Source organism: Embleya sp. NPDC020630 (assembly GCF_044334985.1).
In the GTDB taxonomy this organism is placed as follows: Bacteria; Actinomycetota; Actinomycetes; order Streptomycetales; family Streptomycetaceae; genus Embleya.
This window is the reverse complement of the sequence record NZ_JBIRUB010000018.1, coordinates 1-56,548: the sequence shown is the minus strand read 5'-3', so window position 1 is coordinate 56,548 and position 56,548 is coordinate 1. Positions and strand designations below refer to the sequence as shown.

Annotated in this window: 51 protein-coding genes and 1 pseudogene (1 of these 52 cut by a window edge); 19 read left to right on the top strand and 33 right to left on the bottom strand. The window is 71.9% G+C overall.

Features of this window, described 5'->3' with window-relative positions:
• The 17 genes from ACH4XV_RS38090 to ACH4XV_RS38010 form a co-directional block, all read right to left on the bottom strand.
• Positions 1-1,019, bottom strand: partial view of an MFS transporter gene (locus ACH4XV_RS38090; protein WP_395797396.1) — the 5' portion only. It extends 313 nt beyond the left edge of the window; only the first 1,019 of its 1,332 coding nucleotides appear in the window; it begins with the start codon at positions 1,017-1,019; the stop codon falls past the left edge of the window.
• A 5-nt stretch (positions 1,020-1,024) separates the two neighbouring features.
• A complete protein-coding gene (locus ACH4XV_RS38085; protein ID WP_395797395.1) occupies positions 1,025-2,359 on the bottom strand; it encodes an acetyl-CoA carboxylase biotin carboxylase subunit family protein in 1,335 nt (444 codons plus the stop codon).
• Between the two features lie 114 nt (positions 2,360-2,473).
• The gene (locus tag ACH4XV_RS38080) at positions 2,474-3,634 is read right to left on the bottom strand and encodes a saccharopine dehydrogenase family protein (RefSeq protein WP_395797393.1); all 1,161 of its coding nucleotides are present in this window, start codon (positions 3,632-3,634) and stop codon (positions 2,474-2,476) included.
• The gene (locus ACH4XV_RS38075) at positions 3,627-4,712 is read right to left on the bottom strand and encodes a saccharopine dehydrogenase (RefSeq protein WP_395797392.1); all 1,086 of its coding nucleotides are present in this window, start codon (positions 4,710-4,712) and stop codon (positions 3,627-3,629) included. The genes ACH4XV_RS38080 and ACH4XV_RS38075 overlap by 8 nt, the downstream gene beginning before the upstream one ends.
• A 64-nt stretch (positions 4,713-4,776) precedes the next feature.
• Entirely contained in the window at positions 4,777-7,101 is a 2,325-nt protein-coding gene (locus ACH4XV_RS38070) for an iron-containing redox enzyme family protein (protein ID WP_395797390.1), read from the bottom strand.
• A 43-nt stretch (positions 7,102-7,144) separates the two neighbouring features.
• Positions 7,145-8,062: a 3-oxoacyl-ACP synthase gene (locus tag ACH4XV_RS38065; RefSeq protein WP_395797388.1), complete on the bottom strand. Its 918-nt coding sequence runs from the start codon at positions 8,060-8,062 to the stop codon at positions 7,145-7,147.
• Positions 8,059-8,922 (bottom strand): isocitrate lyase/phosphoenolpyruvate mutase family protein, encoded by an 864-nt coding sequence (locus tag ACH4XV_RS38060; RefSeq protein WP_395797386.1) that lies wholly within the window; start codon positions 8,920-8,922, stop codon positions 8,059-8,061. The genes ACH4XV_RS38065 and ACH4XV_RS38060 overlap by 4 nt, the downstream gene beginning before the upstream one ends.
• Positions 8,923-9,007: 85 nt before the next feature.
• A complete protein-coding gene (locus tag ACH4XV_RS38055; RefSeq protein ID WP_395797384.1) occupies positions 9,008-9,802 on the bottom strand; it encodes a thioesterase II family protein in 795 nt (264 codons plus the stop codon).
• Positions 9,799-10,896, bottom strand: a complete 1,098-nt coding sequence (locus tag ACH4XV_RS38050; protein WP_395797382.1) for a C45 family autoproteolytic acyltransferase/hydolase — start codon at positions 10,894-10,896, stop codon at positions 9,799-9,801. The genes ACH4XV_RS38055 and ACH4XV_RS38050 overlap by 4 nt, the downstream gene beginning before the upstream one ends.
• Entirely contained in the window at positions 10,893-11,507 is a 615-nt protein-coding gene (locus ACH4XV_RS38045) for a GNAT family N-acetyltransferase (protein WP_395797380.1), read from the bottom strand. The genes ACH4XV_RS38050 and ACH4XV_RS38045 overlap by 4 nt, the downstream gene beginning before the upstream one ends.
• A gap of 1 nt (position 11,508) precedes the next feature.
• The gene (locus ACH4XV_RS38040) at positions 11,509-11,772 is read right to left on the bottom strand and encodes an acyl carrier protein (RefSeq protein ID WP_380009729.1); all 264 of its coding nucleotides are present in this window, start codon (positions 11,770-11,772) and stop codon (positions 11,509-11,511) included.
• Positions 11,756-13,306: an AMP-binding protein gene (locus ACH4XV_RS38035; RefSeq protein WP_395797378.1), complete on the bottom strand. Its 1,551-nt coding sequence runs from the start codon at positions 13,304-13,306 to the stop codon at positions 11,756-11,758. The genes ACH4XV_RS38040 and ACH4XV_RS38035 overlap by 17 nt, the downstream gene beginning before the upstream one ends.
• Positions 13,303-16,644 (bottom strand): amino acid adenylation domain-containing protein, encoded by a 3,342-nt coding sequence (locus ACH4XV_RS38030; protein ID WP_395797376.1) that lies wholly within the window; start codon positions 16,642-16,644, stop codon positions 13,303-13,305. Before ACH4XV_RS38030 ends, ACH4XV_RS38035 begins: the two co-directional genes overlap by 4 nt.
• On the bottom strand, positions 16,641-18,944 hold the full coding sequence (locus ACH4XV_RS38025; RefSeq protein WP_395797375.1) for a class I tRNA ligase family protein: 2,304 nt from the start codon (positions 18,942-18,944) through the stop codon (positions 16,641-16,643). Before ACH4XV_RS38025 ends, ACH4XV_RS38030 begins: the two co-directional genes overlap by 4 nt.
• 19 nt (positions 18,945-18,963) lie before the next feature.
• Positions 18,964-20,058: an NAD(P)/FAD-dependent oxidoreductase gene (locus tag ACH4XV_RS38020; protein ID WP_395797373.1), complete on the bottom strand. Its 1,095-nt coding sequence runs from the start codon at positions 20,056-20,058 to the stop codon at positions 18,964-18,966.
• Positions 20,055-21,407, bottom strand: coding sequence for a lysine N(6)-hydroxylase/L-ornithine N(5)-oxygenase family protein (locus tag ACH4XV_RS38015; protein WP_395797371.1), 1,353 nt, complete (start codon positions 21,405-21,407; stop codon positions 20,055-20,057). The genes ACH4XV_RS38020 and ACH4XV_RS38015 overlap by 4 nt, the downstream gene beginning before the upstream one ends.
• A gap of 857 nt (positions 21,408-22,264) precedes the next feature.
• Positions 22,265-22,426 (bottom strand): hypothetical protein, encoded by a 162-nt coding sequence (locus ACH4XV_RS38010; protein ID WP_395797369.1) that lies wholly within the window; start codon positions 22,424-22,426, stop codon positions 22,265-22,267.
• Between the two features lie 334 nt (positions 22,427-22,760).
• On the opposite strand from ACH4XV_RS38010, the gene ACH4XV_RS38005 reads away from it, so the two are divergent.
• The 4 genes from ACH4XV_RS38005 (at position 22,761) to ACH4XV_RS37990 (ending at position 27,617) form a co-directional block, all read left to right on the top strand.
• A complete protein-coding gene (locus tag ACH4XV_RS38005; RefSeq protein WP_395797367.1) occupies positions 22,761-22,913 on the top strand; it encodes a hypothetical protein in 153 nt (50 codons plus the stop codon).
• Positions 22,914-23,080: 167 nt separating this feature from the next.
• Positions 23,081-25,021, top strand: coding sequence for a DUF4135 domain-containing protein (locus tag ACH4XV_RS38000; RefSeq protein WP_395797365.1), 1,941 nt, complete (start codon positions 23,081-23,083; stop codon positions 25,019-25,021).
• On the top strand, positions 25,018-26,316 hold the full coding sequence (locus ACH4XV_RS37995; protein ID WP_395797363.1) for a hypothetical protein: 1,299 nt from the start codon (positions 25,018-25,020) through the stop codon (positions 26,314-26,316). Before ACH4XV_RS38000 ends, ACH4XV_RS37995 begins: the two co-directional genes overlap by 4 nt.
• The gene (locus ACH4XV_RS37990) at positions 26,313-27,617 is read left to right on the top strand and encodes a cupin (protein WP_395797361.1); all 1,305 of its coding nucleotides are present in this window, start codon (positions 26,313-26,315) and stop codon (positions 27,615-27,617) included. Before ACH4XV_RS37995 ends, ACH4XV_RS37990 begins: the two co-directional genes overlap by 4 nt.
• On the opposite strand, the gene ACH4XV_RS37985 is transcribed toward ACH4XV_RS37990, so the two are convergent.
• Both ACH4XV_RS37985 and ACH4XV_RS37980 read right to left on the bottom strand, forming a co-directional pair.
• Positions 27,604-29,064, bottom strand: coding sequence for a sensor histidine kinase (locus ACH4XV_RS37985; RefSeq protein WP_395797360.1), 1,461 nt, complete (start codon positions 29,062-29,064; stop codon positions 27,604-27,606). The genes ACH4XV_RS37990 and ACH4XV_RS37985 overlap by 14 nt on opposite strands.
• Positions 29,058-29,792 carry a response regulator transcription factor gene (locus ACH4XV_RS37980; protein WP_395797358.1) on the bottom strand — a complete coding sequence of 245 codons (735 nt, stop codon included), beginning with the start codon at positions 29,790-29,792 and terminating at the stop codon, positions 29,058-29,060. The genes ACH4XV_RS37985 and ACH4XV_RS37980 overlap by 7 nt, the downstream gene beginning before the upstream one ends.
• A 610-nt stretch (positions 29,793-30,402) precedes the next feature.
• Here ACH4XV_RS37980 and ACH4XV_RS37975 point away from each other — a divergent pair.
• Positions 30,403-30,795, top strand: coding sequence for a hypothetical protein (locus ACH4XV_RS37975; protein ID WP_395797356.1), 393 nt, complete (start codon positions 30,403-30,405; stop codon positions 30,793-30,795).
• A gap of 90 nt (positions 30,796-30,885) precedes the next feature.
• Here the strand turns inward: ACH4XV_RS37975 and ACH4XV_RS37970 are convergent, their stop codons facing one another.
• Positions 30,886-31,782, bottom strand: a complete 897-nt coding sequence (locus ACH4XV_RS37970) for a sigma-70 family RNA polymerase sigma factor (RefSeq protein WP_395797354.1) — start codon at positions 31,780-31,782, stop codon at positions 30,886-30,888.
• 102 nt (positions 31,783-31,884) lie between these two features.
• Between ACH4XV_RS37970 and ACH4XV_RS37965 the strand changes: the two genes are divergently transcribed.
• Complete coding sequence (locus ACH4XV_RS37965) at positions 31,885-32,346, top strand: carboxymuconolactone decarboxylase family protein (protein ID WP_395797352.1); 462 nt, start codon at positions 31,885-31,887, stop codon at positions 32,344-32,346.
• Between the two features lie 153 nt (positions 32,347-32,499).
• On the opposite strand, the gene ACH4XV_RS37960 is transcribed toward ACH4XV_RS37965, so the two are convergent.
• Positions 32,500-33,279 carry an alpha/beta fold hydrolase gene (locus tag ACH4XV_RS37960; RefSeq protein ID WP_395797350.1) on the bottom strand — a complete coding sequence of 260 codons (780 nt, stop codon included), beginning with the start codon at positions 33,277-33,279 and terminating at the stop codon, positions 32,500-32,502.
• Positions 33,280-33,822: 543 nt separating this feature from the next.
• Here ACH4XV_RS37960 and ACH4XV_RS37955 point away from each other — a divergent pair.
• Both ACH4XV_RS37955 and ACH4XV_RS37950 read left to right on the top strand, forming a co-directional pair.
• Positions 33,823-34,464 (top strand): hypothetical protein, encoded by a 642-nt coding sequence (locus ACH4XV_RS37955; protein WP_395797348.1) that lies wholly within the window; start codon positions 33,823-33,825, stop codon positions 34,462-34,464.
• Positions 34,465-34,739: 275 nt separating this feature from the next.
• Entirely contained in the window at positions 34,740-34,967 is a 228-nt protein-coding gene (locus ACH4XV_RS37950) for a hypothetical protein (protein ID WP_395797346.1), read from the top strand.
• 119 nt (positions 34,968-35,086) lie between these two features.
• Here ACH4XV_RS37950 and ACH4XV_RS37945 read toward each other — a convergent pair whose 3' ends face one another.
• Entirely contained in the window at positions 35,087-36,010 is a 924-nt protein-coding gene (locus tag ACH4XV_RS37945; protein WP_395797344.1) for an anti-sigma factor RsbA family regulatory protein, read from the bottom strand.
• A gap of 199 nt (positions 36,011-36,209) precedes the next feature.
• Between ACH4XV_RS37945 and ACH4XV_RS37940 the strand changes: the two genes are divergently transcribed.
• Complete coding sequence (locus tag ACH4XV_RS37940) at positions 36,210-36,785, top strand: DsbA family protein (protein WP_395797342.1); 576 nt, start codon at positions 36,210-36,212, stop codon at positions 36,783-36,785.
• 85 nt (positions 36,786-36,870) lie between these two features.
• Here the strand turns inward: ACH4XV_RS37940 and ACH4XV_RS37935 are convergent, their stop codons facing one another.
• The 6 genes from ACH4XV_RS37935 to ACH4XV_RS37910 form a co-directional block, all read right to left on the bottom strand.
• On the bottom strand, positions 36,871-38,307 hold the full coding sequence (locus ACH4XV_RS37935; RefSeq protein WP_395797340.1) for an MFS transporter: 1,437 nt from the start codon (positions 38,305-38,307) through the stop codon (positions 36,871-36,873).
• A gap of 164 nt (positions 38,308-38,471) precedes the next feature.
• The gene (locus ACH4XV_RS37930) at positions 38,472-39,092 is read right to left on the bottom strand and encodes a TetR/AcrR family transcriptional regulator (protein ID WP_395797338.1); all 621 of its coding nucleotides are present in this window, start codon (positions 39,090-39,092) and stop codon (positions 38,472-38,474) included.
• Positions 39,093-39,163: 71 nt separating this feature from the next.
• Positions 39,164-39,658, bottom strand: coding sequence for a hypothetical protein (locus tag ACH4XV_RS37925; protein WP_395797336.1), 495 nt, complete (start codon positions 39,656-39,658; stop codon positions 39,164-39,166).
• Entirely contained in the window at positions 39,655-40,170 is a 516-nt protein-coding gene (locus ACH4XV_RS37920) for a hypothetical protein (RefSeq protein ID WP_395797334.1), read from the bottom strand. The genes ACH4XV_RS37925 and ACH4XV_RS37920 overlap by 4 nt, the downstream gene beginning before the upstream one ends.
• Positions 40,160-40,771, bottom strand: coding sequence for an ATP-binding protein (locus tag ACH4XV_RS37915; protein WP_395797332.1), 612 nt, complete (start codon positions 40,769-40,771; stop codon positions 40,160-40,162). Before ACH4XV_RS37915 ends, ACH4XV_RS37920 begins: the two co-directional genes overlap by 11 nt.
• The gene (locus ACH4XV_RS37910) at positions 40,768-40,968 is read right to left on the bottom strand and encodes a hypothetical protein (protein WP_395797330.1); all 201 of its coding nucleotides are present in this window, start codon (positions 40,966-40,968) and stop codon (positions 40,768-40,770) included. The genes ACH4XV_RS37915 and ACH4XV_RS37910 overlap by 4 nt, the downstream gene beginning before the upstream one ends.
• Positions 40,969-41,189: 221 nt before the next feature.
• Between ACH4XV_RS37910 and ACH4XV_RS37905 the strand changes: the two genes are divergently transcribed.
• Both ACH4XV_RS37905 and ACH4XV_RS37900 read left to right on the top strand, forming a co-directional pair.
• Positions 41,190-42,494 carry a hypothetical protein gene (locus ACH4XV_RS37905; protein ID WP_395797328.1) on the top strand — a complete coding sequence of 435 codons (1,305 nt, stop codon included), beginning with the start codon at positions 41,190-41,192 and terminating at the stop codon, positions 42,492-42,494.
• Positions 42,494-43,054, top strand: coding sequence for a GNAT family N-acetyltransferase (locus tag ACH4XV_RS37900; protein ID WP_395797326.1), 561 nt, complete (start codon positions 42,494-42,496; stop codon positions 43,052-43,054). Before ACH4XV_RS37905 ends, ACH4XV_RS37900 begins: the two co-directional genes overlap by 1 nt.
• Positions 43,055-43,126: 72 nt before the next feature.
• Here ACH4XV_RS37900 and ACH4XV_RS37895 read toward each other — a convergent pair whose 3' ends face one another.
• Complete coding sequence (locus tag ACH4XV_RS37895) at positions 43,127-44,683, bottom strand: class I adenylate-forming enzyme family protein (RefSeq protein ID WP_395797324.1); 1,557 nt, start codon at positions 44,681-44,683, stop codon at positions 43,127-43,129.
• Between the two features lie 422 nt (positions 44,684-45,105).
• Here ACH4XV_RS37895 and ACH4XV_RS37890 point away from each other — a divergent pair, with 422 nt between their 5' ends.
• From ACH4XV_RS37890 to ACH4XV_RS37880, 3 genes are all read left to right on the top strand, one after another.
• Positions 45,106-46,815: a WD40 repeat domain-containing protein gene (locus tag ACH4XV_RS37890; protein WP_395797322.1), complete on the top strand. Its 1,710-nt coding sequence runs from the start codon at positions 45,106-45,108 to the stop codon at positions 46,813-46,815.
• 237 nt (positions 46,816-47,052) lie between these two features.
• A complete protein-coding gene (locus ACH4XV_RS37885; RefSeq protein ID WP_380026928.1) occupies positions 47,053-47,463 on the top strand; it encodes a BlaI/MecI/CopY family transcriptional regulator in 411 nt (136 codons plus the stop codon).
• 2 nt (positions 47,464-47,465) lie between these two features.
• Positions 47,466-48,395: a M56 family metallopeptidase gene (locus ACH4XV_RS37880; protein WP_395797563.1), complete on the top strand. Its 930-nt coding sequence runs from the start codon at positions 47,466-47,468 to the stop codon at positions 48,393-48,395.
• 56 nt (positions 48,396-48,451) lie between these two features.
• Here ACH4XV_RS37880 and ACH4XV_RS37875 read toward each other — a convergent pair whose 3' ends face one another.
• Positions 48,452-48,682, bottom strand: a complete 231-nt coding sequence (locus ACH4XV_RS37875; RefSeq protein ID WP_395797320.1) for a helix-turn-helix transcriptional regulator — start codon at positions 48,680-48,682, stop codon at positions 48,452-48,454.
• A 210-nt stretch (positions 48,683-48,892) separates the two neighbouring features.
• Here ACH4XV_RS37875 and ACH4XV_RS37870 point away from each other — a divergent pair, with 210 nt between their 5' ends.
• Positions 48,893-49,333 (top strand): hypothetical protein, encoded by a 441-nt coding sequence (locus tag ACH4XV_RS37870; protein ID WP_395797318.1) that lies wholly within the window; start codon positions 48,893-48,895, stop codon positions 49,331-49,333.
• Positions 49,334-49,959: 626 nt separating this feature from the next.
• Positions 49,960-50,826: a hypothetical protein gene (locus ACH4XV_RS37865; protein WP_395797316.1), complete on the top strand. Its 867-nt coding sequence runs from the start codon at positions 49,960-49,962 to the stop codon at positions 50,824-50,826.
• A 93-nt stretch (positions 50,827-50,919) separates the two neighbouring features.
• Here ACH4XV_RS37865 and wecB read toward each other — a convergent pair whose 3' ends face one another.
• Positions 50,920-52,053 (bottom strand): non-hydrolyzing UDP-N-acetylglucosamine 2-epimerase, encoded by a 1,134-nt coding sequence (gene wecB / locus ACH4XV_RS37860; protein ID WP_395797314.1) that lies wholly within the window; start codon positions 52,051-52,053, stop codon positions 50,920-50,922.
• Between the two features lie 45 nt (positions 52,054-52,098).
• On the bottom strand, positions 52,099-53,511 hold the full coding sequence (locus ACH4XV_RS37855) for a glycosyltransferase (protein ID WP_395797312.1): 1,413 nt from the start codon (positions 53,509-53,511) through the stop codon (positions 52,099-52,101).
• Positions 53,512-53,723: 212 nt separating this feature from the next.
• Here ACH4XV_RS37855 and ACH4XV_RS37850 point away from each other — a divergent pair.
• A pseudogene (locus tag ACH4XV_RS37850) lies at positions 53,724-54,701 on the top strand (glycosyltransferase 87 family protein); the annotation flags it as partial.
• Positions 54,702-54,982: 281 nt separating this feature from the next.
• Here ACH4XV_RS37850 and ACH4XV_RS37845 read toward each other — a convergent pair.
• On the bottom strand, positions 54,983-55,570 hold the full coding sequence (locus tag ACH4XV_RS37845; RefSeq protein ID WP_395797310.1) for a DUF3995 domain-containing protein: 588 nt from the start codon (positions 55,568-55,570) through the stop codon (positions 54,983-54,985).
• A 13-nt stretch (positions 55,571-55,583) separates the two neighbouring features.
• Between ACH4XV_RS37845 and ACH4XV_RS37840 the strand changes: the two genes are divergently transcribed.
• Both ACH4XV_RS37840 and ACH4XV_RS37835 read left to right on the top strand, forming a co-directional pair.
• Entirely contained in the window at positions 55,584-55,811 is a 228-nt protein-coding gene (locus tag ACH4XV_RS37840; protein ID WP_395797308.1) for a hypothetical protein, read from the top strand.
• Positions 55,812-55,879: 68 nt separating this feature from the next.
• Complete coding sequence (locus ACH4XV_RS37835) at positions 55,880-56,458, top strand: TetR/AcrR family transcriptional regulator (protein ID WP_395797306.1); 579 nt, start codon at positions 55,880-55,882, stop codon at positions 56,456-56,458.
• Positions 56,459-56,548 lie beyond the last annotated feature (90 nt).

The following is a 56,548-nucleotide window of genomic DNA, read 5'->3' as shown; positions in this document are numbered from 1 at the left end:
CAGACCAGCGTGCCGAGCAGGATCACCGCCGGCCCCAGCGGCAGGCCGTACATGCCGACGCCGACGCCCACCAGGACCAACGCCCAGGCCATGGTGAGCCGTTGCGACCACGCCTGCGCGTACTTGGTCATCAACAATTCGAACGCGATGACGATGAAGCCGTTCAGCGACACGGCCAGCGTGTACCAGAAGATCGCCACGCCGCTGTCCTTCACGTCGAGCGGCAGTGTGGACAGATACTGCACGTAGACGACCCCGAAGAAGAAGATCGCGGTCAGGTACATCATGTAGCGGCGATCGCGGATCATCGCCCGATACCCGCCGCGCCCGACCCGCTCTCCCTCCCCGCCCTCCTCGCCGGCCTCGGGGTTCGCGTCGCGGCCCGCCGCGCCCGGTTCGGCGGAGCGCGGCGGCAGCGTCACCCATGCCAGGGTCGCGTAGCACAGCGCGACCGCCGCCTCCACCCAGAAAACCAGGGCATAGCTGTGGCCGGCCAGGTTGTACAACGCGAACCCGAACAGCGGCGCGACGGTGACGCCGAGGTTCAGCCCGAACCGGTACATCGCGAAGATCATCACCTGGCGGTTCGCCGGGGTGAGGTCGGAGAGCAGGGTGGCCGACGCCGGGCGGTACAGCTGCCCGGCCATGCTGACCAGCGCCACCGCGACCAGGATCAGCCCGAACGAGGGCAGGTACAGGATGGCCGCCAGCGGCACGCTCGCGCCGACCATGCTCACCACGCTCGCGTTGCGCGCGCCGAGCCGGATCGACAGCGCCCCGCCGAGCAGTACGCCCACGATCGCGCCGCCGCCGTACACGCCCAGCGCGAACGCCGCCTGGCCGTCCGAGTAGTCCCGCGAGGTCAGGAACAACACCAGGAAGATGTTCAGGAAGGCCCCGAGGCGGTTGATGAACGCCCCGGTGAGCAGGGTTTTCGCCGGGAGCGACGCCTGCCGGAAGGTGGCCACCACGGTCACCTCGTCGTTGTCGTGGCCCTCCTCGCGGGCGACGTGGACCATGCCGGTCAGCCGACGACGACGCGGATGGCGGCGCGCACGCGCTGCTCCAGGGCGTCGAGCCCGTCGGGAGTCGGGGCGTCGATGAAGAACGTGACGGACCGGTCGTCGGAGTCGGCGAGCGGGGTCAGCGACGCGCCGCGCTCGCGCAGCACCAGTAGGGCGCGCAACGTCGGTTCCTCGCCCGGACCGCCGGGTTTGATGTCGGGCCACACACCGCTGGCGCCGATCCACTCCGGTCGTACGTCCGGCCAGTCGAGCACCACGTCCTCCAGCGTGCCGGGCCGGTGCTCCAGGTAGACCTGCCGGGTGTAGCGGTGCGGCTGGGGGTAGTTCGCCGGTTCGCCGAGCGCGACGCGCAGGATCTCCGGCTCCAGCGGTCGCCCGGTGGCCAGTTGATACAGCGTCAGCAGCCCGTCGCCGGGGGTGCGCGCCGCCACCTCCATCAGGCGCGGGCGACCGTCTTCGCCGACCCGCCACTCGGAGTGGGCGATGCCGTGCTCGAACGCGAGCGCGGCCACCAGTTCCCGATTGGCCGTCAGAAGCGCCTCGCGCAGGTCCTCGCGCACGCTCGGCACGCTGTGCGCCATCTCCACGAAGGTGTGCGCGTGGCTGTCGGTGGTGACCTTGTCGGTCACCGACGCGAAGACCACCTCGCCGTCCTGGATCAGGCTCTCCACGGAGAACTCCGGGCCCGACACCTTCTCCTCGACCAGGACCACCTCGTGGTCGGGGTACGTCGCCAGTTTCGCCCGCAACCCGGCCGGGTCCGCCACCGTCTCGACGCCCGAACTGGACGCGCGGGAGGCGGGTTTGACCACGGCGGGGAAGCGCACCGCTTCGAGGTCGACCCGCTCACGCTCGCCGGCGGGAATGGTCGACGACGCCGGGCCCAGGTCGGGGGCGTACCAGCGCTGGAGGTACTTGCTGCGGCAGGCGCGGCTGGCCCGCAGACCGGGCGAGCGCACGCCGAGCCCGTCGGCGAGCAGGCCGGTGGGTTCGGCGAGGTAGTCGCCCACCGCGTAGGCGCCGACGATCGTGTACGCCTCGCGCCACGCCGAGGTGCGCGCGATCGCGCCCGCGACGAATGCGCCCTGCACGGTGAAGTCGCCCGTCACATAGGCGATTTCGGTGATCAGCGCGGCGGGGTTGGAGGTGTCGGCCATGGCCTCCGTCGCCTGCGCGCGGTAGGACTCCGCGGTGATCACCAGGATCTTGAGCCCGCGCCCGGAGAGTTCGGTCAGGTAGAGCGGATTGCGGCGGATCACGGGAAACGAGCCGGTCAGGATGAACGCCTGGGGCCGGTCGGCCGATTCCCGCGACTCGAACGGTGCCTGGGTCATGGTTCGGTGTCCTCCTGGATCGGGCGGTTCCGGTGGTCCGGGTGGTTCGGACGGGGTCGGGTGCTCGGGTGGTTCGGATCGGGTTGCCGGGTGGAACGTGGCGGCGAGTAGCGCTCAGCCCGTCCCGTGCTGCTCGTCGAAGCGCCAGTCGACGCCGTTCGTGCTCAGGAACTCCAGCCACCGCCGGGCGTCCTCGGCGCCCTGGGCGGCCTGGCGCAGGCCCGCCGGCACCCGCCCGGCGAGGATCTCGGTGATCCCGTACGCCAGCGGCAGGGACACACACCGCGCCATCGCGCTCTCCTCGGCGTCGCCGACCGTGTCCAGCACGTATTCGCCGCGCCAGCCCGCGCCGTTCGCGCCCTCGATGTCGAGCCCGACGGCGAGCACGACCCGGTCACGGTCGGCGTCGGTGGTCGGATACCGGGCGGCGAGTTCGTCGGCGAGCGCGGCGATGCGGTCGCCGTCGCCGGTGCGCACGGTGGCGAACACGTCCTCCCACGCCCGCAGCCAGCCGTCCAGGCGCAGTGTGCCCCGGACGAACACACGCGCCCGCCAGTCGACCGGGAACGCGTACTGGGTGAGGTAGGGGAGGCTGTCGCGGTTGGGGTATGCCTCGAACGTCTCGCCGCCGAGCACGAGCGAACGAGTCGCCGTCCACGGGAGGTCGACCACCTGCTCGGCGTCGCCGTCGAGGTAGCGGGCGGGCGCGCGCAGCGCGTTCAACACCCCACGCGGCGCCCAGCTGAACCGGTAGCGGAACTCGTTGGATTCGGCGGGGACTCCGCCGCAGTACGAGGTGAACTCGACCGTCGCCGGGCCCTCCCCGACGACCTCGCGGCCCCTGGCCACCAGCAGGTCGGCGAACAGATGGTCGATGCCCGGGTCCAGGCCCGCCTCGGTCAGCACGACCAGACCGGCCTTCGTCGCCGCCGGCGCCTCGGCCACGATCTCCTCGGACACGTAACTGCTGCACGCGAAGTGGGCGTTGCGCTCCACACAGAGCCGCAGGAGCGCGGGATGTTCGCTCGCGGGCAACATCGACACGACGATGTCGCCGGTGCGCAACTCCCCGGCCAGCCGGGCGAGATCGTAGGCGCGGACGGCGGCGCGACCGGTCAGACCCAGCCGGGCCAGGCACCGCTCGGCCTTGGTGTCGGTACGGCCCCAGACCAGCAGCCGTCCGGCCCGGTCGGCCACCACACGCAGTCCGCTGCCGGTGGACAGGCCGGTGCCGATCCAGTGCACGGTTCCGCCGGCGGGTATCGCGTCAGACATGGACGTTCTCCGTTTCCAGGCCGTTCGCCTCGCATGCCTCGCGGAAGACCCGCAGGCAGCGCTGCCAGGGTTGCCCCGGTTCTCCCAGGGTCGCCAGATGGGGCGTCAATTCGGCGGAGAAGGCGGTACTGGCCTCGCCGGGAAGCAGCGACGGCAGGTTGTCGATGGCGATCACGCCCAGCGGGTCGCCGACATCGCTCACCATGCACACCGGCTCCAGCCAATCGGTGATGTCGTCGTAGACGGGCAACACATTGTTCCGAGATGTGACATCGCAGGTGACGTCCGCGATCAGGGACAGTCGCCGGGGTCGGGACCGCAGCGACGCGGGGGTCACGAACGGCGGGGTCGGCGTGGTCACAAGCACAGCGTTGACGAGGATGTCGTGATCGAGCAGCGCCGCGTGATCCAGCGACCGGGTCTCGGCGACGTCCCAGCAGGTCGGCTCGATCCCGGCGACCGCCAGCGCGTCGCGCGCGCCGCGCCCGCATCGGCCCAGCGCCCCGATGACGAGTACGCTCGGCCGCGCGCCGGTCGACGTCTCGCGCAACACCCGGTCCAGGTCTTCCTTCGGGCGCGGTCGCAGCGGCGGATCGAGCCGGCCCCGATGCCGGAGCACCGCGAGCGCCGCGCCCACGTATCCGGCCCAGTAGCCGAACGCGGCCAGCCGCCGCCCGTCCGCGTCGGTGAGGTATTCCAGGTCGAGCAGTGCGCCGCCGCCCGCCGTGAAGCGCCGCAGCAGCGCCTCGGCATCGCGCTGGCCCTTGTACGCGTGACCGAAGAACACATGCCGGTGTCGCAACGTCGATGGCTCGTCGGGGAGTTCTTTCAGCCCCACGACGAACTCCGCGACCGGCGCGGCCCGCCAGCTCCCGGCCTCGGCGGCCACGCAGCCGGCGTCGAGATAGTCCCCCATCGGGAACACACGCTGCGGCGAGTGCTCGACGGTGACCGTGATGCCCTGCGCGACGAGCCGCGCGGCGTCGGCCGGCACGATCGGCGCGCGCCGCTCGCTCTCGCGCGTCTCGTGCCGCATCGTGATCCCGATGTCGGTCGTGTGCGGGCGGGAATCGGCCATGTGCTGTCCTCCGGGTACGGGTTGCCTGTTCGTGACCGCGCGGGGGCGGGGGGCGACGGCCGACTCAGATGACCAGGTCGGCCAGGTCGTCGGTCGCGCCCGGGGAGGAAGGGTCGCCGGACGCGGTGTCGGGTTCGGCGGGTGGATCACCGGCGGATATGCGCTTGAGCAGAGGCTGTTCGAGGAAGTACGCGAAGGAGGCGTAGCCGCGCCAGACCCCGCGCCACTGCTCGGCCACCGCCGCCTCGCCCGCGGTGCGCCGCACCCGGTCGAGGTATCCGACGATGATGTCGGCGGCCTGTTTGGCGTGCCCGGCGGAGAAGTTGTCGATGGTCAGGTGCGCCTGTTCGTAGCAGTCGTCGATGCCGTGCCGGCGCAACTTCTGGATCTCGTGCAGCCGCATCTCGCCGGAGCCGAACATCTCGATCGCCAGGTTGTAGCCCAGGATCTCGTTGTGGAAACGATCCGGGAACAGGCACATGCACAACTGCTGGATCGCGAACCCATAGAGATCGTCGGGGAGTTCGTTCTGCTCGATGAACGCCTCGTCGCGGATGTGCGGCAGTTCGATGCCCGCGCTGGCCAATACCCGGTGAGTCAGCGTGATGTGGTTCTTGCGCAGGTCGCCGTTGCCCATCTCGTCGGCGTAGATCGCGAACAACATCGCGTCGGTCTCGCGCTCGTCGTGCCCGAGGTTGCCGAGGCGGTGCAGCCATGCGCCGTCGATGAGGTAGGTGAGGTAGTAGGTGGACTGCCGGAACAACACCTCGTCGCGGTCCGGGATCTCCCGCAGCGGTTCGTAGGGGTCGACCAGCTTTTCCCAGTAGACCCGCTCGGCCCGCTCGTACAGGGCCTGCGCGCTGTAGTCGAACCAGGTCGCGTCGGTATACCGGCCGCCGGCCCCGTGTACGAACAGGATCTCCGCGTCCCGGAAGCACTGTTCGGCCCGCTCGGCGGCGAGCGGCAGCGTGTTGGCGAAGTTCTCGATGTTGACCAGGCGGTGGAACAGCTCGCGGTGGTCGCGGGGTTCGGCCTCGGCGATCACGACATCGGCCGGGGCGCTGCCGATGATCGCGGCACGTCGGCGCTCGGCCGCCGCGTCGCCGGCGGTCTCGGCGGAGATCTCGACGGCGGGCCGCTCACCCGCCTGCACGCTCACCGCCCAGGCCCGGAACGTGGCCGCTTCGTGCTCGTCGAAGATTCCGAACATCGGCCCGCCGAAGCGCATCGCGTCGAGGAGCCGGCAGTCGCCGTTGCCGGGCCCGCGCAGATATCCGGACTCACGCAGATCGGTCAGGAATCCCGCGAGGTCGATCCGGGCGCCGCCGAAGACGTCCGTCAACGCCTTGCCGCCGACCCGGGTGCCGCCGTGTTGGCGGCCGGCCAGCGGGGCATGGCGCGCGATGATCGCGGCGACCCGCGACTCCAGGGTGCGGCCGGCGCGCCAGGCGGCGTGCTCGGCGAGCATCCCGACGTGCTCCCGCTCCAACTCCAGGGTCAGCCGCACGGCCGTGTACAACCGGCGGCGCGCGGCCGGTCCGGCCAGGGCCAGGTGTTCGGTCAGCACCTCGCGCAGGGCCGGTTCCGGCAGCAGCGGTGCGTTGTCGGCGAGCAGGTCGTCCACGCCGAGCGCGAGGAAGGCGTAGTGCACGCCCGAGACCTCGGGCAGGAAGTTGGCCGGCAGCCGGGACAGGGCCAGGTAGAAGGCGGCGTGCAGCGCGGTGAGCGGGCGGGTGCGGGCCCGGTCCGCGAAGTCGGCGGCGGCGAGTTCCGGCAGGAATACACCCGCGTCCTCCAGCGTGCGCCGCCGCGACCGGGCCAGGCCGCGCTCGCGGTTGCCGCCGCCGCGCAGCGTCAGGTGGTGCGCGAAGAGCCGGTTGACCACGACGGACGGCTGGGTCGCGGGCTGGGAGAGCGTGTCCAGCCAACAGCCGGCCGCCAGCGCCAACGGCGCGCGCCCGCGCAGGGCTTCCGCGCGCGCCTCCGGCCCCGATCGGGTCAGCGCGTCCAGGATCGCGGCCGACTCGGCTCGGGCGCCCCGCACTTGGGCGGCGATCGCCTCGGCGAGGACATCGGCCCCGGCTTCGGTGTCGGCTGGGTTTTCGTCAGCGCCGTCGACGCCGCCCCCCGCGCCCGGCCCCCGGCCGCCCGCGTCGGCCAGGAACGCATCCAGCACCCATCGGGCGACCAGAAGCGTCGACTCCGACTCCTGGTCGCGCAGCAGCAGGCGGAACACCTCGACCGGCTCCGCGCGGACCGCCGCCCGCGCCTCGTCCAGGGCGGCGCGGCCGAAGACGAACGGCCGGTGCGGCAGCGCGTCGACGGTGTCGGGCAGGACGAAGGGCACGAAGGCGCGGCCGGGACCCGGCATAGGCGGTGCGGTGGTCATCCTGAGCCTCCAGCTCGGGCGTTCGGCGGTGGGTCGGCCGCGCTCATGCGCCGGCCCGGCGCAACAGCACTCCGATCCGTTGCCCGGGGACGCCGGCGGCCAACAGGTAGTGCCGGCCCGGCTGTACGTGTCCCGCCTCGGCCCGGTCGACCAGGTTGATCAGCGGATCGGCGGCGAAGCAGTGGCCTACCCGGGGGATGTTGTCCAGATGGAGCTGGGCCGGGGTGAAGCCGGCCTGCCGTTCCTTCATCACGATCACGGGTTTGAAGATGTTCGCGTGCATCAGGCCCGCGATGTCGCCCGGCTTCATGCCCAAGGGGGTGAGCAGGCGCGAGTTCACGGTGCGGGCCAGGTCCGCGCTGATCTCGTTGGAGTGCGCCAGCCTGCCCCGGTCCTGCGCGCTCGCGCAGGCGAGGATTTCATAGCCGCCCGCGATCTCGCCGGCGGCCGTCACCAGGCAGCTCGCCGCGCCGTCGCTGAACAGCGCGTAGCTCGCCATCCGGTCGTCCTCGTGCGCGGCACTGTCCGTGGTGACCACCAGCACCCGCCGGTGGCGGCCGGCGCGGACGAACGCGGTCGCGGTGTCGATCGCGGCCAGCAGGTTGACGCAGCGGTTCATGTTCTGCCCGTAGAAGGGCACGTCGCCCAGGCCCGCCTCGGCCAGGAACGTCTCCATGAATGCGCCGTGCCCCTCCGAGGGTCCGGGCACACGGGTGGAGCACAACACGACGGCGTCGGCGTCGCTCGCGCCGGCGCGCAGTGTGGCCGCGGCGCTCTCCGCGGCCAGCTCGGCCAGGCCGCGCTCGGTCCGGCGCACGCTGCCCCAGCCCCACAGGTCGGGCGTCGGCGCCATCCTGAACTCCGCGGCGCGCGCTAGCAGATTGGCGATGCTCGTGTGCGGAACCTCGAACTCGCCCAGAACGTAGCGTGGTTGGTGCAGGTACGCGGCCACTGCGCTCACGCGTCCTCCTCCGCCGCGCCGGCCGGCGCGCACATCAGCGTGTTCGCCTCGGCGTAGGGCACGGCCTCGGCGACGAAGGTGAACGTCCCGTGTTCGTGCACCTCGCGCGCGGCGCGCAGGAAACCGCCCAGCGCGGCGCGGGCGAACGCCGAGCCCAGGCTGATCCGCCGGGCGCCCAGTTTCTCCAACTCCGGCACGGACAAGGTCGGTCCGACTCCCGCGAGCACGTTCACGGGCCGGTCGAGCACCGAGCACACGGTGCGGATCGCCTCGACGTCGGGCAGGCACGGCGCGTACAACACGTCGGCGCCCGCCGCCTCGTACGCCCGGAGCCGGGCGAGGGTGTCCGCGAAGTCGCGGCGGCCGTGCAGGAAGTTCTCGGCCCGTGCGGTCAGCGTGAACGGGAACGGCAGCGCCCGGGCCGCCGCCACGGCGGCCGTCACCCGCTCCACGGCCACGTCGATCGGCAGGATCGGGTCGTCGGGGTCGCCGGTGGCGTCCTCGATGGAGGCGCCCACCAGGCCCGCCTCGGCGGCGAGACGGATCGTCTCGGCGATCTCCTCGCCCGAGGCGCCGTAGCAGCTCTCCAGGTCGGCGCTGACCGGATGCGGCGTCGCGGCCACGATCGCGCGCGCGTTGTCCAGCGCCTGGCCACGATCCAGCAGGTTCACGCCGTCGGAGCGGCCCAGCGCGAAGGCCAGTCCCGCACTCGTGGTCGCCAGCGCGGTGAAGCCGAGCCCCGTCAGCAGGCGGGCGCTGCCCGCGTCCCACGCGTTCGCCACCACGAACGCGCCCTCGCTCTCGTGCGCCTCCTTGAAGGCGAGGCCCCTGCGGTACTGGTCAGCCGGGTCGAGCAGCATTGCCGTTCCTTCCGATGTGTCGACGCGCCGGTGTGTCGACGCGCTCATGTGGTCACGCGCTGAGGGAGAGTCGGATCACTGGGGGTCAGATCACTTCGACGTGCTGGTCGGCCCGAACGGCCCTCAGCAGCAGGTCGATCACCGCCGAGGGGCCCTTGTCGCGGAAGTGGAAGTGGCCGCCGTCGACCCAGTGGCACTCGGGCGGGCGCACACATTCCCCCTCCCACAACGCGACCTTGTCGGCGGACAGATAGGGGTCGTCGCGCCCGGCGATCACCGTGACGCCCACCGCCAGCGGCGCGGCGGCGGTGTACTCGTAGCCGGCGGCCATCCGGAAGTCGGCGATCACGCCGGGCAACAGCAGGTCCAGGACCTCGTCCTGGGCCAGCACCTCCGGGGGCAGCCCCTCGAAGAACTCCAGCGCCTCGGCGAACGCGCGCCCCTCCAGGGCGGCGAGCCGACACACCCGCTCCGAGGGCGCGAGCGAGGGGGCCGAGACACCGGAGACGAACAACCGGCGCAGCGTGGGCACATCGCGCAACCGTCGCGCGGTCTCGAACGCGACGAGGCTGCCCAGGCTGTGCCCGAACAGGTACACCGGGCGTGTGCCATCGACGCCCGGCGCGCCGGCCCGGGCCCGGATCGCCGAGGCCGCGCCGTCCGCGAACTCCGCCAGCGTCGGTCGGGCCTCGCGCGCCCGGTGCGCGCGGCCGGGCGGGCACACCGCGACCAGCTCGGCCTCGTCGCCCAACTCGCCCTGCCAGGCCAGGAACGACCGCGAGTCGCCGCCGGCGTGCGCGAAGCAGTACACGAGCGGGGTGTGCGCGGCGTCGTCGTCGCGCGAGACGAACCAGCCGTCGCCGGTCACGGACACACTCACGAGATCACCTCCGCCGGCGCGGACCCGCCGAGTGTCGCGGGCGCGCGCAGTGAAAACGAGTGGGTACGGTTCAGCGCCGGATCGCCCGGCCGTACGTGCAGTTCGCCCCGATCCGGCCGCAACACCACGGCCGCCACGGTGCGTTCCCGGCGGACGTCGCCGTTGCCCTCGACCCGGATCGGCGCCTTCGACAGCAGCGCGAAGTGTGCCTCGACGCCGGCGTCGGGCGGCAACTCGCCCACCCGGGCCCGGCAGGCGTCCAGCCGCTGACGGGAGAAGTTGCGCGCGAAGACGTTGAGTTCGTCGTGGGCGAGGAAGTCCGGGTGCAGGAAGTGGTTGGTGTGCATGCTCGTCGAGGACACGCTCACCCGCTGCTCGTCGTCCAGGATCTCCACCCACGCCGTCTTGCCGGCGTCGCACAACACCAGGTTGCGCGAACTCGCGAGCTTGAGGGTGCGCAGGATCCGCACCGCCTCGTCCACGTCGGCGGCGCTGTCCAACAGGTGACGGATGGCCAGGTAGGGCGGCAGGCCCGGCCGCCATCGGCCGCCCAGCACCAGGTTGAGCCCGACGGCCAGGCCGTCGCTGTTGATCCCGAGATAGCCCAGGAGCCCACCGAAGCCGAGCAGCAGGACCCGGCGGGGCGAGGCGGTCCGCGCGATGTCCAGGACACAGATCTGGTCGTCGAGGTCGCCGTTGAGATCGACCGTCTGGGCCAGCACCGGACCGGCCGGGCCGGCGACCGCGTACGTCGTACAGTCGCCCATGGTCGGGATGCGCTGGTATCCCATCACCTCGCGCCGGATCTGCAGCAGCAGCGCCTCGTCGGCGTCGAGCCCCGCGCCCTCGGCCAGCCCGCGCAACTCCTCGGCCAGCAGCGGCGTCTGTCCCTCGATCTCGACCCGGAAGGCGTCCAGCACGGGCCGCAGCGTCGTCCACGACACCGGGGTCGTCCCGACCCGGTTCAACCGGGCCAGCCCGTCGTCGAGGAAGGCCCGCAGGCTCTGCGCGCGCTCGACGCCGTGCCGCCGCCCGCACGCGAAGGCGTCGCCCCGGGCCCGCACGACCGGCACCGCGAGGGTGTCGGTGGTCATGCCTGCCCCGTCGGTCGGGTTACCTTGGGTCCGGCGAGCAACTGCTCTCGCACCGACGGCCATTCGCCGCGCAGCACGCTGTAGTAGATCGCGTCGCGGCGCCGCCCGCCCGGCATCGGGTTGAAGCTGCGCAGCACGCCTTCCTCGGTGGCGCCGATGTTGCGCAGACCCGCGCGCGCCTGGAGGTTGAGCACGTCGGTCTTGAACTCGACCCGTTCGGCGCCCAGTTGTTCGAACGCGTGCTCCAGCATGAGGAACTTCGCCCAGCGGTTGACGCCCCTGCCCCGGAACTCGGCGCCCAGCCACGACCAGCCGATCTCCAGCCGCCCGTCGGGCTCGGCGATGCTGCAAAAGCTCATGCTGCCCGCCGTGCGGTCCACCGACTTGTCGATCACGTTGTAGACGACCCGGCGACCGGCGGCCTGATCGGCCAGCGCCGCGTCGAAGAACGCGTCGAACTCGGCGTCGGTGGCGATCACCAGCACGAAGTAGCGCCAGATCTCGGGGTCCATCGCCTGTTTGCGGATCGCCTCGCGGTCCTGGGGCACGATCGGGCGCAGCAGGACGTGCTCGTTCTCCAGTGTCGTCGAAGCGGTCCGCACCCAGCTCATCTCAAGCCGCCTTTCCGGCGTGGCGCGACAGCGCCTCGGTCACATCGCGCAGCGTGCTCATGGCCGCGACGTCGGGTTCGGTGAAACAGGCCAGGTCCACCCCGGCATCGTCGCAGGCGGCCATCAGGAACAAGACCTTGTTCAGTGAAGTCAATCCGTACGTGCCGACCATGTCCTGGTCCGGGTCGAGGTCCTGGGGGGCGACGTCGGACTCCAACACCCGGGCCAGGTTCGTCCTGGCCACGGTCTCAATCTCGGACTGCATGGATGCCTCCCTCGGTGTCGTGGATCCGGGAACGGTAGGCGTCGAGAATGCGCCCGCGCCTGGGCTTGAGCTGCGAGGTGAGCAGTCCGTTCCCGACACTGAACCGGGGACTGGCCACCACCACCGCGCGTATCTGCTCGTCGGGCCCGAACGCGGCGTTGGTACGGGCGAGTTGTGCGGCGACGGCGCGCTCCAGGTCGGGTCCGCCCATACCCGCCGCCGGGGAGACCACGGCGACCAGCCGGGTCTGCGTCGGGCAGAAGACCACACACTCCTCGATCGCGGGACTGGCCTTCATCCGCTCCTCCAGCGGCCGTACGACGATCTTGCGGCCGTTGTCGAGCACGATCACGTCGTCGGCGCGGCCGTGCACGTACAGGAATCCGTCCTCGTCGAGTCGGCCGATGTCGTTGGTCCGCACCGTGCCGTCGGGAGCGAACACCCGCTCGGACACCCCGGGCGGCGCCTGCTCGTAGCCCGCGCACACCGGGTGGTCGGCGTGTACGTGGATCACCCCTTCGGCGTCCAGGATCACCCGTTTGCCCGGCAGGACGCGCCCGACGCTGCCCCGCCGATGTGCGCCGGGATGGTTCTTGGTGACGATGCACGTCTCGTTGAGCCCGTAGCCCTCGAAGATCGGCAGTCCCGCGTCCTCGAAGAAGGCCAGCGTGCCGGTCGAGGCCGGCGCCGAACCGGTCCACAGGTAGCGGATGCGGTCACCGAACAACCGTCGCGCGCCGTCGCGCCGCGCGGTGGCCTCGTCCGTGTCGGTACCCGCGCCGCGCATGCGCGCCTCGATGTGCTTCCTCGCCGTCTCGAAGAACCCCGGCACGCCCATCACCACCGTCGGCCGGATCGCGCGCAGCGCCGGGAACGCGGCCTCGTAGGTGCAGATCGTGACGTCGTGGCCCCAACGCAGCGCGGAATACGTCCAGTAGCGCTGCTGGAGCACCGACAGCGGCAGGAACACGAGCAGGTTGTCGCCGTCGCCGTGCGCGAACATCTCCTGGACCGCGCGCAGATCGTCGTCGATGCTGCCGACCGACGCGGTGAGCGTCTTGGGCTCGCCCGTGCTGCCCGAGGTGAGCTTCAGCGACAACACGTCGTCGGGCGCGTAGACGATCGGTTCCAGGACCCGACCGTCGTCCGGCAGGGCCGACGCGACCTCGATCTCGGCGAGCGCCCTGCTGCCGGGGGACTGCGGTTGCCCGTCGGTGAACAGCACGGCCAGTCGGTAGCGTTCGCGCAGTCCGGTGTCGGTGTCGAACTTGGCCGGGTCGAAGCCCACCGTCACCGCGCCCAGGCGGATCGCCGCGAGATCGAGCAGCACCCATCCGAGGCCGTTCGCGGCCAGGATGCCGATCCGGTCGCCCCGCTCGATGCCCAGGTCGCGCAACCACAGCGCGAGGCGCCCGGCACGCGTGTGCAGTTCGGTCAGTTCCATCGTCCGGGTCCCGCCGAGCCGGAAGAAGCAGATGCGCCCGCCGGGGGAGGGGGCCCGGGAGACGATGTGGTTGATCACCGAATCGCTCACGGCGTGCTCGCCCCCGCCCCGGCGCGCTCGGCCAGGCCGCGTTCGACGTGCGCGGCCATCGTGCGGATCGTGTCCACCTCCGGCAGGCGGTCCAGCGTGATGGTCAGACCGAACCGTTTGCGCACGCCGGCCAGGATGCGCGCGGCCACCAGCGAGTCGCCGCCCAGGTCGTACAGCGGGCGCGTGACGTCCAGGTCCACGTCCGCGACGCGCAGCGGCTTGGCCCACAATCCGGCGACCACCAGCTCCAGTTCCGAGTCGGGGGCGGTGGGCGCGGCCGACGCCGGTGCGACCGCCTCGGCCGCTGCCGCGAGCCGGGCCCGGTCGACCTTGCCGTTGCGGGTCAACGGCAGCGCGGTGTGCCAGTACACGGCGGCCGGGATCATGTACTGCGGCAGATGCTCGCGCAGCGCGGCGCGTACGGCCTCCACGTCCGGGCGTTCGTCGCCGGCCGGGACCAGATGGGCGACCAGCCGATCGCCCCGCGCGCCGGACTGTCGCGAGACCACCGCGCGTTCCACGGCGGGCAACGCCACCAGTCGGGTCTCCACCTCGCCGGCCTCGATGCGATAGCCGTTCACCTTGATCTGGAAGTCGCCCCGGCCGAGGATGTCGATCTCGCCGTCCGGCAGGTAGCGGCCCAAATCCCCGGTCCGGTACAGGCGTTCGCCGCGCTCCGGGTCGAGCACGAAGCGCTCGGCGGTCAACTCCGGGTCGTCCCAGTAGCCCCGCGCCAAACCCACCCCGGCCGCCCAGATCTCGCCGGTGACCCCGTCGGGCACGTCGCACCCGAACTCGTCGAGTACGTACGCCCGGTTGTTCGCGTTGGGCCGGCCGTAGGGGATGCTGCGCGAGCCGTCCTCGTCCGGGCCGATCGGGTGCGACACGTTCCAGATCGTGGTCTCCGTCGGCCCGCCCAGCGAGACGATCCGCGCGTCCGGCACGAGTTTGCGCAACTCCTGCGGCAACGTCGGCGCAATACGGTCGCCGCTCATCATCACCAGGCGCAGCGTGTCCAGTGCGTCCGTGCCCTCCGCCGCCTGGTCGCGCAGCAGCGACACGATCGCCGGCACCGAGTTCCACACGCTCACCCGCGCCCGGCCGCACAACGACAACCAGTGCGCGGGATCGGCCGCGCGGTCCGCGTCCGGCAACACCACGGCCGCCCCGGAGCACAGGGCGCCGAAGACGTCGTAGACGGACAGGTCGAAGTTGAAGGCGCTGATCCCGAAGAAGCGGTCCGCCGGCCCGATGCCGAAGCGCGCGTTGCAGTCGGCGACCACGTTGGCCACACTCCCGCGAGCGACCATGACCCCCTTGGGCTCGCCGGTGGTCCCCGACGTGTACAGCACATACGCCAGATGGTCGTCGTTCGCCGCGCCGGGCACCGGACGCGGATCGGGCACCGGTCCCGGCGGCAGTGGCCGGCCGGCGTCCAGCACCAACACCTCGCGTTCCGCGTCGGCGCTCGCCTCCCCGTCGTTGGTCAACATCACCCGCGTCCGGCCGTTGTCCAGCATGTACGCGCGCCGCGCCGGCGGAAGCGCGGCATCGACCGGCAGGTACGCGGCCCCGGCGAGCAGCGTCGCGACAATGCCGACGACCTGCTCGGGGCCTCGATGCATCACCAGCCCGACCAACTCGTCCGGGCCCACGTCGCGGGCGCGCAACCAGGCGGCGGCATGCGCCGCGTGCCCGTACACCTGCGCGTAGCTCAGCGAGGCGTTCGCGGTCAGCACCGCCGGCGCGTCCGGCGCGCGCTCCACGTGCGCCAGGAACGCGTCGATCAACATGCCCGGCGCGGGCAGCGGCGTCGCCGTCGCGTTGGCGGCCCGGCGGCGCTCGCGCTGCGCCTCGGGCAGCAGGTCGAACGTCCGCGCCGACCACGACTCCTCGGCGAGCAGCGCCTCCAGGAGGTGCTGGTAGCCCGATACCAGGTCCGGCACCAGGCCGTCCGGGAACAGCCCGTCGACGCTGTCGAACTGCACCACCACGCCGCCGTGTTGCTCGAACGTGGAGACGTCGAGCCACACCTGCGGAGTCTGACTGGAGGTGTACACCTCCGGCCCGAACAGCTCCAGGGCCGAGCCGTCGACGTCGGCGTGCGCGTAGCCGAGCGTGCTGTTGAACGTGTACGGCATCGGCCCGCGCGCCGCGCCGTCGCCGCGCCGGGCGGCCTCGCGCAACACCTCGATACCGGTGAAGTGCCGGTTGTCCAACCCCCGGCGCAGCCCTGCCTGCAACGCGCGGGCCCGCTCGACGAAGGGAACGCGCCGATCCACCTCGATCTCGACGAGCATCGTCTCGCAGAAGTTGCCGACGGCCTCGAAGATGCGCGGGTGGATCGGCGGACGGTTCGCGACCGTGGTGTTGATCGTGAACCGCGAACCGGCGCCCCAGGCCGCGAGGGTGTCCGCGTAGACCGCGAACAGCACTGCGGAGGGGGTGAGTCCGGCCGTCGCCGCCCGGGCCTTGAGCGCGGTCCACCGCGGCTCGGTCAGCCGGGCGAAGCGCGCCGTGAAGCGTGGGGCCACGATCGAGGAGGGGCTGGTACGCAGGGGCAGGTCCGGGGCGGGCGCGAGGTCGTCGAGGCGGTCCATCCAGTAGGCGCGGGCCCGCTTCGCCGGTGCCCGGGTGCGCGCGGCCTCCACGGCGGCCACATACGCCTCGAAGGACGCCTCCTCCGCCGGGGCCTCGGCCGTACCCTCGGTCGCGTCGTACGCCCGGCGCCAGTCGCGGAAGAACAGGAACATGCCGATCGCGTCCATGACCAGGCCGTCGTGGTCGACGTGCAGCACCATCCGGTCGTCCGCAAGCACGGTGACGTCGACCGCCACGAGCGGCGCGCGGTCGGCGGGCAGGATGCGGTGCGAGCGCGACGCGCGTTCGGCGCGCAGGTGTTCGTGCCACGTCGCCTCGGTCGCGCCGCGCAGGTCCATGCGCCCGACGCGCACCTCGACCTCGGTCTCCCGCACCTGTCGGCCGTCGGGGGTGAAGCGGGTGCGCAGCGCGTCGTGGCGCGCCACCACCGCGCGCAGCGCGGCCTCCAGGCGGTCGAGATCCCAGGCGCCCTCGATCTCGTGGTAGACGTGACTGGCCACGTTGCCCATCTCGACGTGCTCGCCCCGCCCGACCAGGTAGCTGCGTTGCAGGTCGGTCGGCGCGAAGCCGTCCGGCGGGTCCAGGTGGGCGACCAGGGCCGCCTTGTGCTCCTTGATCAGACGCAGCAGTTCGGGATCCATACGTTCCCGGGGACCCTGCAGGCGCAGATCGGCTCCGGCGGCCGAGATGGTCAGCCCCCTGGCCTCGATCTCGCGGAGAACGCCGAGGTGGTTCACGCCGGCACCCCCGTGCGGGCGGCGACGTCGTCCGGGTCCAGGCCCTCGGCGATCAGCGCGCTGAGTTCGGCGACGGTGCGGGCGCCGAGCAGTTCCTCGATCGGGACGTCGGCGTCGACCTGCTCGGTGAGCTGATACTGCAGGGCGATCGCCTGTAGCGATGCCATGCCCAGCTGGATCAGTGAGCGGTCGTGCACGGGCTCGTCGGCGGGCAGCCGCAGGAGATCGCGCACCAGCGCGCTGAACCACGGGAGCAGCGGTGGGGCCGTTTGGTCGGCGGCGGCCGAGGAGGGGTGCGCGTCGGTCGTCCCGGGAACGGCGAAGAACTCCTGTCCCGCCAGGTCGACGACGGTCCCCGCCGGTACCAGGTCGACCCGGGCGGGCCAGCGGGTGGGTGCGGGGATGCCGAGCGCGGTCGACAGGCGCTCCGCGAACCGGGGCATCACCGGGGCGCCGCACGTGGCGAGCAGTCGGGCGGCGGCCAGTTCGAGGGCGATCCCCGTACGCGCTTCGTCCTTGAAGTCCGCCACGTCGGCGGCGGGGGCCTGGAGGCGGACGAAGGCGGTGACATCGGTGACGATGCCGTCCAGCAGTTCGGCCGCGCGGTTGAGCGAGAAGCCGTCCTGCCCCAGGGCCCCGGTCAGCGCCGACCGGCGCGCCTCCAACCGGGCCAGGAAGGCGGCGTGTTCGGGCCGCCAGACGCCGGCGTCGGGCGCCACGCCGGCGTACCGCTCGGCGACGCGCCCGCCCAGGTCGTCGAGCCACGTCTGCCAGGTGCCGACCAGGGTGTCCCGGACGAAGGTCTCGTACGCGTCGGGGGAGAAGCTGGTGCGCCGGCCCTCGGGGCGGGTCAGCGCGAGGTAGAAGCGGATCGCGTCGACCGTGCGGGGGTTCAGCACGTCCTTGCCCCAGATCGCGTGGCCGCGGCTGGTGGAGAACTTGCTGTCCTCCAAGAGGTAGAACTCGTTGATGTTGTAGTCGATGTCCGGCTGCCAGCGCGGATGCGCGACCCGGTACAGCGCCGGGATGAACATGGGGTGGAAGAAGCTGCCGTCCGACCCCAGGAAGTGCACGATCTTCCAGTCGGGCGAAGGGGCGTTCGCGTCCCAGTCGCGGCCCAGGTCGCGGCCGAGTTCGCCGATGCCGTACAGGATGCTGAAGGCGTAGTCCAGCCAGGACCAGATCACCTGGCCCGGCACATCGGTCTCGGCGGGGGCGATACCCCACTCGGCCACGTGCGTGACCGGGATGTGCAACTGCTCGCGGCGGCCCAGGCGTTCGGCGAGCTCCTTGACCGCCGCCGGCACCCGGCCGAGCCGGTGGTGGTCGGTGATCACCTTCCCGAACTCGTGCAGCGGGAAGGTGTAGCGCACCAGCGCCCGCTCGTGCGGCGGCGTGTCGCACGCCGCCGAGCGCGGCTCGATCAGGTCGGTGCACACGTTGGGTTCCAGGCACGTCTCGCAGATGTTGCCGCCGCTGTCGCCGTCGCACGTGGGGCAGCGGCCGGACACCCCCGACTCGTACAGGTATTCGCCGGTGTCGGCGGCGAACAGCGCGGCGCCCTCGCGCGGCGCCACGGTTCCCGACGCGGTCAGTCGGGAGAAGAACGCCCGCAGCGCGGCCGGATAGGCGTCGTCGCGGCTGGTCGCGGTGTACTGGTGGACGTCGATGTCCATCAGCTTCAGTGTGGCCAGGATCTCGGCGCTGTAGTGCGCGGCGGTCTGCGCCGGCGTGCGGCCCTCCCGACGGGCGGCGGCCACCACGTAGTTCTGGTAGTCGTCGCTGCCGGTGATGTGCCACGCGTCGGCGCCGAGCATGCGCTGGTGGCGGACGAACACGTCGGCGCCGAAGAACGGCCCCGACAGGTGCCCCAGATGCAGGTCGCCGTTGGGCGTGGGCGCGGAGGAGAAGACGAACACGGGACGGGTGCCGAACCCGCGGTGCCCGGTGTCGTGGGCGGCGGTCGTCGCCCGCTCGCCGTCGCGCCAGTACAGGCTGACGAACAGCAGGTCGGTGTCTCCCGTGTTCTCCACGGAGTGGGTCTCGAAGGGTTCGAACTGGACCACGGTGGAAGCGGACACCGGATGGCGCTCGGCGTCCACGGTCAACTCCCCGGTGCCGGAGACGAACACCCATGTCTCCGTCTCGTCGTGCTGGTGCGCCTCCGAGCGCGCGCCGGGGGCGACGCCGACCCAGGTCGCGCCGACACCCAGCCGCGTCGCGGAGCCCGCCTCCACGGCGGCCACGGCGACGCCGTCGGCGGCGTGCGGGGCGTCGGGGCGGTAGGTGCTGATCTTCACGACGGCTCCTTCACTTCGATCACGCGTGCGCAGGAATCGAGGACAGGTCCAGCAGATCCGCGGCCTCCGCCGCGATCGCCGGGGCGAGCCGATATCCGGACCCGTTGGCGGCGCCGGCGAAGACGACACGTCCGCCGCCCAGCGCCCGCACCTGCGGTTCGCCGGTGGGGCTGTACGCGTCGCAGAACACCCGCCCCGAGACGCGGTGTTCGGCCAGCGAGGGGGCGTGGCGGCGCAGGTTCGCGCGCGCCTGGTCGACGTCGTCGGCGGACAGGCCGCCGGCCAGGTCGTCGGGATCGACGTCCCAGGTCGTACAGGTGTAGCTGAACAGCCAGTGCCCCGAGGCGTGCAGCGGCAGCAGGAAGGCGTCCTCGTCGTGGAAGACGACGGCCCGGTCGGTGCGGGTCGGGACCCGTTCGACGTGCAGGGCGACGATCTTCTTGACCCTGGCGCCCAGCGGGGCCAGCAACTCGCGCCAGGCGGGTTCGGCGAGCCAGGGTCCCGGGGCCAACACGACCCGATCCGCGCTCACCGTCTCGCCGGTGCCGAGGGCGATTTCGACGCGGTCCGCGCCCCGGTCCGCGTGGCCGACGGCGCGCAGCGCGTCCACGTGCACACCCTCGCGCAGGGTCACCCGTGCCCGCAGTTCCCGGGTGAGGTCGTGGACCAGCGTGTAGACGTCGGCGTACTGGGCGCCCCGACAGTCCCAGACTCGCGCATGCTCGGGAAGTCGCAGATCGGGCGGGCCGGTTCGGTCCTCGGGAGGGTCGACGGGGGTCAACTCGGCACTGTCGAGGTAGATCTCGCGCACCCGTGCGGCGTTCGCGGGTGAGGCGACCACCGACATCGGTACCGCGTGAATCGGCAACGCGGGTGCGGCGTGCTTGAGGTCGGCGTAGTACCGCTGGCTGTACGCCGTCATTCGGCGCACCCGCTCCGTCGCGCCGCGCGGACAGTGCAGCCCGGCCGACCGCCGGCTCGCGCCGGTACCGACGGTGTCCCGGTCCAGGAGCAGGACGGACGCCTCCGGCGCGCGGGCGACGATCTCCCGGGCGACCAGGCAGCCGACGATTCCCGCGCCGACGACCGCCACATCGGTGTGTTCCCGGCTCACAGCGCGTCCAGGTCGTCGACGGGCGGTTTGGCGGACCACTCCACGAACGACGGCAATTGTTCGTCGGAGCCCACCCCCAGAAGCCGGTCGAGGATGCGCCGGCTGCGCCAGGCGGTCAGGCTCAGATTGGGATCCGCGAGGCCGCGCTGACCGCGTGCCGCGTTCTGCATGAAGATGAGGCGATCGCGGGGGCCGTCCCACTGCACGGCGAAATCCCGGTCGATGCGATACTCGTCGCCCTCACGTTCCAGGCGGCTTTCGATCGGCGCGAGGAATTCGGTCGACGCCGGACGGAATCCGGTGGCCCACACGATGGTGTCCACGTCCACGTACTCGACCACACCCGGGCGGTCGTTGTGGCCCATCTCGATGGTCCACCCGCCGGACTCGTTCCCGCTCACGTCGGTGACCCCACGATTGGGCAGCAGCGCCAGCAGATCCTGCGTGCCCTCGATGAAGCGGTGCTCGTAGCAGCGCTGGTAGATCTCCCGCAACGTCGACTCGGAGATGCCGTCGCTGCTCAGCACATGACGACTGTTGAGCGACTCGCGGACCGCCCGGTCCACGCCGGCGAAATACTCCGAATAGCTCGGCGTGTAGTACTCGTTCGTGAACGGCGAGTCGTCGATGGGAAAGTAGTTTCCGCGCCGCGAGATCCAGGTCACGCGCCGGGGCAGTTCCTGCGGCGCGCGGGATATCAGATCCAGGAACGCCTCGGCCCCGGACTGGCCGCCACCGACCACGGCGATCCGCTTCCCGGCGAGTCCGGGGCGTTTTCCGTCGATGAAGTCGCTGACGTGGAACTGGGTGTCGCCGAGTTTGTCCCGGGCATGCTCGGGAACCCACGACGTGGTACCGACACCGACGCAGATGTTCTCCGCCGTCACGGTGCGCCGGCCGGTGTGCACGACGAACGTGTCACGTGCGTCGTCGAACTCCACGGCGACCACTTTTTCGCCGAAGACGATGTTCTCGTTGCGTCGGCTCGCCCACTCCAGATAGTTCCTGAATTCCCGGCGGGGAACCGCGTCGTATTGGGCGTTGATGAAGTGGTAGATCTTGCCCTGCTCGTGCAGATACGAGAGGAAGGAGAACCCGTTGGTCGGGTCGGAGAGGATGACGAGATCCTTGAGCAGCGACACCTGTAACGACGCGCCGGGGATCTGCTGATTGTCGTGCCAACCGAACCGCTCCTTCTGGTCGAGAAAGAGGTTCGGTGTCTCCGCGCGCCCATGCAGCAGTGACGCCAGGCTCAGGTTGGCGGGACCGACTCCGATGCCGACACAGCGGTACTGCGCCGACTGGGGCTCGATGTTTCCCGAAACACGGTTTTCGACTGGTTTCCCCACGGCTCGACGACACTCCCAGCACTCGCGCAGGACTGGTCACCCGGCGAAATCCCCGTTGGACGCGCGTAACACGCGGGACGACCGGGGGACAGCCCCGGGCGTCGGGAACGGCACGCACGGAGCTTCACGACGGATGCTTCTCGGAGGGGTGGCCGCCGGGCGCCGCGGTGGTCGAACGGTGGTCCGCGGTGCGTCGGGCGGTGACAAGTGGTCGGATGGTGCGCGCACGAGATTCCCTGCCGGCCTGTTCTCGAATTTCGAGAGTCGGCGGTCGGGACGCGGAGGCCGGGCCCGGCTCGTCCGGTCGAGTCGATGCCGATGTCGACCGGAGGAGAGGGCGTCGGCTTCGCGGGGAAGCTTCGGAATGGCTAGGGTTCAGCTATTCATTTCAATTTAACCAAAGGTTCGGGTCATCAAATTATCCCGTGCGACTTCGCGCGGACTGATGACCGGGATTGACTGTATAGCAGGCCGGTCGGCTTGGCTAGTGTGTCGCGGCCAATCCGGCGGAAGATCGATTACCCGTCGATCGAGGGAGAACGCGAAGATCGTATTCCGTTTCCCCAATCTGTGACAACTGCCGAGATGGCATTGATCGGGTCGTTTGCCTTGGATATCGGCGAGTGTATGCGCAGGTCGGGCCATGGGTGGGCGAATTTGATCATCGCCGGCCGACGGGATCGATGAAGATCGATGCGCGCATTCTTGGCGACGGCATATCGTCGCGGTTCCCGAGGGAGGGGAGCCCTCGATTTCGGGATCGTCCGGGTGCCGGCTCGGCCGGACGGACGGACGCAAAGAAGTGTGGTCCGGGCGCTCGTCGAGCCGGCGATGCCGCCGTGCTCGGTGCGCGTGGATCAGGTGTGTACGGCCGTCGTCGTCGTGGCGGTCTGCCGCGCGGCGTGCTCCGGGCGGGGCCGGCTCATCACGCGGGCGAGGTACCGGCCCAGGGACAACAGCGCCCAGAGCGGTACCCCGAGGAGGGTGAGGGCGAGGAACAGGCCGCCGATGAGGAACATGAATCGGAAGTATGCCGGACGAGATGGGGCACGTCACCCTCTTCGGGTCGATCGACTCGGCTCCACCTCGGGATCGACGCCGTCCCCGACACCGACGGATCGTCCGGAGGAGCGATTTCCGGCCGGCCGGCAGGTCCCGCCCGCCGGCCACCGGGCCCGCCGGCGCCGACCGGGAATCGGGTCCGGGTGCGGTCGGACAAGTGTCCGGAATTCGGCTGCCGTCCCCAGGAATTCCCGCCAATGATGAGATCTGTCGGCGGGTATGTGGGCCTCCCCGCCCGTGATCGATTCGCCGACGCACCCCTCACCGAAAGCACACGGAAGGGAGATTGCGATGGAATTGCACGGCGGTACGGAACTCCACATCGAATCGGCCGACGAGGACGAATCGTTCGACATTCTCGTGGGTGATCTGGAGTTCGAACTCGTGGACGACCGGCTCCGTCCTCCGACGAGTTGTACCCACTACGGGTACTGCCCGGCCTGAGGCTGAGCCCGCACGTCGGATGCCGTGCCCGAGGGTGCGGCATCCGGCGTGTTCCGGCGCATCCGACGCCCGGATTCGCACATCCCGAGCCCGGCCGAGGCCGGCCCGAGTCGCGCCCGAGGCCGGCCCGAGTTCCGCCCCGCCCCCTCACGGAAGGACGATTCGTCTTGGCCACCACGCTGCCGGTTCCCGTGCTCGACCGGCTGATCCGGCATGTACGGGAGGGCGGCGCCCAGGAGGTGTTCCCGCCCGTCGTCACCGACGGACCCGCCGAAACCCTGGCGCCCGACAGCGCGTTGGGCGGTGTGCGGGACGCCGAACAGGTGGCCGCGCTGCTCGCCGAGGACCGGTTCGCCCCCTTCCGGCGCGCGATGGAGCGACTCGACGCCTGGAGCGTCCGCGCCGCCGCCGGCGTCGACGCCGACCTCCTGGCGCCCGGCGTACTCGACCCGGTCGACTCCGCGCTGTTCGGCCCCACGCTGAGCGCGATCTTCACCGCGTGCCACCACTCCCCGGCGGAGGTGGCCGAACGCCTGGCGGATCTGCGCGTCACCCAACTCCAGTCCGCCCTCGACCTGTTCCTCGTCCGCCTGGGCACGGACCTGGGCACGGACCCGGGGGCACCGAACCGGCCCCGGGACCCGCGCCTGGCCGGTCCCGTCGTCGAACTGCGCGCGCACGGCGCGGAAACCCACAACGGCGGACTCCGGGTGCTACGACTGGCGTTCGCGGGAGGCGGCGCGCTCGCGTACAAACCGCGACCGGCGAACGGCGAAGCCCTGTTCCTGGCCGACGGCCCGATCGGGGACGACCGGCAACCCGCCGACCCGGCCGGCCTGTTCGCACGGATCAACGCACTGCCGGAGGCCGCCGGACCGGTGCGACTGCCGACACTCGCCACCTGGACCGGCAGCGGCCCCGGCGCGCGCGGCTACAGCTGGCACGAGTGGATCGAACCACCGGCCGAGCAGGGTCCCGTCCGCGTCGACGGCTCGACCACGATGACCGGCACGGTCCTCACCCCCGAACAGGCGCGCCGCTTCTGGCATCGGGCCGGCAACCTCGCCGCGACCTGTATCGCCTTCGGTATCTCCGACCTGATCGGCGGCAACGTCCTGGCCGGAGCGCGCCCGCACCGGGAGCACGACGAACCCATGCTGTACCCGGTGGACCTGGAGTGCTACTTCACCGGATCGAGCGGACTGCGCGCCACCGGCCTCCTGGGCCCGGCCCCGTCGCCCGCCGAGGCCGGCGCCGACGACTTCGAATACCCGCCCGGCCTGGAGGACACCGCCGACTGGCGGGCCCTCGAGGGCGGCGCACTGGTCTGGCGACGCTCGGCCGACGGGATGCTGCGCCTGCTGCCCATGGACCGCCCACCAACCCGCACGGTGGTCCCCTCCGCCGTCGCGGACACCGAGGGCGGGTTCGGCCGCGCACCCCACCTCCTGTCGATGCTGCGCGGCATGTTCGACGCCTGGACGCTGCTGTGCCGGCACCGCGAGGCGGTGCGGCGCGAGCTGGAACCCCGGGCGCGCCGGGCGTACATCCGCATCGTGCCGCGCCCGACCGCCGACTACGCCCGGGCCATCGACGCCCGCCTGCGCGGCACCACCGCGGAGCGCTACCCGGACGGCGAACCCTTCAGCGTCGACGAGAAGGCGCAACTGAGCCGCTGGGACGTGCCCTACTACTTCTGCGCGGCGGCCCCGGCCGACGGCGACCCGGCCGGCTCCGGCGCACCGCTGCTCACCATAGCCCCCGCGCCGGAACCCTTCCTGGCCACGCCCGTTCCGCTCCGGGAGAGCCCCGAGGCGGAGGTCCCCGAATTCCCCACGGCCGGACTGCACCGCTACGCCGACCCCACCCTGGCCGCGCTCGGCCCGGCCCTGCGCGACGCGGTCGTCGGGGTGATCGAGCAACTCCCGGACACCCGAACCCTGGTGGACCCCGCACTGGGGGTGACGCTGCGCTGGTCCGAGGGCGGCGCCGACGGCCGGGTCGACTTCGACTGGCCGAGGGCGGGCCGGCGGATCGGCTACGAGTGGGCCGGCGGCACGCTGCGCATCCACCTCGCCAAGCTCGGCACCCCCGCGGAGGCGTCGTGAGCGGCACGGCAACCGGTAGGACCGGAAGGACCGGGCCGGCGGCCCCGACCTACGGGTCGACCGACGAGCGGAGCGGAGCCGACTGGCGCGACGTCTGCGCCCGCGCCTGGGATCGCGAACCGGCCCGCGTATCGCATGTCGTGCCCCCGATCGACGTGGTCACCGCCTTCCGTACCGCGACCGCGATGAGCGGCCCGTTCCGCGCCGGGGCGCGCCCCCGATCGGTTTCGGCCGTGCGCTTCTTCACCGTCGACGGCCGACTGGCCGCCCCCGGCGCCCTGTTGCCCACCGAGGACGACTACGACCTCGATCGTTACGCGGACCGGCTCGACGACGAACTCGACGGCAAGGGCTGGCTCCTGACCATCCGGCACCCCTTCGTCCTGGACTTCCCCCGCTGGGCGCGGGCCCGGGACGCGCTGGCCGGACTGTGGTCCAGGATCGGATGGCCGGCGCTGCCGCTCACCTCGGAACTCTGCTTCGGCCACGGCTTTTGCACCCCACCACCCGCGCCCGGGACGGACGTGCTGACCTGGGTACTCGCCGGCACCCATCGGCTCGACGCCGGCGCGGGCGATGTGCTGTACCAGCCGGCGGCGGCCGTGGAGCCGGACGGGGGCGAAGAGTTCACCGCTCGGGCCGCAGTGTTGCGGATCACCGTGCCCACCGATCCGACCACCGCGCTCCCGGCCGTACGCGGCGTGCTCCAGGACCTGGTCCGCCGTGATCCGGTGGCCGCCCAACCGATGCCGTACCTGCCCTATCCGCCGCCGGAGAACGCGGACGGCTCGACGCCGCCGATCGCCGAGTTCGCCGAGGTCGCGCAGGTGCTCGGCCGGGTGGCGGGCGACCCGGACGGAGAGTTGACCCGCACGGTGCGCCGCCGCTGGGCCGCCCGACGCACGGCGGCCGGCCTCGAACCGGTACCCGAACCCCGCTCCGCCACCGCACCCGGCCCCGGCACCGAACCGGCCATCGACGCCCGCTCCCGATTCCGGCTCGCCGCCGAGGTCCTGCGGGTGCCAGAGGGCCCCTCGGCCGAAGTATGGGCGGTCAACGGCCTGTTGCTCCCCGTACGCGGCGCACTGGCCCCGCGCGTCCTGGCCGCCCTGGACCGGCGGCGCACGAGCGACCTCGCCGAGGTGTGCGCCGACGTGGGCGTGACCGGCCACACCACCCGCGAGGAGGGCGTCCTGACCCTGCTGCGCGTGTTGTACCGGGTGCGCGCCATCGAATCGGCGGCCGACGCGGACACGACGGAAACGACGGAATCGACGGCGGGGGAACGGCCATGACCGACCGCACCGGTGGCGTCGACGTCATCGACGGCCTCGACTGGGACCTGATCGCCGACCGCTACTGGGACCGCCGACCGGTCCTGATCCGCCTCCCGGACGGCCCGTCGGCCCACCCCTTCCGCCCGGACGACGTGTTCGGCTCCGCCGTGGCCGCCACCGCCGCCAACGCCGCCGGGGAGATCCCCAAACACGTGCGCTTCGCCGTCGACCGCGACCTTAAGTCCCGCCCCGACGGCTGGCTGCCGCTCGCCGAGGACGACTCGCTCGACGGCTACGCCACGCGCCTCGCCGAACGCCTCGACGGCCGCCGGTACTCGCTGACCGTGCAGGCGTTCCACGCCTTCCACCACCCGCTGTGGCGCTGCGAACGGACCTTCTACGACGGTGCCTTCCGCCGCTTCGGGCTGCCGCTGAGCAGCGCCATCACCACCATGTTCCACGGCAACTACGAGCACACCCAGATCGGCGCGCACAAGGACCGGTTCGCGTCGTTCATGTTCGCCCTCCAGGGCCGCAAGGTGATGCGCTTCTGGCCGGAGCGGCCGTGGACGGAGGCGGTCACCTCGGTGCTGGACTACGAGCGTTACCTGCCGGGTTCGTTCGCGGTCGAGGTGCACGCGGGCGAGATGCTCTACTGGCCGTCGAGCCACTACCACGTCGGGGAAAGCGCGCTCGACGACACCCCGGCGACCAGTGTGAATGTCGGCCTGCCCCGCGAGTTCACCCGCGCCGCCTTCGAGGTGGCGGAGTATCTGACCGATCCCACCCCCGAGTCCATGCTCAGCGAGGAGATGGAGACGGCCGGGCTGCCGCCGCTCGCGGGTCCGTCCTGGGCGCCACCCGAGGGGGTCGAAGGGCCGCTGTCGGCAGGCGTTTTGCCCGCCGCGCTCGACCAGGCGGTGGACTTCTTCCGCTCCGGCGCGAACGAGGAGGCGGCCCGCGAGTGGGTGGCGACGTTGTCGCTGCGCCGCTGGACGGCCGGCGGCTTCTTCCCCGCGCCGCCGCCCGCGCCACACAGGCCGTTGAGCGACGGGGTCGCCGTCGGGCTGCCCGCCGACGAGCCGGTGCGTTGGCAGGACATCGGCGCGGTACGGATCGTCGCCGCCTGCGGGCACACCACGCGCACCCTCCTGCCCGCCGAGACCTTGGCCCGCCTGCTCGCCGCACTGCGCGCGCCCGCACGGGCCCCACGGGTCGGCTCGCTGCTCGACGAACTGCCTCCACCCGTACGGGAGGACGGCCGGCGCCTCCTGGAGGACCTGACCGGCTTCCACGCCCTCACCGTCACGAAGGACTGAGCCTGTAAATCGGCCCGCCGGCCCCACCGACCGGGCCGGCCTCCGCCAAAGCGGGCAACCGCACCTCGACCACCGTCCCTCCGTCGGGCGCCGGGCCTATCGTGATCGTGCCGTGGTGCATCTCCACGATCGCCGCGACGATGGACAACCCCAGACCGCTGCCGCCCTGGGTGCGGCTGCGGCTCTTGTCGGCCCTATGGAACCGGTCGAAGACATGAGGCAGATCGGCGGCCGGGATACCCGGGCCGCGGTCGCGGACGGTCAGCACCGCCTCGCCGCCGGCGGCGCGCAGCTCGACCTCGGCCGGGGCATGCACGGGCGTATGCATCCGGACGTTGCCGAGCAGGTTGGCCACCAACTGCCGCAGCCGATCCTCGTCGCCGAGCACGCTCACCCGGTCCTCGGCCGGCAGGCCCGCACAGGTCAGCGGTCGGTCGGGCTCGACCGCGGCGGCGTCGCGGCAGGAGTCGGCGACCACCCGGGTCAGGTCGACCGGTTCCAGGTCGGTGTCCTGTTCCTCGTCCAGGCGCGCGAGCAGGAGCAGTGCCTCGACCAGCCCGTTCATCCGGCGTATCTCGGCGCGCATCCGGTTCACCGCGTCGTCCACCGCGGCCCGGTCGGGCAGCGCGCCGCGCTGGTACAACTCGGCGTATCCGCCGATGGATTGCAGCGGATTGCGCAGTTCGTGCGAGGCGTCGGCGACGAATCGGCGCAACCGTTCCCGGGAGGCGTCCCGGGCGGCCAGCGCGGCCTGGATCCCGTCGAGCATCCGGTCGAGCGCGATGGCCAGCCGGCCGACCTCGGTGCGCGGACCGATCAGCGGATCGTGCACGCGCTGTGCGCAGTCGCCGGCGGCGATCATGTCGGCGACCCGGGCGGCGCGCTCCAGTGGCCGCAACTCCCGCCGCACGAAAAGCGCGGCGAGCAGGGCCAGGGTCGGCAGCGCGATGCCGACGGTGGCCAGCACGACGTAGAGCGCGTGGTCGGCCGCCGCCTCGGTCTCGCGCACGCTCAGCGCGATCAGGGCGGTGCGCCCGTCGGTCAACTCCTGTACCCGCACCCGGAAGCTCTCCCGCGAACCCGGTTGCGCCGAGCCGGTGGTGAACGTGGCGCCGGTCGCGGGCAGCGGACCGGTCAACCTCGGCCCCGGGCCCTGGGGTTGCCGGTGTACGACGGCGAGCGCGACGTACAGGCCGCCCGGGTACTCCAGCCACACGCCCGGATCCAGGCTCATCGGCGCGTTGCTGCGCTCGCGGGTGTCCAGCGCGCGCAACGCTGCCGCGGTGGTGTCCAGTTGCTCGTCCAGGCGGTCGAACAGCGACTCCCGGAGCACCCCCACGGTCACCGCGGCGCAGGTGTTCAGCACGACCGTGCACACCACGATGATGACCACCACCAGGCGGCGGTGCAGAGGTTGGGTGCGGATCCGCGCGTGCAGCCTCAGCACGGCGGGGTGCGCAGGCAGTAGCCGACGCCGCGCCGGGTGTGGATCAGCGGCGGACTCTGCCCGTCGTCGATCTTGCGGCGCAGGTAGCTGATATAGGTGGCCACCACGGTGTCGTCGCCGTTGAAGTCGTAGGACCAGACGTGTTCCAGGAGCCGGGCCCGGGTCAACACCCGATCCGGGTGCAGCATCAGGTAGCGCAGCAGGCGGAACTCGGTGGGGGACAGGTCGATGTGCCGGCCCGCGCGGCGCGCCTGGTGGGCGGAGGAGTCGAGTTCGAGGTCGGCCACGCGCAGCACGTCGCCGCCGGGGTCGGCGCGGCGGGTGCGGCGCAGGACCGCCTCTATGCGCGCGGTGACCTCGTCCAGTCCGAAGGGCTTGGTGATGTAGTCGTCGCCGCCGGCGGTCAGCCCGCGCACCACGTCCTTGCGGGTGTCGCGTGCGGTGAGGAAGACCACGGCGACGGGCAGGCCGTCGGCGCGCAGTCGGCGCAGCACCTCGAAGCCGTCGCCGTCGGGCAGCATGATGTCGAGCAGGACCAGTTCCGGCAGGAAGTCCCGGGCCACGGTGAGCGCTTGGCGTCCGGTGCCGGCGGTGCGCACGTCGTAGCCGACGAAGCGCAGGAACCGGGTGACGGTGTCCACGATCGCGGGCTCGTCGTCGACGACCAGGAGGCGACCGCGCTCGGTCGGCGGCGCGGGCGAACCGGCCGATGGCTCCGCAGTGTTCATCTGGTTCCTTCTCGACGCGCGTTTCGCCGGACGGGCGTGCCCCGGCCCGGTACCAGCGTGGCCCACGAACCGGCGTGCGTTCCATGGGAGTCGTGTGTGAAATGGGCCTTTCACGGCCCGGTTCGCGGGGGTCGGGAGACGGTCGGCTCCTGGCATGTACGGGGTCGATCGACGCGGGAACGGCCCGTGCCGCGGTCCCGGCGGCCACCGGACAGGCCGCGGCGGTCCGCGGCGCGCGGGGTTGACGGTGGAGCTGGGCGGCGAGGCGTTCGTCGAGGAGACCGCGCCGTTCGGCGTCGCCGTGTGATCAGGTCCGGGCCGGGATGGAGCCGACGGGGCCGGCGGGTCCGGCCGGCCCGAGGGACGGGCGGCGCCGGGCGCGGGCGGTGGGTGGGCGTGGTGACCCGCTCCCGGTGGGTGGTGCCGCGCATGTCGTGGACCGTGACCGCGTGACCGCTGAGCGGAATCGAGCGCCGGATCGGACGTGGTGGACGTGCTGCGGGTGCGCTACGGGGGCGCCTGAGGCGGGTGGTACGCCCGGTGGGTGGCCCCGACGCCCGATGGGAACATACGTTCGAATTCGGGTTCGATCGGGGCTACCATGATCGGCATGACCGAGCCACCGGACGTCGACGCACTGGAGGCGTCGTTCTCCGGTGGCCGAGCGACCCTGGGGCAACGCGTCGACGCCACCCGCGCGCAGGCGGCCCGCGCCGGCGCCGAGGCGCCGCGCCACGCCCAACCCGGACCGCCGCCACCGGCGGAGGGCACGTGGGTGTGGGTCCGGCAGCCGGAGGACCGCGGCGTACTGCTGTGTCGTGTGGTGCGCTGGGAGCGCACCGCGTCCGGCGCCTGGGCGCTGCGCGTCGACCTGCCGATCTGGGCCGGATACCGTGTCCCGGGCGGGTACGAGATCGACGGGTCGCACCACCTGCAGATCGCGCCGACGCACGCGCTGATCGAGATCCCGGGCCAGGACTACAGCCGCATCCCGCGCCCGTAGGGCGTACCCGCGTCACAACGCCCCGGCGCGCGTCGGCGGTCGGCGCGGAGGCCGAAGGCCCTTCGCACCGACCGCCGTGGGGCGATCCCGTCAGCCCGTGAGCACGCTCAGGTCGATCCCGGCCAGCCGCTCCGGGTCGGTGAGGATGTCCAGCGAGGTGATCCGCCCGTCCTCGATCGTGAACGCCATCACCGACAGCGGCGTGCCGTCGGAGGCCAGCGAGACCACGCCCGGCGTGCCGTTGATCAGCGCCGAAAGCGCGATTTCGGCGAAGCGGGCGAAGGTGATCGCCTGCGACGCCACCTCGGCCGCACCGCGCCGGAGCAGGCTCGGCCGCAGCGTGCCGCCGTCCGAGCGAGCCACCACCTCGGGGTGGAGCACGGCGACCAGGGCCTCGAAGTCGCCGCCGCGCGAGGCGGCGAGGAACGCGTCGACCACCGCGCGCCGCCGACCCGGGTCGGGCTCCGGCGCGGGCGAGACGCCCTGGACCCGGCGCCGGGCCCGACTGGCGAGCTGCCGGGTGGAGGCGAGCGTACGGTCCAGAACCGGGGCGATCTCGTCGAACGGCACGCCGAACATGTCGTGCAGCACGAAGGCCAGCCGCTCGTCCGGGGCCAGCGTCTCCAGCACCACGAGCAGTGCGATGCCGACCGAGTCGGCCAGCAGGATCTCCTGCTCGGGATCCATGCCGTCGGGACCGCTGACGATCGGATCGGGCAGGCGCACGAACCCGTCGTCGTCCTGCAACGGATCCTCCCGGCGCGCCGTCCGCGACCGCAACATGTCCAGGCACACCCGACCGACCACCGTGGTCAGCCAGCCGCCCAGGTTTTTCACCTCCGAGATGTCGGACCGACTCAGCCGCAACCACGCGTCCTGAACCGCGTCGTCGGCCTCGCCGAGCGAGCCCAGCATCCGGTAGGCCACCGCCCGCAGATGCGGCCGGTTCTCCTCGAACCGCTGCGCCAGGAAATCTTCTTCGCTCACCTGTCACATCTCCATCGGCCGTTTCGTCAGTGCAGTGAAGGACGATAACCGGCCGGTACACCAACGAACCGACCGCCCACGATCGAGAGAGAAGAAGGCGTCATGAGCGCTCGGATGAAGAACCCCGCCATGGTCCTGCCCGACACGATGCAGGGCATCCAGTCCATCTACAAGGCGATGTACTCCGGCGGCGTGTCGCAGGAGGTCCTGGAACTGGTCCACCTGCGCGCCAGCCAGATCAACGGTTGCAGCGCCTGCGTGTTCGCCGGGGTCACCAGCGCCAAGAAGGCGGGCACCACCGACGAGCGGCTGCACGCCGTCGCGGCTTGGCGCGAGGCTCCCTTCTTCTCCGACGCCGAGCGCGCCGCACTGGCCCTGACCGAGGCATCGACCCGGCTCGCCGACCACAGCGGCCAAGCCGTACCGGACGCGCTGTGGGACGAGGTCGCCGACCACTTCGACGAGCGGCAGCTGTCCGCGATCATCCTGATGATCTCGATCACCAACTTCTTCAACCGGATCAACACCACGATCGAGGAGCCGGCCGGCGCGTCCTGGGGCTGAGCCGCCGCGGCGCGGGGCGGCACCCGGGATCCCGCGACGGTCCCGGGGCCGACACCACGCGCGGAGGGCGTGCGTGGTGTCGGCGGAACGGGGGTCGAAGGCGTGCTGCGGCGGACGCGCCTTCGACGGTCGCTCGGGCCACGCGGGCAGGGTTCAGGAGCCGACGGGCAGGAACGCGTCGAGGATCGGGAGCAGCAACTCGGCGCGTCCGGGCACGGCCATGTGTGTGGTGTCCGGCAGGACCGCGAGCCGGGACGAGGGGATCAACCCGTGCATGAACGCGGCGTGTTCCACCCGGATGAAGTCGGTGTCCCCGATCACCAGGAGGGTGGGCGCGGCGATCGCGCGCAACTCGTCGTCGGTCCATTCGGTGAAGCCGTGCGCGACGGGCTGGAGCTTGGCCAGGGTCGCCCCGAAGGCGGTCGGGTCGGGGGCGACCCGGGCGTACGCCGCGACCATCGCCTTGAAGTCGGCCTCGGTCGGCAGGCGCGGCGAGGTCTGCTCGGGGGCGGAGATCTCCGGGAAGTAGCCGTCGTGCCGACAGTGCGTGGCCAACAGGGCCAGCCGGTTCACCCGTTCCGGCGCGCGCACCGCCGCACGCAGCGCGGTCAGGCCGCCGAGGCTGTAGCCGAGCAGGTCGGCCCGATCGATGTCGAGGTGGTCGAGCAGCGCGATCACGTCGTCGGCCAGCACCTCCAGCGAGATCTCGCGGTCGGTGTCGGCGGTGTGCCCGTGCCCCTGCAACTCGACGCCGATCACCCGCCGGTTCGCGGCGAGCGCGGGCAACAGCGCACCGAAGGACAGGTCGATGGTCTGCGCCCCACCGTGGAGCAGAACCAACGGGGGCGCGGCTCCCTCGACACCGTGCTCCTCGTAGTACATCTCGATCCCGTTGACCGGCGCATAGCCGGCGGTGCGTGCACTGATCGTCATCCCGCTGTTCTCCTGACCCTCGACCGAGTGAATACGCGACGTCACACTCATTGGACCGCCGGGGCCGGCAAAACTCATCGCGGGCTCGCGGAGGTGGGCGCGCGGACGTGCTCCGGGTTGCGGTGTCGGGTTTTGGGGCGCGCTTGGGGGTGTTCTCAGGTTGTCTTCATCGCGGCGTTCGCCGCCGTCCCCGTCGTCGGATTCGCCGTCGAACGGCACGCTCAGCCCCGGGCGACGACCCGATCGCCGTCGGTGGCGACCACGCAGTGTTCGGGGAACTCCTCGGGCACCCGGCCCCGACAGCGCGCCCAGCACCGGATCCTGCGGTACGAACTCCGGCCAGGTCTTGGTGATTTCGTCGAGCCGGGATACGAACGCGGGGCGTTCGGCGAGCGTGGTGATGCGGATGCCGTCGACGTCGGTCACGACACGGCGGCCTGCCACAATGACCGAGGCGCGGGGCGGCGGGTACGCGCGGGGGAACCCGTTCGGAGCGGGCCGCGTCCATTCACCGGATGTGCCGACGGAAGGGGAGTCCGCACGATGGGTGGACGGCGGGTCGCCGTGGGGACGGCGTGGCTGCGCGGGGCGGTCGTACCGGTCGTGCTGGCCGTGACGGTGACGGTGACCGCGTGCAGCGATTCGGGTGGGGGCGGGTATCGGCGGTCCTCTCCGGATCAGGCGCCCTCCGCGCTGCCGTGGACCGGGGAGGGGGCTCGGCTGACCCTGGCGACGGTGCGCACCCGGGTCGCGGTGTTCCGGCTGCGGGTGCCCACCGACCGCTGGGTGCAGGGCGACTCGGCGGCGGTGTCCGGCTCGTTCTGCCCGGGCGCGCGGGTCGTGGTCAATCGGGGCATGGCCGGCCCGGATCTGGTGATCCAGTCCTTCGGTACGGCCTGCGACCCGCGCACCATGCCGGGATGGGAGGGCCTGAGCCCGAAGGACCTCTACCGCACCGAGTCCGACATCCCGACGGACCGCCCGGTCGAAACCGTGCCCACTCCGCTCGGCCGAGCCGTGATGTTCGCCGGCACGGTCGGCGAACCGACGGCCGTCGTCTTCCTCGCCTCCCCACTCCTGCCCGACCACCCGACCCTGGTCATCCGTACCGGCGGCCAACCCCAACTCTTCGCCACAACCCAGCTGGCCGACCTCCTCCACAACGGCCTACTCCGGCCGGAGTAGCCCCGGGCGGCGCGGATCAGGCCGTCGGCGAGCGGCGTGGCCCCGTCGCCCCGGGCGCGACGGCCCGCCCGTCGTCGCGGTCGATCACCCGGACGGGCCAACCCCGCCCCGCCTGTCTCGACGGCCGATCGCGTGCCGGTGACCTCGTACTCCGTGTCCCCGCACGCGGATCGGGACCACCCGGCCCGGCTCGGGGCGGCCCCGGCCCGGATGCGCGCGGGACCGCCCCCGGATTGCATGGTGAAGCCGGTGAATCCCAGCACACGGGAGCGGAAATGCATGTGATGCGAGCGGTCGAAGGTCCGGACAACGTCGTGTGGCACGCGATGGAGGGCGAGGACACCGCGCTGTGCGGCGAGACCCTGCCGAACTTTCGTGAAGTGCACGGCAGTCGCCGGCGGGAGACGTTCTGTGTGGCGTGCATGATCGAGATCGAACAGATCGCGGCGCCGGGTGCGACGCCGGGCGCGGCGCCGGGCGCGACACCGACCTCCCGACACTGAATCCCCTACCAGTCCGTCCCACCAGTCTTTCCACCCCGCGGCCCCGACCTCACCCGCCCGCTCCTTTGGGCGAACGAGGTCGGGGCCGTCGCGCGGCGGCACCGGCTTGGGGCGAGCGATCAGTCCGACACCCGCAGGCGCAACCGCACGGTGGTGCCGGTTTCGGTGGAGCGGATCTGGACCAGGTCGCAGATCTGGTTGGCGATCCACAGGCCGCGTCCGCCGTCCTGATCGGTGGTCGGGCGGTGACGGCCGGCGAGCGGGTCGGTGATCCGGCCGGCGTCGTGGACGTCGCAATGCAGGTGGGCCCCCTCGGACCACAGCACGATCGTGCCGGCCGCACCGCCGTGCACCACGCTGTTGCCGGTGATCTCACCGATCGCGAGCAGCGCGTGATTGACCCGGGTTGCGGTCGCGTCGGGCAATATCCGCCGGACCAGCGTCCGGACACCGGCCAGTTCGCCCGCCCGGAAGGCCAGGCGTTCGGCATGCCCCGGGGCGGCCGGCAGCGGCGGCCCGCGCAGGATCGCCGCGTACACGTCGGCGTCCCGGCGCGAGTGCCGCTCGTCGGCGGCGTCGGCCGGCAGCGGGGGGTGGGTGCGCCGCGCCTCGGCGATCACCTCGGGGTGCAGGCCGGCGACGTCGTACGGACACAGCAGCCACCACGGCTCGTCGGCGAAGGCCAGGTCGAGCAGCACCTCGTGGTGGCCGCACTCGACCAGTTCGGCCGCGTCGCGACCGACCCAGATCGGCTCGCCGACGCCGCGCCGGCCCCGAGGGCCCTGCGCCGCCGTCCACTCCCGCCAGGTCGGAATGATCCGCGCCGGATTGCGGCCGACCCGCTCCATGTCGATCCAGGTCACCAGATCGGCGTCGGCGGCCAACTCCTTGCGCAGTGCGCCGGCGCGCGGTTCGATCACCGCGACGGCGACCGCCTCGTCCGCGCGCAACCCCGCGCGCACGAAGGCCGCCGTGCGCTCGACGAAGTCGTCGAGGCCCGCGTACAGCAGCGCCTCGTGGCGAAACCTCGGGGCCGCGTCCATCCGGGCGTCACCTTCCCCAGTGCCGGGTGGGGAGTCGTTCCCGGACCCGCCGGTTCCAGTGAACCTACCCGATGACCGCAAAAGCGCCGAAGCACCCCAGGACGGCCGTGCGGGCGGCCGACACGGTACGCGACCGGCCGGTTACCCCGAACGGGCGGGCGGAGGAGTCGCGGCGCGGCCGGCCGGACAGAGGCGAACAATGAGCTTCCGCAGCGCCCCCGGCGCGCACGGCACGGCCCTCGTCTACGGGCCCCAGGACCTCGCCCGCTGTCTGGACCTCTACGCCGACCCGCGCTGCCCGTTCTGCCGACGCATGGAGGTGGGGCTCGGGCCGGTGTTCCGGCGACTGGCGGACGAGGGCCGGTTCGTACTGCGGTACCACTTCGCCACCTTCCTGGACCGACGGCTGGGCGGCGAGGGCTCGCATCGGGCGGTGAACGCCCTGCGCGGCGCGGCGGACGTCGGCCAGGGAGCGTTCCTGGACTACCTGGACGTGCTGTACGAACGGCAGCCGGACGAGTCGACGGACACCTTCGCCGACCCCGACTTCCTGCTGGACGCCGCCGGCGAGGTGCCCGGGCTGCGCGGCGCCGACTTCGACCACGTCGTGCGCGGGTTCACCCATCGGGCCTGGGTGGACCGGGTACAGGCGGACTTCGCCGAATCCGGGGTGACCGGCACTCCGACCGTACTGCGCGACGGCACCCCGCTGACCGTCCTGGACGCCTCGGGCAAGCCCCTGCGCCCGAAGGTGTTCCTGGCCCAACTGCACTGACTGCGCGCGTTGTTCGACCGGCCGAGACCTCATGGGCGCGGCCTCCGGAGAGGGCGCGCCCGCGAGGTGTCGGTGGTGCGGGAGGTCAGACGCCGACCGGGACCTTCGGGGCAGGGGTCTCCGTCGCCGCCTGCGCACGAGCGCGCGGGATCAGCGCGGCGGTGACCGAGCCGACGCCGGCGAGGGCGACGCCGACCCACAGCGCCGGGACGAGGCCGTCGACGAAGCTCTGGGGCGAGGCGAAGCCGCCGTTGGAGCTGAAGACCGAGGCGAGCACCGCCACGCCGAGGACGCCGCCGAGTTCGCGCAGCGCGTTGTTGGCGCCGGAGGCGACGCCCTGCTGGTCCGTGCGGACCACGGACATCAGCAGGCTCGCGGTGGGGATGAAGTACAGCGACATGCCCAGCCCGCACAGGATCAGGGCCGGGATCTGCTGCGCGTAGGTGACGTCGGTCGACGCGGTGAGCGCGAACCAGGCCAGACCCGCCGCGCTGAGGGCGAGACCCGCGACGACCAGCGGCCGGCCGCCGATCCGGGCGGACAGCGGGCCGGCGAGCGGGGCGATGACCACGGGCATCATCGTCCACGGCAGGATCCGCAGACCGGCGTCGAGCGGCGAGTAGCCCTGGACACCCTGGAGGTACTGGGTGAGCAGGAAGATAGAGCCGAAGACGCCGGCGAACATGAGCAGCCCGGAGAAGGTCAGGGCGGTGAAGGCACGGTTGCGGAACATCGTCATGGGCAGCATGGGCTGTGCGGTGCGGCGTTCGTAGCCGACGAAGACGGCGATCAGGGCGGCGCCGACGGCCATCGGGGCGATGACGCCGACGCTGGACCAGCCGTGGCCCTCACCGCGGACAAGCCCGAAGACGAGGCCGAGCAGGCCGAGGCTGACCAGGACGGTGCCGACCAGGTCGAGGCGGCTGTTGGGGCCGTGGCTCTCGTCCACCTTGCGCAGCGTGAGCGGGACCAGGACCAGGCCGAGCGGGACGTTCAGCCAGAAGATCCACTGCCAGGAGCCGTGTTCGACGACGGCGCCGCCGACCAGCGGGCCCAGGGCCACCGCGAGCCCGTTGATGCCGCCCCACAGCCCCAGGGCCATCGGACGTTTCTCGGGGGCGACGGCGCGGGTCAGGATGGTGAGACTGAGCGGGAGGATCGCGGCGGCCCCGGCACCCTGGAGGGCGCGGGCGACGATCAGCGTCTCGGAGTTCGGGGCGATCGCGGCGATCGCGGAGGCGACGGTGAAGATCCCGATGCCGGCCGCGAACATCCGGCGGCGGCCGAACCGGTCGCCCAGCGCGGCGCCCAGCATGAGCAGCACCGCGAAGCTGAGGGTGTAGGCGTTCACGGTCCATTCGAGCTCGGATATTCCGGCGTCGAGGTCCTCACGGATGGACGGCAGCGCGGTGGTGACGACGAGGTTGTCGAGCGAGGCCATGAAGAGGGCGAAGCTGGAGGCGAGGAAGGTCCACAGGACGGTGCGCGATCCGGTCGCGGGTCGCGCCTGCTGCTGGCTCATGGGATCCCTTGGGTCGAGGTCCGGATGTAGTGATCGATGACTAACTTTGACGCTCAGGATTAGTTATTGATTACTAACTACTGCGGGCAGGGCTCTGCCCTTCGGCGCCGGCGGGGACGGAGAAGGGCCCGCGAGTGGTGCGGGCGGGTCGGGTGGGGCTTGGGTCAGTCGGACGGTGCGGACGCGGGCAACTCGGGGGCGGGCGGCTCGGGCGCCGGCAGCTCGCCGAACCGCTCGGAGTCCTCGCACAGATCGCAGTGGAGCAACTTGCCGTCCGCGGAGAGAACGTCGTCGAAGTACCGGGTGCGGGGCAGGTCGAGTGAGGCGATGACGTTGCAGAGCATGCCGCGCGCGAAGAAGTTGGTCAGCTCCTCGCCGTCGATCCCGGTGACCTCCCGGGCGAACGCGTCCAGCCGGTTCCAGAACCCGCGGATCTCGGACCGCAGTTCGGCGTCCTCGGCCGCGGCGTAGGCCTGCAACTGGATGCGCAGCAGATCGGTGTCGGTGTCGAGGAAGTCGTGGTAGGCGTGCGCCATCGCATGCATCGCCGGGTAACCGGTGAGGCCTTCGGTGGCACGGCGGAAGCGCTCCTCGACCCGATCGAAGGCGTACTCCACGGTGGCGAGGAAGAGCGCCTTCTTGTCGTCGAACAGACGGAACAGGTACGGCTGCGAAACGCCGACACGCTTCGCGATCGCCGAGGTGGAGGTGCCGTTCAGACCGCCCTTGGCAAACTCGGTCACGGCGGCACGAATCACCGCGACACGACGCTCGTCCGCACTCATCCGAACAGTGCCGGCCACACGACTGGTAGGAGCTGCCATGCCAAGTAAGTTATTACTCAATAACCACACCGTCAACCCCCGCCGGCGGCGGGGTTGACGGCGCACCGAACCCCTGCTGCTCCGCGGGCCCGACGGTTTTGATGCCCGCCGTCCTGGTCGGCCTGCTCGATCTCGGGCGCATCGCTTTCGCAGCCGCGCAGGCTCGCGGCGGGGGCCGGGATGTGCCATCCGTCCGCCGCGAGCGCCGCACGCCACCCGGCGTACCGTCCCTGAACGTCGAGGTCGGTGCCCACCCACATGACCGTCGTCAGGTGGGCGGCACGCGGACCGAACGGCAGCACCCACAGGCGCACGACCCCGGGCCGTTCCTCGGTCCATTCCCTGATGATCGACACCATCGACCCGCCGGGGCACGTCTCCGTATCGAACACGCCACCGCCCTCCGGGTGGACGAGCACGTCTCGGAGGTACACCTCGCTCGGTGGCCTGACCTCGAACTGCCCGCCGGACACGTCCCTGATCGCGTCATCCAGGCGCCGGAAGGTCTGCTCCCGTGTCTCCGTCACCGGTTCACCCATCGTCCGCGTCCGGCGTCGACGAGCCGGGTCAATGCCCGGGGCGAACAGAAGCGAGCCGGTTCCGCCACGGAGACGACCCACCACGGGCTTGTACGCTCCGGCGTGTACCGATCGGGCGCGGGGAGCAACATGGGCCGGTGAGCCGGCTCCACCGTCGTCAACGGCACGCCCCAACGGCGGCCCACGGAGCAGGACACGAGAGCGGTGAACGTGTCGTCGTCGCGCCGGTTCGTCCTCGGCCGATAGAACATCGGACCGTCGATCACCGCCGTGAGATGGTCCGCGAACTCGTCCAACGGACAACTCCCGAGGGCGGCGCGCACGGCCCCTGCCGGGAAGGTCACGGCGGAGAACACCGTCCCGGGCGTGAACCATCCGTCCCCGGCGTGGGCCCACTCCGCGCGCGCCTGCGGCGCCACCGGTGCCGCGTCCAGCAGCCACGCCCACGGCTCACCTCCCTCCGGCGACACGGCCGAAGGAACAACAGGGTCAAGGGACATCGTGGATTCCTTCACGACCGGGGTGGAGTGCTTCGTCATGCGGTGGCGCGCTGCTCCAGGTAGGCGCGGACGAGAGACTCGAGACGGCGGATACGCGGCTCGCAGGCGTGGAACAGGCCACTTCGGCCCACACCCGCTTGCCGACGGGCAAGGGCTCCACCCCCCACCGGCCCTCGGACAACGCGTCCACCAGCGTCAGACCCCGCCCGTCGACGGAACCGGTGTCCGCACGTCGGACCATCGGCATGTCGTCCGACCGGTCCACCACGAACACCCGCACCACCCGCGGCCCCATCCGCCGCACACCGACGCGGATCGTCGGCGTAGCGGCGTGACGGTGGGCGTTCGACATCAACTCGGTGACGACAACGACCGCCCGGCCGTCGTCGACGATCCCCCACCCGGCCAAGGCGGACGTCACCAACCGACGCGCCTCCCGAGCGGATTCCGGCAGGGACGGCAACGACCTCGTGTAGACCCGGCAGTCGACGCCGCGCGGGGCGCTCGCCGCCGGGGCGATGCTCCTGACCGATACGGCGGTCTCACCGGCCTGCGGTGCCGCGACGATCAGGCTCGCGCCATCATGCGATGGACTGGTCATCGCGCATCACGTGCCGGAAGCACCGGGGCCGGGTACTGAGCCGGCCGCGCGCCGATGTCGGCGTGCGGCTGCGAGAGTTGGACAAGGGTCATGTCGTAGTCCCGGCCGTCGAGCCGATCCCGATTCATCCGTACCTGTAGGGGCTGTTCCGGGTCGCCGGTGTCGACGACACGAACCGCGGTGAGGCGATCACTCACGAGGTGCATCCTCTGTGTGTGTGCTCGGTCTTGCTCCGCATTTCCGAGCGGAACGATGGCCGATGAGTGCGTTGGCGATCTCGCAAATAAGCCAACTCCCGTCAAACCAGTCTCAGCGGACGTTTCGCCGGACATTCGGCTGGACTTTTCGCGGACATCGGACTTTCCGCCACCCGAGAGTCGCTACCGTTCGTAGTGGCTCGGATCACGGAGGTGACGTAGTGCCGGAGTTGACGCCCTTCGAGCACGCCTGTCTCGCACACGGCTGGGGCAAGCCGGCCGACTTTCTACGGGCCTTCGAGGCGGCGGCCGACCTGATCGGCGAAACGATCACGGTGACGGACCGCCAATACCGCCGCTGGCGCCAACCCGCCCCGCCCGCGCCCCGAGCGCGCGCCTGGAGGACCCTCCACGCCATGTTCGGCGTTTGCCCCAGCGAGATCGGGTTTCCCGGACCACCGCCGGGTGCCACCGTGGGAAAGGCACCACTCCCCGCGCAGAAAGGCACCTCCGTGGACCGACGCGCCTTCCTGGCCGACTCCATCGGCGCAGCCGCCACCGTGGGCCTGCCCGCCCGCGCCCTACCGCTGAGTTCCGCCGGGGGCACCGGCGCCATCGGCACTACGCATCTTCGAGAACTCAGGGCCGGCCTGCATGTCCTTTTCGAACTCGACGCAACGTACGGCGGCAGCGACGTCCGCTCGCTGTCCGTCCGCCACCTGAGCCGCGTCCGCCGCATCATCAACGCCGGTAAGTACCCGGACACGATCGGCAGACAACTCCGGCTCCTGTCGGGGGAGATCGCCGAACACTGCGGCTGGCTGTACTACGACGCCGACGAACAGGACAACGCGAAGCACTTCTGGGGTGAGGCACTGACGACGGCCACCATGCTCCGCGACGCGAACCTCGAAATCCTCGTCTTCTCCTCCATGAGCCTCCAGGCGTGCCACGAGGGCCGGGCCCGCGACGGTCTCGACCTGGCGCGCGCCGCCCAGGACCGTGCGACCCGACTCGGCTCGCCCGTCCTCCAGTCCCTCATCGCCGCCAGGGAAGCACGCGCCCTGTCGTTGATGGCCGACGGCACGTCGGCCCGACGCCGGATGGCCGACGCCATGCGGCTCGTCGACCGCAGCGGGCGCGGACGCCCCTCGCCCGAGTGGGCCGCCTTCCACGGGCGAGCCGAGCTGGACTACGCCCAGGGACTCCTGTACACCGAACTCGGCCACCACCAAGCAGCGACCGGATTCCTCCGCGCCGCACTCGCCCACCAGGAAGCGAAATACGGCCGCAACCGAGCCCTGTACCGCCTCACCTTGGCCCGGGGCCTCATCGGCGCCGGAGAAGTGGACGAAGGCGCCGCCCAAGCCGTGGCAAGTCTGGACGACTTGCGGGAGGTCGAGTCGGGCCGGGTCATGCGGCGCCTCACCGAGGTGGTCGGCTCGCTGCGCACCGTCGACGCCGTCTCCGCCCGGGATGCCGCCGAAGAATTGGCCGAGCACCTGAAAACCAAGGGAGCGGCGTGATGGCCGAGCCGACGTACGAGCGCTACGAGGGCCAGGAGGCGGCAGGACAACTCGACGCCTTCCTGCCGGCCTACGAGGAGGTCTACGCCGAACCGCCGTACAGCGAAGGCCCTTCCGACGTCGCCGCGTTCATCGAGCACTACCTGTTCCACACGCAGCGGCCCGGAATGCGGCTGATCGTGGCCCGAGACGGCGACGACGTCATCGGCTTCACGTACGGATACTTCCTGCCTCGCGACACCCGATGGTGGACAAACGTCGACCGGGTCCTCGCGGACGACTTCACGCGGGAGGACGGCAACCGCACATGGGTGATCCTCGAACTCGCGGTCCGTGAAAAATGGCGCCGTCGCGGTATCGCGGCTGCCCTCCACGCCGCGCTCCTCGAGGGCCTGCACGTCGAGCGGGTGACACTCACCGTCCGTCCGGAACCGGAGGCCGCGCCTGCGCGGTCGGCATACGCGTCGTGGGGCTACCGCACCGTCGGAGTGTCGCATCCGTGGGAGGACGCGCCGTTCTACAACGCCATGATCCTCGAACTCGACGGCCGGCCCGCCTGATTGAGCGGCAAGGCCGTGTCGCTCATTGGCCGCGCCGGCCGCCGGTTGGGCCCGTTCGTGCCGGCCGTTGGTTCAGACCGCCGGGCGGGCGTCGGCGAGTTCGCGTAGGGACTTTTTGAGGACCTTGTCGAGGGTGCCGAGGGGGAAGGTGTCCACGAAGTAGATTGCGCGGGGGATCTTGTAGTCGGACAGGCGTTCTCGGCAGGCCGACAGGATGGTTTTTTCCAGGGTGTTCTCGTCCGGGGCGTTTGCCGCGCGGATGACGAAGGCCACCACGACCTCGCTGAGGAAGTCGTGTTGTTTGCCGACCACGGCGACCGAGGTGACGCCTGGGATCGCGCCGATCACGTCCTCGACCTCGCGGGCCGAGACGTTCTCGCCGCCTACCTTGAGCAGGTCCTTGTCGCGTTCGCGGTAGAACACGTTGCCGCCGGCGCCGAGTAGGACCATGTCGCCGGTGCGGAACCAGTCGCCGACGAACGCGGCCTCGGTGGCCTCGGGATCGCCGTGGTACTCCAGGAACAGCTGCACGCCGCGTTGGCCGCGCAGCCACAACTCGCCCACCTCGCCCTCGGCGCATTCCCGGCCTGTCTCCGGGTCGACCACGGCGCAGGCGTACCCGGGTGCGGGGCGGCCCATCGAGCGGGCGGGCAGGTACTCGGTGGGTTTGCCGGTGATCGCGTGGGTGACCGTCTCGGTCATGCCGAACGCGGCGTACACGCGCAGCCCGAGCATCGTGTCCAGCGCCGGGGCGATCTGGCCGAACACGCCCACCCGCAGGGCGGTTTCCGGGCGGTTCGGGGCGGCGAGCACACCGAAGCAGAACGGCATCAGCGACATGTGGGTGATCCCGTGTCGGGCGACCACGTCCCAGAACCGGCTGGTCGACCACTTGGGCGTCAGGACGGCGGTCGCGCCCACGCCGAGTACCGAGAAGAACGACCAACTCTGCGCGTTGACATGGAAGAAGGGCAGGTGGATCAGGTAGCGGTCGTCGGGGCCCAGGTCGATGCTGCGCGGACCCGAGCGGCTTGCCCAGATCGCGTTGGCGTGCGTGTGTACGACGGCCTTGGGGCGGCTGGTGGTACCGGAGGTGAACATGATCCCGAACGGGAGCAGCGGTTCGATCGGGCGTCCGGTCCAGGTCGCGGCGTCGCCGTACAGGTCGGCGAAGGGGACCGTGTCCGGGGCGGTGCCGTCGATGACCGCGACCCATTCCAACGTGGCGCCGGACTGTGCCAGCGGGGCCGCCAGGTGGGGTTGGGTGACGGCGGCCACGCACCCGGCGCGTTCGACGAAGTAGGCGATCTCGGCGGGGGTGGCGCGCGTGTTCGTGGTCACCGCCACCGCGCCGACGGTCGCGCAGGCCAGCCAGGCCAGCACCATCTCGGGGCAGTTCTCGCTGTGGACCAGGACCTTGGCGCCGCGGCCGATGCCGCGCCCGGTCAGGCCGGCGGCCAATCGTTCGGTGTCGCGCAGCAGTTCGGCGTAGGTCCAGGTGCGGCCGGTGCCCTCGGCAGGCTCCCAGACCAGGGCCGGATGTTCGGGGCGGTGCTCGGCCCAGTGCCGGAGCAGCCAGGGGATGTCCTGCCCGTGCACCTGGAATCCGTCGATCGTGCCGCCCGCCATGGTGATCCCCTCGTGCCTCGTCGTCCGCGCGACCCGCGTCGGCACGGGAACGATAGGCAAGGGTTTTTGACGACGTCAAGGATATGGCGAAAACAGGTTCTCGTGGAGGGCGTGCCCGCCTCCTTTTTTCGGGAGGATTTACCGACCGCCCTCGCCCGTGCGCAGATCCGCGAAGTCGTCCCCTGAGTCGTGCCGCGCCGGCATGCCGGCTGGTGCCGAGGGTGGGGAGCGGGTCCCGGTGGAGGCTGACGCGCGTGCCGTGGTGGTGGGGATCGGCCGGTTGGACGCGGTCGGTTCGGATGGGTGCGGAGGGGACGGAGGGGGCGCGCCGGCTTGGGCGGAGGTCGCCGCGGCGCTCACCCGGCTCGGGTATCGCACGACAAAGGTCCATGCCGGCGTTCGGGGCGCGGAGTCGGGCAGCGGTGTGGCGGATACGATCGCCGCCGCCCGGGTGGTATACGACCGACCTGCCGGCCGTGCTCGACCTGGACCTGGGCGTCCGCGCCGACGGTGAGCACATCCGGGCGATCCTGGCCGCGCCGGCACATGCGCGCGGTGAGGGCATGCCGGCGGACGTCGCGCTGCCCCTGGCCGGACTGTTCGCGCCCGACCTCGACCCCGAGCGGGCCCGTGCACTGCTCCCGGACGCGCTGTTCCATGTGCGGGCGACCCCCGACCACGACGGCACGCTCCTGTACCGGCTCAGCCATCAGGGACTCGTCGACCACCTCATCCGCCGCCCGCGACCGGATGCCGAGGCGGGCGTGCCGACGCCCGGGGCCGTGCTGGATCGGCTGCTGGGGTGTGTCGGGCGTGAGGGGGCGCGGCGTCGGTGGGATGCGGCTTCGCCGTATCTGCTGCGGCATGTCCTGGTGTATGCCGAGGCGGCCGGGCGGCTGGGCGAGGTGTTGGCCGATGACGCGTACCTGGCGTGCGGCGACCCCGCCGATCTGCCGGCCGCGTTCGCTCGGGCGGGCATGTCGGAGCGACGGATGGCCGCCGTCGTGCATCCGACGCCGCCGCCGCACGGGGCCGTTCCGCCCGCCCGGCGGCTGCTGCTCGCGTTGGAGGCGCATCGGCGCGGCGCGCCCGCGTTGGCCGCATGGCTCAATCGCACGACCGCGCCCGGTGCGTGGAAGCCGATCGCCGCCGGCGGCACCGGGCTCGTCGACGAACCGCGCGGGCCCCGGCACGGCCACGCGCGCGCCGTGCGGGCGATGGCGTGTGCCACGGTCGCCGGCCGGCCGGTCGTGGTCACCGGCGGGCAGGACGACCGGATCCGGATCCGCCGCCTCGACATCCCCGACCCGATCGGCGCCACCCTGGCCGAACCCGTCTGGTGGGTGCACGCGATCGCCTGCACCACCGTGCGCGGCCGGCCGATCGCGGCCACCGGGTCCCGCGACAACGCGGTCCGGCTCTGGGACCTGACCGGTCGGGCCCGACTCGGCGAGCCGCTGACCGGACACACCGGGTGGGCGACCGCGTTGGCGTGCACCACGCTGCACGGCCGGCCGATCGTGGTCAGCGGCTCCGCCGACGCCACGATCCGGATGTGGGACCCGCTCACGGTCCGGCCGATCGGGATGCCCCTGACCGGCCACACCGGACCCGTACACGCGCTGGCCTGCACCGTCCTCGACGGCCGCCCCGTCGTGGTCAGCGGCTCCGCCGACGGCACCGTACGGGTGTGGGACCCCGCCGAGGGTCGGCCCGTCGGCGCGCCGATGACCGGCCACACGGGCGTGGTGCACGCGCTCGCCTGTACGACCGTGCGCGGCCGTCCCGTCGTGGTCAGCGCCGCCGGCGACGCCACCGCGCGGGTGTGGGATCCGCGCGCGGGCACCCCGCTCGGCCGGCCGCTGACCGGTCACGCGGACAACGTGCACGCCGTCGCGTGCGGCACGGTCGGCGGCCGATCCGTCGCGGCCACCGGCGCCGACGACCCCACCGCGCGCGTCTGGGACCTCGACGCCGGCCGCCTCTTGGACCGCATCCTCCTCCCGGCCCCGTCGCGCGCGCTCACCTTCACCCCGCGAGGTCTGCTGATCGCCTTCGACATGGACCTCGGCCTGGGGGCCCGACAGCCCGCCGCCACCTCGGGTCGGCGCGGCGCCGGGGGCGTCCCGTAGCGTCGGGGGGTGCGAGGCCGCAGTGGGTGCGGCCGGTGCCGTGGATGTCGGCGGCGATACTCTACATAGGTGTAGAAAGCCCAGAGACGCAGAAAGCACGTAGGCGCAGAAGGCTCGGAACACGGACGTGGAACGGCGGCGCGGCACCACCTCGCCACCTCGGCGCCACGTCACCACCACCCGGCACGACATCGGCACCACCCCGGCACGATCCGCGGCACGACTCCCGGAGGCGATATGACGGTCCGTCCAAATCCCGGCAAACCGTCGGCGCGTGGGGTGCGGCGTGGCCCGGGGGAGCTGGAGTCGGAGGTGCTGGCGCTGCTGTGGGTCGCGCGCGGACCGCGGACCGCGGCCTGGGTCCAGGCCGAACTGGCCGGTGACCTCGCCTACACCACGGTGGTGACCATCCTGTCCCGCCTGCACGACAAGGGACTGCTCGCCCGGGCCCGCTCCGGACGGGCGTACGCCTACACCCCGGTCACTGACGAGGCCGGCATCGTGGCCCGCCGCATGCGCGCGCTCCTCGACCACGAAGCCGACCGCCAGGCGGTGCTGGCCAGCTTCGTCTCCGAACTCTCGGCCGCCGACGAGTCGATCCTGCGCGCCCTGCTCGGCGCCGCCGGACCGGCCGAGAGCCGGGGTTGAGCATGCCGCTCGCGCTCTACCTGCCACTGCTGCTGCCGCTCACCGCGTTCCCGGTGGCCCGACTGGCCGGCGACCACCTGCACCCGCGCACCGCCACCCGCCTGCTCACCGTCGTCTCGGTGGTCCTGTCCGTGTGCAGCACCCTGTGCCTGGCACTGCTGGTCGTGGTCGGCACCGCCCAACTGCCCGGCAATCCGCTGCCCGACGGCTGGTCGGACACGGAGGTACGCGACGCCATCCCGCACGTCAGCCTGTTCGGGATCCTGGCCATCCCCACCTTCCTGGCCATCCTGATCGCCGTCGCCGTCACCCACCGGCGCGACCGGGTCGAGCACCGCCTGGCGCTGAACGCCGTCGCGGGAGCGCCCGCCGGCGGCGAACTGACCGTGCTGCCCGACCCGATGCCCTACGCCTACGCCCTGCGCGGACCGCCCGACCGCATCGTGGTCTCCACCGGCATGCTGCTCCCGCTCGACGACGAGGAGCGCCGCGCGCTGATCGCCCACGAGCGAGCCCACCTGAGGGGCCGGCACCACCTCGCGCTCGCCGCCACCCGACTCGCGGCCTGCGCACATCCGCTGCTGCGCCCGATCCACACCACCGTCGCCTACACGGTCGAACGCTGGGCCGACGAGGACGCCGCCGAAGCCCTCGGCGACCGGCGCACGATTGCCCGCGCGGTGGGCAAGGCGGCGCTGGCCGCCAAGGGCCGCCCGCCGTTCGCCGCACCCGCGTTCGCCGCGCCCGGCCCGGTGCCGCGTCGGGTCGCCGCCCTGCTCGGTCCACCGCCGCCGACCGCGTGGCCCACACCCCGCTCCCGCGCCGGTGTCGCGGCCCTGGTCGCCGCGACGGGAACCACGGTGTCCGTACTGGCCTCGCTCAACGCCGCGGTCGCCCTGGTCCTGCTCCTGATCGCGGCGACGCCGTTGTAGCGCGTGTCTCCACGACACGCGCTCGGCCCAAAACCGGCGGCCCCGCCGACCGCTCGCTACTCGTGCGCCACGCGCTCGCGGGTGGCCGCGGAGGCGCGGTACATCCGGCGCCGTTGCCCGTCGACCGTCCGGTGCTCGGACACGAGCGTGCCGTCGCCCTCCATGCGGCGCAGCATCGCGTACAACCGCTCGGCGGCGACCTCGAACCCCTGCCGCCGCAACTCGTCGAGCAGCCACGGCCCACAAAACTCCCGCTCGACCGCGACGCGAACGATCTGCCGCCACATGGCACCTCGCTGAGCCCTACCCACCGCGCCCGAGCCCCCTTCCGCGACTTCCGTGACTTCCGCGACCAAAACTTCTACAACGATGTAGAAACCATACAGCTCGCCTCCCGACCCCCATCGCCCCGGTTGCGGAACGCGCGGCCGTTTCGGGCCGAGACACGCGGGGTGGGAAAGTGACTCCGGGCGGGGTGGGTAACGGAGAATGACGGGGTGCTTCCAGATGACGATTACCTGTTGAAGATCGGCCGACTGACCTATTCCGTGACGCTCGTCGAGGGGCTTGTGCTCTCCGAACTGTCCCGCCTGAGCGGCCTGCCGCCCGGCCTGCGGGCGCGCAAGTTGACCGGGCGTTCGGCCGGGGCGATCGGCAAGGCGCTCCAGGATCCGGGCAACATCGGCCACGTCACCGACCCCGCCGTGCGCGAGTGGTTGCGGGTGGCGGGCGAGGAACTCGCGGCGGTGGCCCGACTGAGCCACGCGCTGCTGCACGCGCGCCCCGCCGAGGCCGGCGAGGAACCGCGCCTGCATCGGTGGCCGGCCGAGGCGGGGGAGAGCTTCGACATCACCCACGCGTGGCTGGACACCGCGCAGTCGACCGTCGACGACGCGATCCGCCAGGTCGACCGCTCCCGCGTACCCAGCCGGGTCTGACCCGCCCGCCGCGCTCCCGACCTCCCGGCCGGCGGATCCGGCCCCGCGCCACCCGCCGGCCCATCCAGTCCCTCCGGGCCTGTCACCACGCCCGCCGCGCGTCCCGCCTCGTCGCGCCCGGCCCCGCGTCGCCCGGGTTTCCCGTTACCCGGGGACAGTTCGCCCCCCGGCCTGCTGCCCGAGCCCACGACGCCGGCCGCACCCCCTCCGCCCGCGGACCCCATCACCGCGCCTCGGTGGTCTTTGCTCATGCCGAGACCGGCCGGCCGAACCCGGGTGAATGCCGGCGTGGCGCCGGGATGTTGACGGGTTCCGTCGCGAACGGGCTTTGGGGTTCCGGGGTGTTGTTTCGGGTGGGACGGTCACTCGTTTGGGTGCCGTGCTTTCGGAGCGGGCGCAGGCGGGCCCGCTTCCGTGGTGGGGGCCTCGTGGTGCGGTGACCGGTGGTTTTGTGGGAAAGCGCGTGCCGGCGGGGTGGGTTCGGAGCGCGTGGCCGGGGCCGGTGGGCCGGTCGGCGGTCGACTGAATGGGTGTCGACCCGGGTACACGCGGGCGTCCGGCACGGAGGACGCGTTCGACGGAACGCGTGTCGGCACGGTCCCACCCGTCGACTTGGAGAACGCGTCATGGCAATCCCGTCCAACCCGCATGCGGTGGCGTCGCCCCGTACCCACCTCGATCCTCCCTCGTCCCCGATCCCCGATCCCGCCGCTTCCTCGACCGTGCCGGCGACGAGAGATGGTGGTCCGGCCGACGAACTCCTGCGGTTGGCGGTGGTGAACCGGCCGATTCCGGACGTGGCCCGCGTCCTGGCGATCCTCAAGGACTGCTCGGACGTGAACGCCGACAACGCCCTGCGCGAGGTGGCGATCAAGCGGCCGATCAGCGATCTGGTGCTGCTGGCCGAGCTGTTGAACGATCCGGTCCATGCCGCACAGGGCCCGCGGCCCGTCTCCGATCGCCGCCCCGACGCACGGGGTGCGCGGCGGGCGCGGGTCGGGTCGGGGGCCTCCGGCCCCGGGCGCGGGGGCGTGGCGCGGGAGGCGGCCGGTGCGGCGCTGCGGTGGCCGACGGCCGCCGGGCTGGCCGTCTCGGGCCTGGCGTTGGCGAGCCTGATCCCGGACGGCCTGCGCCGACCGCCCTACGCCGCCACCTGGTTGGCCCTGCTCGGCATGGCCTGCCTGTTCCTGGCCGGCGTGATGGTCGTCGGTGCCGGCGTGGTGGCGTTCCGGGTCGCACTCGGTGCGGGCGCGGCGACGGTCGGCACGTTCCTGTTGCCGCGCCTCGTCGACCTCGCGGGTGGCGGCTCGCTCGGATGGCTCGACCCGCAGGGCCTGATCGTGCTCGGCGCGGGTCTGCTCACCTCGGCCTGTGCGGCGTACTACCTGCGGCGCCCGATCGCCCGCCCCCGACCATGGCCCGCCGTCCCGGTCGGACAGGCGCCCCTGGTGCCCGGCCGTCGCGGCGCCGACACCGGCGGCCTCTTCGGCTGACCCGACCCCGCCCCACACGACCAGGCCGACGCCGGTCGCCGGAACCTCCCCGGCGACCGGCGTCGGCCGTCGCACACTCCCCAGACGGGTGCCTCAGGCCGCCACCGCCGCCACCCCCGCCAGCCGCCCGGTCAGATGAGCGATGCGCGCCGACGCGAGCCCGTCCCCGTACGGACTGGCCGTCTCGGCCAACCAAGCCAGCCGCTCCCCGGAGTCGGCCAGCCACGACCGCGCCGTGTCGCCCAACTCCGGGCCCGGCCGGACCAGCGCGGCGAAGCCCGCGTCGATCGCCTCCGGACGCTCGGTGGAGCGACGCACCACCAGCAGCGGCCGGCCGAGCACCGTGCACTCCTCCTGGATGCCGCCCGAGTCGGAGACCAGCAGCGCGGCATGCCGGGCCAGGGCCAGGAACTCGCCGTAGCCCACCGGCTCGACGGCGGTGATCCGCCCGAGCAGCGCGGCCAGGCCGAACCGGTCGACGGCGGCGCGGGTGCGCGGGTGTATGGGGAACAGCACCGGCGTGCCGGCTCGGGCGATGGCGTCCAGCTCGGTCAACACGGCCCGCAGCGCCTCGGCGGTGTCGGTGTTCTCGGGGCGGTGCACGGTGGCCAGGACGTAGCCGTCGGGCCGCAGACCGTACCCGGCGAGCAGCGCGGCCCGCGCGGCCCGGTCGGGGAGTCGGCGCCGGACCACCTCGACCACGGTGTTGCCGGTGACCTCGATGCGGCTCTCGTCGACCGACTCGGCGCGCAGGTTGGCCGCGTTGGTGGCGGTGGCGGCGCACAGGACGTCGGCGACGTGGTCGACCATGACCCGGTTGTGCTCCTCGGGCATCGCCCGGTCGAAGCTGCGCAGCCCGGCCTCGACGTGCACGAGCGGGATGTGGCGGGCGTTGGCCGCCAGTGCGCCGGCGAGGGTGGCGTTGGTGTCGCCCTGGACGATCACCGCGACCGGCCGCCGCTCGGCGAAGGCGTCGTCGAGCTGGTCCAGCGAGTGGGCGATCTGCCCGGCGCGCGGACGCCCGCCGACACCGGTCAGCAGTTCGGGGCGGGGCAGGTCCAGGTCGCGCAGGAACCGCCCGGACATCGCCTCGTCCCAGTGCTGGCCGGTGTGCACCAGCCGGGCGGCGGGGCCGAGTTCGTGGATCAGCGGGGCGAGCTTGACCAGTTCGGGGCGGGTGCCGAGGACGACGGCGACACTGGCGGCGGGCAGGTGGGGCACGTTCACGTACGGATCTCCGAGCCGGGGGCGGGCGGTGGCAATGAATCGGGGTCAGGCTTCGAGCGCGGTGGGTACGCCCGCGAGCTCGATCTCGGCGTTGCGCCTGGTCTTCGCCCAACCGTTGCGGCCGCGCGCGAGCCGGACGGCGGCCCGGCAGGCGACCACGAACAGGTGGTAGGTGTACAGCCACATCAGGACGCCCCAACCGAGTCCGGTGAGCCATCCGCGGTCGGCGTGTACGCGTTTGCGATAGGCCAGGCCCCACGCCACCATCGGCACCGCGGCGACTACGAACGCGGCGGCCATCACCGGCCCGAAGCGGAACTGGAAGTCGGCCGTCTCGTCGGGGAACACGATCAGCCCGACCCCGGTGATCGCCAGGGACAGTGGCGTGAGCAGCACCAGCAGGACGCACACCAGCGGCTGGAGGAAGGTGTAGAGCACCTCGGCCTTGCCCGACCAGCGGTAGTGCGGGGACGCCAGCACCCGCCGCGTGTAGCGCAGGCACTGGAGGTTGCCCTGGGCCCAGCGGGTGCGCTGGGCCAGGAAGCGGCGGGACGAGGGCAGGCCCTCCTGGGAGACCTGCGCCTCGGCGACGTGGGTGAGCCGCCAGCCCGCCAGGCGCAGTTCGAGGCCGGATTCGTAGTCCTCCAGCAATGCGCGCTCGGGCCATGGCCGACCGTCGTCGCCCGCGAGCGAGTCGAGGGCACTGAGCCGGACGAACTGACCGTTGCCGCCCAGTCCGACACTGCCGGTACGTCGGCGCAGGAGCTGCATGCCGGTGTTGTTGGCGCGGAACTCGATGTCCTGCATGCGGACCAGGAGCCGGGCCCGGGCGTTGGCGAACCGGCCGCGCTCGGGCAGCGGACGCGGGTCGTCGACGTTGCGCATGCGTACGCCGATCTGTACGGCGCCGGTGTCGGGGCGGCCCATTGCCTTGTCGGTGCAGACCATCGCGAGGGCGCCGGGGTCGAGCCGGCCGTCGGCGTCGATCACGCCGACGATCACCCGCGCGGGGTCGGCGTCGGCGGGGAGCCAGGCGCGGATCTCACGGTAGGCGGCGTTGAGCGCGGCGCCCTTGCCTATGCGCGCGTCCGGGCGCCGGCGGCTGACCAGGTGCACCCGCTCGTCGTGCTCGGCGGCGGCCAGAACCAGCTCCGCGGTGCGGTCGTCGCTGTGGTCGTCGACGATCCACAGGTGCGCGTGCGGGGCGGAGCGACGCAGGCCGGCGAGGGTCTGCGCGACCACGGCTTCCTCGTCGCGGCAGGGGACGACCAGGTGCCATGCGAAGACGGTCGGATCACCGGGATCGGCCGGCCGGTTGTGCCGGAAGGCGTGCCGGGTGCCGGCCCAATAGATCAGGAAGCGGCCGAACACCAACAGCATGTAGACGAGCAGGCCGAGGGACAGCGCGGTGGCCGCCCAGAGAATGCCGGTCTGGTGGGCAAGGACGTACTCACGCACAGCGCCGGGGATGAAACTACCTCCAGTTCGAATCCAAGGCACATGTGCTCACGTAGTTGTTAATTGGTGCACAAAACGCCTTACGCACCATTGAATCTAAGGCAAATTCGGACAATTTCCAACCCGGAAGCCACGTGGCGCGCCTCACCCCCGACCGACACGCAGGCGCCGACACCCGCGCCGGCACCCGCCCGACGGGTTAGTTTCGTCCCATGAGACGACCCGTCGGGTCCGGTTCACATCCCATGGTTCGGCGAGACGCCTCCGCGCACCCACGCCTCGGACCAGCCGCGGCGTGGGTGGGGTGGGCACGGCTCGGGGAGCGACGGCGGATCATCGGATGGACCCTCGCCTGCGCGTGCTCGATCGCCGTATATCTGTATGTGCGACACCTCAGCCACCCGTCCATGGTCGACCTCGTCGTCTACCGCGCCGAGGGGCTGGCGGTGCGCGACGGGATCGACCTGTACGGCCCGCTGAACACGCCGCACGGCCTGCGCGCCACCTATCCGCCGTTCGCCGCGCTGCTGTTCGTGCCGTTCACCTACCTGCCCCTGCGGGTGCTGCTCGGGGTCGGCGTCGCGGTGAACCTGGTACTCGTCGCGGTCGTGGTGCGCCTGTCGATGCGGCTGGTGGATCCCGAGGGGCGTCGGCTCGGGCCGGCGGTGGTGCCGGCGGCCACGACGTTCGTCATCTGGTTCGAGCCGGTGTTCACGACCATGCGGTACGGGCAGGTCAATCTCGCTGTGGCGGCCATGGTCCTGTGGGACTTCACCCGGCCGCGCGGGGCCGCGCTGCGCGGGGTGGTGCTCGGGATCGCGACCGGGATCAAGGTCACCCCGGCGGTGTTCGTCGTGTACCTCCTCCTCACCGGGCGGCGCCGGGAGGCGGGCACGGCGCTGGCGACGGCGGCGGCGACCGTGGCGTTCTCCGCGATGGTGCTGCCGGGGGTCACCCGACGGTTCTGGACCGACCTGGTCTTCGATCCGGAGCGGGTCGGGCGGCTGGAGAACGCCGCGAACCAGTCGATCCGGGGCCTGCTCACCCGGCTCGCCGGCACCCGGGACCTCGGCCTCGGCTGGACCGCGGTGATCGTCGTGCTGAGCCTGCTCGGCCTGTGCTGCACGCTGATCGCGTACCGGCGCCGCGGGGACGCGTGGGGCCTGCCCGCGTGCGCGGTGACCGGGCTCCTTGCCAGCCCGATCTCGTGGAGCCACCACTGGGTGTGGTGCGTACCCATCGCCCTGCTGCTGTGGACCACGCTGCACGGCCCGCACTCCCGGGCGCACACCGCGCTGTTCGCCGGTCTCCTGGTTTTTCCGAGCTTCCTGGTCTGGTCGGTGCCACACCTGCCCGACCAGGAGTGGCACATGACGGATTTCGAATTGTTCCGCTCGTCCTGCTACGTGGCCTACGGCCTGGCCTTCGTGCTGGTGGCCGCCCACCCGGGCCGCGTACGGCCGGCGCGCGGCTACACCATTGCGAGCACCGTCAGGCCGGCGGACGGCACGAGGGCGCAGAGCGCGCCGACGCGGCCCGCGCGGCGGGCGTCGCGCCGGTCGGTGACGGTGCTCAGGTGTGCCCGGGCGGCCAGGGCGAAGCCGAGGCCGCCGGCGAGGAACCACGGCCCCCACAGGTAGGTGTACCAGCGCCTGACGGTCCGCAGGTCGGGGTCGACGGAGATGACGTCGGCCTCCACGAGCACGCCGTGCACCACGAACTCCATGCCGTGCCAGGCAAGCAGGAACACCGCGCCCCACGCGAGGAATTGCAGCACCCGGTCGCGGCGACGCCCGCCGCCCCGGAGGTGGATCAGCGCCAGGCCGAGGGCGGCGCCGACGAGCTTGAGGACACCGGTGACCCACAGGACCGCGACGAAGCCCGGGTCGCGCTCGCGGGCCAGTTCGACCAGGGCGGGCGCGACGGCGGTGGAGGCGCCGGACAGGCCGCCCAGGGCCCAGTAGAAACTGGGAAGGGCGAACAGGACTCCCCATGCCGCCACGGCCCGGCCGGGCCAGGCGGGGGCGGGGTGTCGGACGATCTCCGGCGACGAACTCATGGGAGTCGCCGGCGTGCCGACCACCGCGATCGTCGCCCACCAGGGCACCACCACCGACACCTACTTCATCGCCGCCAAGGACAAGCCCTACGTGCTGCGCCTGGACTCCAACCGCGCCGGCCACGTCTCCACCACGACCTACGACTCCTTCGGCGCCCCGGTGACCATGCAACTGCCGACCGAGGACCGGATCGTGTCCATGAAGGACTTCCAAACCAAGGTGACCACCCTCCCCCGGTGACCCCACGCCCCCCGCCGCCTCGTTGTCGGGGTGGGGGTCGGGGGGTGGGGGCGCATTAGGGTGGCGGCATGGTGAAGCGTGGCCCGTATGGGAAGGGTGAGGCGAAGCGGCGGGAGATTCTTCGGGTCGCGCTGGAGGTTTTCGCCGAGGAGGGTTACCGGGGGACCTCGCTGCGCAAGGTGGCGGCGCGGTGTGACCTGAGCCTGCCGGGGCTGATGCACTACTTCGCGTCCAAGGAAGACCTGTTGACGCAGGTGCTTCGGGCCCGGGACGAGGAGAACGGGCGGCTCTGGAACGAGTACCAGGGGCCCGATCCGCATCTGGAGATCGTGCGCGCGGGAGCGCGGGCGGCCGGGTTGATCGAGTTGTTCGTGTCGATGGCGGCAGCCGGCAGCGATCCGGAGCATCCCGCGCATGCGTTCTTCGCCGAGCGGTATCCGCGGGTGCGCGGGCAGATCCGGGAGCTGTTGGCCCGGCAGGCGCGCAACGGCGTGATCGAGAGCACGATTCCGCCGGAGCGGCTGGCGTCGTTGGTGCTCGCGGTGGCCGACGGCATCCAGCTGCAGTGGCTCAACGATCGTTCGGTGGACATGGAGCAGGCGCTCGAAGACCTGTTGGAACTGATCGCGCAGCCTCGCCTCGACTAGGACCTGTCCGGTCGATCATGTGACTACTTCGCCTCCGGGTCGTTGATATGGATATGGGGCGGGGCGATCTGACCGATGCGGAATGGGAGC

What these genes read in the sequence shown, in the direction of transcription:
- ACH4XV_RS38085 (WP_395797395.1), bottom strand. Translation starts at nt 2,359, where the DNA reads ATGACCCAGGCACCGTTCGAGTCGCGGGAATCGGCCGACCGGCCCCAG.
- ACH4XV_RS38080 (WP_395797393.1), bottom strand. Translation starts at nt 3,634, where the DNA reads ATGTCTGACGCGATACCCGCCGGCGGAACCGTGCACTGGATCGGCACC.
- ACH4XV_RS38075 (WP_395797392.1), bottom strand. Translation starts at nt 4,712, where the DNA reads ATGGCCGATTCCCGCCCGCACACGACCGACATCGGGATCACGATGCGG.
- ACH4XV_RS38070 (WP_395797390.1), bottom strand. Translation starts at nt 7,101, where the DNA reads ATGACCACCGCACCGCCTATGCCGGGTCCCGGCCGCGCCTTCGTGCCC.
- ACH4XV_RS38060 (WP_395797386.1), bottom strand. Translation starts at nt 8,922, where the DNA reads ATGCTGCTCGACCCGGCTGACCAGTACCGCAGGGGCCTCGCCTTCAAG.
- ACH4XV_RS38050 (WP_395797382.1), bottom strand. Translation starts at nt 10,896, where the DNA reads ATGACCACCGACACCCTCGCGGTGCCGGTCGTGCGGGCCCGGGGCGAC.
- ACH4XV_RS38045 (WP_395797380.1), bottom strand. Translation starts at nt 11,507, where the DNA reads ATGAGCTGGGTGCGGACCGCTTCGACGACACTGGAGAACGAGCACGTC.
- ACH4XV_RS38040 (WP_380009729.1), bottom strand. Translation starts at nt 11,772, where the DNA reads ATGCAGTCCGAGATTGAGACCGTGGCCAGGACGAACCTGGCCCGGGTG.
- ACH4XV_RS38010 (WP_395797369.1), bottom strand. Translation starts at nt 22,426, where the DNA reads ATGTTCCTCATCGGCGGCCTGTTCCTCGCCCTCACCCTCCTCGGGGTA.
- ACH4XV_RS38005 (WP_395797367.1), top strand. Translation starts at nt 22,761, where the DNA reads ATGGAATTGCACGGCGGTACGGAACTCCACATCGAATCGGCCGACGAG.
- ACH4XV_RS37990 (WP_395797361.1), top strand. Translation starts at nt 26,313, where the DNA reads ATGACCGACCGCACCGGTGGCGTCGACGTCATCGACGGCCTCGACTGG.
- ACH4XV_RS37980 (WP_395797358.1), bottom strand. Translation starts at nt 29,792, where the DNA reads ATGAACACTGCGGAGCCATCGGCCGGTTCGCCCGCGCCGCCGACCGAG.
- ACH4XV_RS37975 (WP_395797356.1), top strand. Translation starts at nt 30,403, where the DNA reads ATGACCGAGCCACCGGACGTCGACGCACTGGAGGCGTCGTTCTCCGGT.
- ACH4XV_RS37965 (WP_395797352.1), top strand. Translation starts at nt 31,885, where the DNA reads ATGAGCGCTCGGATGAAGAACCCCGCCATGGTCCTGCCCGACACGATG.
- ACH4XV_RS37960 (WP_395797350.1), bottom strand. Translation starts at nt 33,279, where the DNA reads ATGACGATCAGTGCACGCACCGCCGGCTATGCGCCGGTCAACGGGATC.
- ACH4XV_RS37955 (WP_395797348.1), top strand. Translation starts at nt 33,823, where the DNA reads ATGGGTGGACGGCGGGTCGCCGTGGGGACGGCGTGGCTGCGCGGGGCG.
- ACH4XV_RS37950 (WP_395797346.1), top strand. Translation starts at nt 34,740, where the DNA reads ATGCATGTGATGCGAGCGGTCGAAGGTCCGGACAACGTCGTGTGGCAC.
- ACH4XV_RS37945 (WP_395797344.1), bottom strand. Translation starts at nt 36,010, where the DNA reads ATGGACGCGGCCCCGAGGTTTCGCCACGAGGCGCTGCTGTACGCGGGC.
- ACH4XV_RS37940 (WP_395797342.1), top strand. Translation starts at nt 36,210, where the DNA reads ATGAGCTTCCGCAGCGCCCCCGGCGCGCACGGCACGGCCCTCGTCTAC.
- ACH4XV_RS37935 (WP_395797340.1), bottom strand. Translation starts at nt 38,307, where the DNA reads ATGAGCCAGCAGCAGGCGCGACCCGCGACCGGATCGCGCACCGTCCTG.
- ACH4XV_RS37930 (WP_395797338.1), bottom strand. Translation starts at nt 39,092, where the DNA reads ATGAGTGCGGACGAGCGTCGTGTCGCGGTGATTCGTGCCGCCGTGACC.
- ACH4XV_RS37920 (WP_395797334.1), bottom strand. Translation starts at nt 40,170, where the DNA reads ATGTCCCTTGACCCTGTTGTTCCTTCGGCCGTGTCGCCGGAGGGAGGT.
- ACH4XV_RS37915 (WP_395797332.1), bottom strand. Translation starts at nt 40,771, where the DNA reads ATGACCAGTCCATCGCATGATGGCGCGAGCCTGATCGTCGCGGCACCG.
- ACH4XV_RS37900 (WP_395797326.1), top strand. Translation starts at nt 42,494, where the DNA reads ATGGCCGAGCCGACGTACGAGCGCTACGAGGGCCAGGAGGCGGCAGGA.
- ACH4XV_RS37895 (WP_395797324.1), bottom strand. Translation starts at nt 44,683, where the DNA reads ATGGCGGGCGGCACGATCGACGGATTCCAGGTGCACGGGCAGGACATC.
- ACH4XV_RS37885 (WP_380026928.1), top strand. Translation starts at nt 47,053, where the DNA reads ATGACGGTCCGTCCAAATCCCGGCAAACCGTCGGCGCGTGGGGTGCGG.
- ACH4XV_RS37880 (WP_395797563.1), top strand. Translation starts at nt 47,466, where the DNA reads ATGCCGCTCGCGCTCTACCTGCCACTGCTGCTGCCGCTCACCGCGTTC.
- ACH4XV_RS37875 (WP_395797320.1), bottom strand. Translation starts at nt 48,682, where the DNA reads ATGTGGCGGCAGATCGTTCGCGTCGCGGTCGAGCGGGAGTTTTGTGGG.
- ACH4XV_RS37865 (WP_395797316.1), top strand. Translation starts at nt 49,960, where the DNA reads ATGGCAATCCCGTCCAACCCGCATGCGGTGGCGTCGCCCCGTACCCAC.
- ACH4XV_RS37845 (WP_395797310.1), bottom strand. Translation starts at nt 55,570, where the DNA reads ATGAGTTCGTCGCCGGAGATCGTCCGACACCCCGCCCCCGCCTGGCCC.
- ACH4XV_RS37835 (WP_395797306.1), top strand. Translation starts at nt 55,880, where the DNA reads ATGGTGAAGCGTGGCCCGTATGGGAAGGGTGAGGCGAAGCGGCGGGAG.